Source organism: Microbacterium sp. VKM Ac-2923 (genome assembly GCF_022815605.1).
Taxonomy (GTDB): Bacteria; Actinomycetota; Actinomycetes; order Actinomycetales; family Microbacteriaceae; genus Microbacterium.
Map to the genome: position 1 here is coordinate 57,672 of NZ_JALGRP010000008.1, position 57,671 is coordinate 115,342.

Genomic DNA, 57,671 nt, shown 5'->3' on the forward strand with positions numbered 1-57,671 from the left:
CGGCGGCTCGTCCGTCGCCGACGCCGAGAGCATCAAGCGGGTCGCCAAGCGCATCGTCGACACGCGTCGCGCCGGCCACGAGGTCGTCGTGGCGGTCAGCGCCATGGGTGACACCACCGACGAACTGCTCGACCTCGCGGGTCAGGTCGCTCCGATCCCCGCGCCGCGCGAGCTCGACATGTTGCTCTCCAGTGGCGAGCGCATCTCGATGGCGCTGCTGGCCATGGCGATCCACTCCATGGGTTTCGAGGCGCGGTCCTTCACCGGCAGCCAGGCGGGCATGATCACCGATGCCACGCACGGCGCCGCCCGCATCGTCGACGTCACGCCCGTGCGCCTGCGCGAGGCGCTCGACGAGGGCGCGATCGTCATCGTCGCCGGCTTCCAGGGTTTCAGCCGCGACACCCGCGACATCACGACCCTCGGCCGCGGCGGCTCCGACACCACCGCCGTCGCGCTCGCCGCGGCGCTGAAGGCGGATGTCTGCGAGATCTACAGCGACGTCGACGGCATCTTCACCGCCGACCCGCGCGTCGTGCCGCTCGCCCGCAAGCTCGAGCGCGTCGGCAGCGAAGAGATGCTGGAGCTGGCCGCCAACGGTGCGAAGGTGCTGTACATCCGCGCGGTCGAGTACGCACGCCGTCACGGGGTGCTCATCCACGCCCGGTCCACCTTCAGCCCGGGTGAGGGCACCTGGGTGCTCGACGCCTCGAAGACCTCCGCACTCGTCCCCGAAAGAGGAGCCATGGAAGAGCCCATCGTCGCCGGCGTCGCCACCGACCTCAGCCAGGCCAAGATCACCGTCATCGGCGTTCCCGACGTCCCCGGCAAAGCAGCCGACATCTTCAAGATCGTCGCCAAGTCCGGCGCGAACGTCGACATGATCGTGCAGAACGTCTCGGCCGCCGCGACCGCGCGCACCGACATCTCCTTCACGCTGCCCAAGACCGACGCGGCGACCGCACTGCGTGCCCTCGCCGGCGAGCAGTCCGAGGTCGGGTTCGAGAGCCTCGTGCACGACGACCAGATCGGCAAGCTCTCGGTCGTCGGTGCCGGCATGCGCACGCACTCGGGCGTCTCGGCGACGCTGTTCGAGGCGCTGAGCATGGCGGGCGTGAACATCGAGATGATCTCGACCTCCGAGATCCGCATCTCGGTCGTCGTGCGCGGCGTCGACCTCGCCGAGGCCGCGCGGCTGGTGCACACCGCCTACGGTCTGGACGGCGACGCCGAGGCCACGGTCCACGCCGGCAGCGGTCGCTGACTCCGGCTGTCGCCGCACCCGTCCGCCGTCCCACCCGACCGCCTCGCTGCGGACACAACTCGGGAGTTTCGCCACTGCCCGTCGTTCGAGCGGCGGAATCCCGCCGATCTGCGGCGGGGGAGTGACAGTTCTCCTGCGTCCGGACGCCACGGCCGTCGCCCACCGCCTCCGCGCGCTACCCTGACCCGACACGCCGCTCTCGCGGCATCCACCACCCGAACACCCGAGGACCACGCATGACCCGCATCTCCGATTCCGGAATCTCCCTCGCCGTCGTCGGCGCCACCGGCCAGGTCGGCACCGTCATGCTCGAGATCCTCGCCGAGCGCTCCTTCCCGATCCGCGAGCTCCGCCTGTTCGCCACCGCGCGCTCCGCCGGTACTTCGATCTCTTTCGGCGGGCAGTCCGTCGTCGTCGAGGACGTCGCAACGGCCGACCCCGCCGGCATCGATGTCGCGCTCTTCTCGGCCGGCGCCACCGGCAGCCGCGCGCACGCCCCCCGCTTCGCCGAGGCGGGCGCTCTCGTCATCGACAACTCCAGCGCCTGGCGCATGGATGCCGAGGTGCCCCTCGTCGTGAGCGAGGTCAACCCGCACGCGATCGACCAGGCCGTGAAGGGCATCGTCGCCAATCCCAACTGCACCACCATGGCCGCTATGCCCGTCCTCAAGGTGCTCGACACCGAGGCGGGCCTCGAGCGCCTCATCGTCAGCACCTACCAGGCCGTCTCCGGCTCCGGCCTCGCCGGGGCCCGGGAGCTGCTCGGGCAGGTCGAGGGAGTGCTCGCGCAGGGCGACGTGGAACGTCTCGTCCGCGACGGTTCGGCGCTCGACTTCCCCGCGCCCGAGAAGTACGTCGCACCCATCGCCTTCGACGTCATCCCCTTCGCGGGCAACCTCATCGACGACGGCCTGAACGAGACCGACGAAGAGAAGAAGCTGCGCAACGAGAGCCGCAAGATCCTCGAGTTGCCCGACCTCCGCGTCGCGGGCACGTGCGTCCGCGTCCCCGTCTTCACGGGCCACTCGCTCAGCATCAACGCCGAGTTCGCCCGCGACATCACGCCCGAGCGCGCCCGCGAGCTCCTCGCCGACGCCCCCGGCGTGCAGCTCGAAGAGGTGCCGACGCCGCTGCAGGCCGCCGGCACCGACCCCAGCTACGTCGGTCGCATCCGCGCGGATCAGTCCGCTCCCGAGGGCAAGGGTCTGGTGCTGTTCATCAGCAACGACAACCTGCGCAAGGGTGCGGCGCTCAACGCCGTGCAGATCGCCGAGATCGTCGCGCAGAAGCTGGTGGCCAGCGTCTGAATCCACGGCATCCGGATGCCGTGAACCCGGGGTTGTCTCGACATCGAACCGACCGATCTCTCGATGTCGAGACACCTCACGGCTCGCACCTAGAATCATCGAGTGACTGAAAACGTCGATGTTCTCCTCATCGGTGGCGGCATCATGTCCGCCACTCTCGGCACGCTGCTGAAGGATCTCCAGCCCGATCTCAAGATCGCGGTCCTGGAGCGTTTGAGCGATGTCGCACAGGAGAGCTCGAACGCCTGGAACAACGCCGGCACCGGTCACGCCGCACTGTGCGAGCTCAACTACACGCCCGAGAGCAAGGACGGCGTGATCGACCCCGCCAAGGCGGTCACGATCAACGAGCAGTTCCAGCAGAGCCGTCAGCTGTGGGCGTCCCTCGTGGCCGAGGGAGTGCTCGACGAACCGTCGACGTTCATCAACGCCACCCCGCACATGACGTTCGTGCGGGGCGAGAAAGACGTCGCCTTCCTCCGCAAGCGGTACGAGGTGCTCAAGCAGCAGCCGCTGTTCGCCGGCATCGAGTACAGCGAGGACTCCCGCGTCATCAACCAGTGGGCGCCGCTGCTCATGCAGAAGCGCCGCAAGGGCGAACCCTTCGCGGCCACGCGTGTGCCCGCCGGCACCGACGTCGACTTCGGCTCGCTGACGCGGCAGCTCTTCGCAAACCTCCGGGAGAAGGGAGTCGAGGTCGTCACCAATCACGACGTCAAGAAGCTGAAGAAGCAGAAGGACGGCACTTGGGAGGTCTCGTACCGCCATGTGATCGGCGGCACCCCGGGCTCGATCAACGCGAAGTTCGTCTTCGTCGGCGCGGGCGGCTGGGCGCTGAAGCTCCTTCAGCGTTCGGGCATCCCCGAGATCAAGGGCTACGGCGTCTTCCCCATCGGGGGGCAGTGGTTGAAGACCTCCAACCCCGACATCGTGTCGAAGCACCAGGCGAAGGTCTACTCGCAGGCCTCGGTCGGAGCCCCGCCCATGTCGGTGCCGCACCTCGACACGCGCGTCGTCGACGGCGAGTCGGCCCTGCTCTTCGGCCCGTTCGCCACCTTCAGTCCCAAGTTCTTGAAGAACGGCTCGATGCTCGACATCGTCACGCAGGTGCGCCCGCACAACATCGGGCCCATGCTCAAGGTCGCGGTCGACAACCCGAGCCTCATCAAGTACCTCGTCGGCGAACTGCTCAAGACCCACTCGAAGAAGGTCGACAGTCTCCGCGACTTCATGCCCACCGCCAAAGACGAGGACTGGGAGCTGCTCGACGCCGGTCAGCGCGCCCAGGTCATGAAGCGCGACAAGGACAAGGGCGGGGTGCTGCAGTTCGGCACGGAGGTCATCACCTCGGAAGACCGGTCGATCGCAGGGCTCCTCGGCGCCTCCCCGGGCGCCTCCACCGCCGTCTCGATCATGCTCGGTCTGATCAAGACCTGCTTCCCCGAGCGCATGCCCGCCTGGGAGCCGCGTCTGCGCGACCTCATCCCCAGCTACGGCGAGACGCTCAACACGCGTCCCGAGGTGGCTCGCAAAGAGTTGGATGCCACCGCTCGCGCGCTCGCGATCAACCCCTGAGGCCCGCGTGGCGAAGCTCTACTTCCGCTACGGGGCGATGAACTCGGGCAAGTCGACGGCCCTCCTGCAGGCGGCCTACAACTACGAGGAGCGCGGGCAGCGGGTGCTGCTCGCCAAGCCCGAGATCGACACCAAGGGTGCCGGGCAGATCGAGAGCCGTCTCGGGGTGACGCGTGCGGTCGACTTCCTCGTCGGCCCCGACGACGACCTCCGCGAGGTCTTCCAGGCGGCCGCGGGACACGCACCCGTGGCCTGCTTGCTCGTCGACGAGGCGCAGTTCTTCACCCCGGCGCAGGTCGACGACCTCCTGCGCGTCGCCGTGCTCGACGGCATCCCGGTGCTCGCCTACGGAATCCGCACCGACTTCCGCACCGAGGCCTTCCCGGGCTCCGCGCGCCTCCTCGAGATCGCCCACAGCCTCGAGGAGCTCAAGACCATCTGCCGGTGCGGTCGCAAGGCGATCTTCAACGCCCGTCTCGTCGGCGGTCGGTTCGTCTTCGACGGTGACCAGGTCGCCATCGACGAGGGGCAGATCCAGGGTGAGGTCACGTACGAATCCATGTGCGCGGTCTGCTACCTGCGCGAATCCGGCGGGCGGCTCGACGGCCGCTGACACGGAGGCCGTTTCGGTTCAGGCGTCGGCCGCGGGCGGTGTCGCCGGGGACCGATAGCCTGGGGGGTATGCGCGTACTCCTGGCCGGCGGTGCCGGTTACATCGGAACTCACACGGCCGTCGCTCTGCTCGAAGCCGGCCACGACGTCGTCCTTCTCGACGATCTCTCCGGGACGCACGCCGTCGCCGCCGATCGCGTCGAGAAGATCACCGGGAAGCCTGCGCCCCTCGTCGTCGGAGACGCCGCCGATGATGCGGTGGTCGCCCGCGTGTTCGACGAGCACGGTCCGATCGACGCGATCGTGCACCTGGCCGCGTTCAAGGCCGTCGGCGAGTCGACGCAGAAGCCGCTGGAGTACTACTCCAACAACCTCGACACTACGTTCGCGCTCCTGCGGGTCGGAATCGCCCGCGGCATCCGTTCGTTCGTCTTCTCCAGCACCGGCACCGTCTACTCCGATCCGGCCGACCTGCCGTTCACCGAGGAGTCGACTACGAGCGTCGACCTGTCGAACGCGTACAGCAAGTCCAAGCGCATGAACGAGGTCGTGCTCGCCGACGTGGCGCGCGTGAACCCCGAGCTGAACGTGACCGTGCTGCGCTACTTCAACCCGGTGGGCGCGCACCCGTCGGGTCTCATCGGCGAAGACCCGGCCGGCATCCCGAACAATCTCATGCCCTACGTCTCGCGCGTCGCGATCGGCACGCTCGATGAGATCGGCGTCTTCGGCGACGACTACGACACCCCCGATGGCACAGGCCTGCGGGACTACATCCACGTCGTCGACCTCGCCGAGGGGCATGTCGCGGCCCTCGAGCAGGCTCAGCCCGGGCACCAGGTGTTCAACCTCGGCACCGGCCGCCCGGTGAGCGTGCTGGAGCTCGTGGCCTCGTTCGAGAAGGCTGTCGGCCACGACCTGCCCAAGAAGATCCTCGACCGTCGTCCGGGCGACGTCGCAGCCACGTACTGCGACCCGACGAAGGCGGGCGAGGTGTTCGGGTGGCAGACGCGCCTCACGATCGATGACGCGTGCCGCGACTATTGGAACTGGCAGACCACCAACCCCGCCGGTTACGCCACGACCGCCGACGCCTGATCCTCCGCGCGGAGGGTCGTGTGGCTCGACCACAGCGGGACGAACGGGGGATGCCATGACGAGCAGCGCACCACGCGCGTGGCAGGTCGTCCTCGAACGCATCGAGAGCGACCTCCGCGAGGGTCGTCTCACGCCGGGCGATCGCCTGACCCCCGAGCGAGAATTGGCGACGCAACTCGGTGTCGGCCGTTCCAGCGTCCGCGAAGCCATTCGCGTGCTCGAAGTGCTGGGCGTCGTGCGCACCGCGACCGGTTCGGGCCCCTCCGCCGGCGCGATGATCGTCACCACCCCGCGTGGTGGTCTGGCCGCCTTCCTGCGGCTGCAGGTGGCCGCCAACGGCTTCCCTCTCGCCGACGTCGTCCGCACGCGCATCGTGCTCGAGTGCGATGTCGCGGAACGTCTCGCGTCGACGGATGCCGACCTCACCGACGTCCACGACGTGCTCGACGCGATGGATGCCGACGACCTCGACCCTGCAGAATTCCTCGCCCTCGACGCGCGCTTCCATCAGGCTCTGGCCGAGGTGTCGGGCAACGCGGTGGTCTCGGCCATGATGGCGGGGTTGCGCAGCTCGATCGAGGCCTACACGCGAGCCGGCGCCGCTCGTCTCGACGCGTGGCCGCGCGTCGTCGATCGTCTGCGCCGCGAGCATCGGCACATCGTCGATGCGGTGTCGCGCGGCGAGGCCGACGAGGCGCGGGACGCCGTTCGGGCCCACATCACCGACTACTACACCGACGTTGCCGAGGCGCTGCGCGCCGCCGATGCGGTGCCCGACGCCGCGCCCACCGCCTGAGGAGCACCCCGTGAACGATCGACCCGCGCGTCCGCCGCGCCCCCAGCACGTGCTGCACGTCGTCGCGACGGAGCGGCTGAGTCCGCACCTCGTGCGTATCTGCGCCCGGGGCGAGGACCTCGCCGCTTTCCGCGAGAGCCCCCACACCGACAAGTACGTGAAGATCACGTTCACCAAGCCCGAGCTCGGGCTCGAACCGCCCTACGATCTCGCCGTGCTGCGCGAGACCCTTCCCGCGGAGGACCTCCCCGTGACCCGGACGTACACGGTCCGCGCGGTGGACGGCGATCAGCTCACCATCGATTTCGTCGTGCACGGAGACGAGGGACTCGCCGGCCCCTGGGCCGCGCGCGCACAGGCGGGCGACCGTCTGGTGGTGTCCTCGCCCGGCGGCGGATACGCCCCCGACCCCGCCGCGGACTGGCACCTGTTCGTCGGCGACGAGTCGGCGATCCCCGCCGTCGCGGCGGCTCTCGAGGCCCTGGCGCCGGATGCCACCGGCGTGGCGTTCCTCGAAGTGCAGACCGCCGACGAGCAGCTCGACCTCGCGGCCCCGGCCGGCGTGCGCATCGAGTGGGTGCATCGCGGCGGAGCTGAGGCCGGGTCCACTCCGGTGCTGGCCGAGGCGGTGGGCGCGTGGCATCCGCTCGCGGGGCGAGGTCAGGTCTTCGCCCACGGGGAGCGCGAGAGCATGAAGGCTCTGCGCGACATCGTCTTCGGTCGCTGGGGGCTGGCACGCGACCAGGTGTCGCTGTCGGGGTACTGGGCCTACGGCCGCACGGAAGACCGCTTCCAAGCCGAGAAGCGCGAGCCGATCGGACAGATCCTCTGAGGTCGCCGCGGCGACCTCGGGTTCGCTGAGCCGCTGGGTGGCGAGGTCGTCGGGGCTGGCTCTCCTTGCACCTCGGCCGCGAGGCGGTCGGGCGGGGGAGCGCCGTCGCCGAGCTTCGACGGCGAGGTCGCTGAGCTCGTCGAAGCGGCCGGGACCCCCGTCGCGCCGCCGGGACCCCCGTCGTGCCGCCGGGTGCGTTGCCCGTCGCTCAGACCGCGGCGCGCTCCGGCAGGGTCGGCAGCAGCTTCTCCAGGAACGCGGCGGTGTCTTCCCAGCCGTGCACGGCCTGGCATTCGACGCCCATGGCGAGGACGGGGTAGTCGTTGCCGTCGGGGTCGAGGCGGTCGCCCACGAAGAGCATGTCGTCGAGGGGGATGCCCGTGGCCTCGACGAGCTTGTTCATGCCGTACGCCTTGTCGATGCCGCGGTGGGTGATGTCGACCGACGTCGACCCGCCGGAGCGTACCTCGAGGTCGGGGATGCGGGCGGCGACGGCCTCACGCAGGCTGTTCTTCTTCTCGCCGGTGGGGTCCCATGCCATCTTGGCGTCGAGCGGCGCGGACTGGCCGAGGGCCGAGAAGGTGATCTGCGAGCCGCGGTCTTCGAGGATGTCGCCCCAGGGCTCGGCCTCCCACAGGCCCAGTCGCTCGGCTTCTTCGCGGACGGCCGACAGCGCGCGCTGCTTCTCGTCGTCGGTCAGGGAGTGGGCGTAGACCGTTTGGATGCCCTCGGTGGTCAGGCGGTAGTACTGCGTGCCGCAGGTGGGCATGAGGTGGAAGTGCGCGAGTAGCGAGGGATCCGCGTGCGGCAGGCGCTCGACGACCTGGGTGCGGAACTGCTGGAGCTGGCCGCCCGAGATGATGGCGACCTCGACGCGCTCCGCGAGGGCGAGCAACAGGTCGCCGATGCGGGGGTCGATGGCCGACTTCGACGGGGCGAGGGTGTCGTCGAGGTCGAAGGCGACGAGGCGGGGCGAGGCGTCGGACACGATTCTCCTGGAGGTCTCGGGGTCGCGGTGATCAACGCCCTTCGGGGCGTACACGGCGGAGCCGCAGACGGCCCCACCACGATTCTACGGGGGGCATTCCGCCGCTCCGGTCGGGTGAATTTCGGACGACCGAGGGTGAGGCTGGCTGGCATGGCGTCCGCCGACGGCCGCGATGCGTACGGCGATGATCGTCCGCGGGAGGGCCCGCCGTCCTCGTTGAGGCCCACCGGTCCATATCGACGGATCGGCTGCTCATGCAAGAGAGCCCCCCACGATTCGTGGGAGGCTCTCTGTCGCCGCATCTCCGTTACCCGCCCGAGGAGCGGGGCGAGATGCCTGTATTGGTCGGGGTGACAGGATTTGAACCTGCGGCCTCGTCGTCCCGAACGACGCGCGCTACCAAGCTGCGCCACACCCCGTGAGCAACTTGAAAAGTCTACCCTGTTCCGACCGCTGCTCCGAACCAGAGCGGAGGCTCGGGCGCGTCGTGGGTGTTCACGACGCTCTGATCGAGGTCTCACCCGCCGAGGCGATGACCGTTCGCGGCCGTCCTTGCCCAGGGTGACGAGGACGACCGCGAACGCGGAGCGATCGGCATGGTCGGTACCGTCGCCCGCGGTGGTGAGGGGGCCACCGGCGAAAACCAGGTCGCCCGAAACCGATCAGGCGCCTGAGGCGGTCAGATGCGCGGCGTGAACCGACGTCGGGCCACGCTCCAGGCGATCACCCCGAGCCCGATCACCGCGGCGGCCGCCCCGCCCACGCCACCCAGCGATGCCGCGGACATTCCCGTCATCGCCAGCGCCGCGGGGGCGGCGGGCACGGACGGCGCCGGAGCCGGTGGGGCCGTCGTCGCGGGTGGAGGCGTGGCAGAAGGCCGGGGATCGCTCGGGGGAGGCGTGGGCGCGAGCTGCTCGGTCTGCGCGGGGGAGGCGAAGCGCTCTTGCCAGAGGTAGTCACCGGGCAGATGTGCGAGGGCGTCGGCATCCTGATCCGCTCGGTCGACGCGCCACACGGCTGTGTAGACACCCGGTCCGGGCAGGCGCTCCGACACCACCTCGTAGGCGCCGGCGCCGGTGCCCGGGTCCGTTCGCAGGTCGAGTTGCATCACGGGGTCGAGGTTCGACGGGATCTCTGCCGACTCGGCCGGATAGGCGCCCGTCCGGTACACGTCGGCGGTGGCGGTGATCACGACGAACGAACCGTCGGCATGGCGTGGCCAGACGCCGTCGACGGTCGACACGGTGACGCGATCGATGAAACGACCGTCTTCGATGCGCGCGGTCGTTTCGATTCGGGGGGAGAAACGCACGAGACGGGGCGACGCGTCCACGGCCGACAACGTGAACGTCGTCGGGTCGGCGGGCCCGGCCGATTCCTGCTGACCAGGTGTAGAGAAGTAGCGGATCGCAGCGGAGCGGACGGAGAAGGTCCCCGACACTCGGACACTGTACGGACGCCCGTCGTCGGACGAGGACACCGGCGCGATGATGTCGTAACTCTGCCCGGCTTTCACATCCGCTCGATCACCTCGACCGGTGTCGGCGAAGACGGCGTTCTCGAGGTGCAGGGTGCCCGTCGCGGAGGGGTCTACGTCGGCGATCACGGTGCCGCGGGTCGGGTCGTCGTCGCGCGTCGTCAGCGTAAGCGCGCCTCCGACGCGCGGAACCGCGATGCTCTCGGCCTCGGCAAGGTAATGCACGGCCCGCTCCTGCACGGCCGCGCTGTTCTCGGGGCTGGCGCGACGCATGATGTAGTCGATCGCCTCGGGGAAGCTGTCGCCCGTGTAGCCCCACGAGTGCAGTGTCGTGTCGCGGTCGACGATGGCCTTGACCGCCCACCCGACACCAGCCGCCTGGACGGGATCGCCGGTCTGGCCGTAGGTGGTGACGAGGTGGTTGATCGACACCAGCTGCTGAGGAGTCAGGCCATTGACGTCGAACGAGACGCCGTGATCGGTGGTCGTGTCCGTGGCGACGGGGAGTCCGGGATGGATGCAGTACGTGTGCACATCGCCCACGCGCATCGAGCCGTGCCAGCCCGTGCGAGAAAGCGGTGCCCACGTGCCGAACCCGGTGCCGCGATCGGCGGCCTGTGCGGCCGGGGCCAAGCCGAGACCGCCGAGCAGCGCCGCGATGACGGTGAGCGCGGCCAGAGTTCGTCGATGTGACGGAGGAGGGTGGTGCATGCGAGGAGTCCCTTCGGTCGAGGAGACTCGATCGTCCGCCACCTCGCATGCGCGGAAACGGCGCAAGGGGCCGATCCGTGAATGGATCAGCCCCTTGACCGGGTGGGGAGGATGCGTCAGCGAGGCAGCAGCGTCAGAAGCGTCGCCTCGGGGCGGCACCCGAACCGCACGGGCGCGTAGATCGAATGGCCCAGACCCGCGCTTACGTTCAGCGGAACCGCGCGTCCGTCGTGCGTCCACTCGCTCAAACCTCGGGCCTGGTCGAGCGGGATGTCGCAATTGGAGACGAGCGCCTTCCGGCTGAAAGGCACGCGCACCTGTCCGCCGTGGGTGTGGCCCGCCAGCATCACGTCGGCGCCGAAGTCGGTGAAGGTGTCCAGGGTGCGCCGGTAGGGCGCGTGCATCACGCCGAGAGTGAGGTCAGCGGCATCCAGGGTCTCGACGACGGGCGGAATCAGCTCGGGGTGGTCCCAGCCGCGATGGCCGTCGTTCACACCGAAGGCGGTCACTCTCAGACCCTTGATCTCCAACGACACGGCCGTGTCGTCGAGGATGCTCCACCCGAGGTCGTCGGTGAAGAACCGATCGAGTGCGTCGACGTCGAGATGCTTGTGCGCCGGCAGATGCCCCGACGGACCGAGGAAGTAGCGCAGCGGATTACGGGGAGCAGGCTCTTGATAGTCGTTCGAGCCGTGCACCACGAGCCCCGGAATTCCGCGCAGGGGGGAGAACGCCGTGCGGATGCCGGTCAGCCCGTCACGGTGCCCGAGGTTGTCACCGGTGTTGACGACGAGGTCGGGGGACAGCTCCGCCAGGCGCGCCATCCACTCCTGCTTGCGGTGCTGCCACGGCGCCATGTGAGCGTCGGAGACGTGGAGCACACGGAGAGGCTCCGCGCCCTTCGGCAGCACCCGAAGCGCGTGGTAGCGCACCGTGAAGAGGTATCGCTCGATACCCACGCCCCAGACGGTGGCCCCGACAGCCGCCGCCCCCGCGACCCCGAGGGGTGCGAGGGCGGCGGTCACCACGGGGCGCGTCACGGGCAGGCTTTCGCCACGACCGACAAAGCGACCGTCGTGCTCTTGTTCGCATCGGCGCCACCGGCCGGGCTGGTGCTGACGACCTGACCCTCAGCCGGAGCGTTGGCATCCGCCTGGCACGAACCGATCGAGACGTTGCCGTATCCCGCACCCGCGAGAGCCGCGCGGGCGGCGTTCACCGTCTGCCCGTCGACGTTCGGAACCGTCCCGCTCTGGCCGTTGCCGGGGTTGATGGTGATGGTCGAGCCGGCCGGGGCGGAACCCCCGTTGGGGCTCTGTGCGGCGACGGTGTCGGCTCCAGACGCGGAGTCGACGGGGTCGCCGACGGTGACGCGGAATCCCGCGCCGGTCAGGGTCGAGCGAGCGCTGTCGATGCTCTGGCCCACGACGTTGGGCAGGTCGCGCTGCTGCGTGCGCAGGAGGTTCGACACGGGGTCCGGGAAACGGTCGCCGCCGTAGAACTCGTTGGCGGCACTCTGGATGTCACGGGCGAGGACGTAGCGCATGCTGCTCAGCTGGTTGCCCTTGGCATACTCGCCGAACAGGTCCTTGTCGCCGTCCGAGTTGCCGACCCAGACAGCCGTCGTCGCGTTGGTCGACGACTCGATCATCCAGGTCTGGAAGCCTTCGTGCGTACCCGTCTTGCCCATCACCGGGGTACCGTCGTCGGGGTTGGCGTCCACACCTGTTCCGCCGCGCTGCATGACACCCTGGAGGGCGTACGCGGTCGTCGCGGCGATCTCGGGGGTGAGCACCGCTTCGCACGTGCGCTCCGGGATCGGGCGCTCTTCACCGTCGGCGGTGGTGACCTTGTCGATGACCTTCGGCTGGCAGCGCGTGCCGCCGTTCGCGACCGTCGCGAAGGCGCCGGCCATGGCCAGGGGCGAGACGTTGTCGCTGCCGATCACCTCGTTGGCGTTCTCCATCTTGATCTCGTCGCCGGTCCCCTTCGTCACGCCGAGCTTCTTCACGACCTTGGCGATGTCGCAGAGGTCGAGCTCCGCCGCCATGGCGAGGTAGCCGGTGTTCAGGGAGTCACGCGTGAACATCATCGGCGTCCCGACGTAGCCCTGGTTGCGGGCGAAGTTGTTGATGGTCGTGTTCTCCTGGTTCACCCAGTTGCCGGAACACGAGTTGGTCATGTTCGGCACCGGTCGCAGGCGACCGTTGAGTGTCTCGTTGAGCGAGTGGCCCTTCTCGAGCCAGTCGACGAGTGTGAAGAGCTTGAAGGTCGATCCGACGGGGAAGCCGATCGATCCGCCGTTGGTGGAGTCACCGGCGAACACGATGGAGCTGTACGACGGGTCGGAGTCGGCGAGATCGCGGTCCTGCGTGAACTTGGTGTTCTGCGCGATGGCGAGCACACGCCCCGACTTGGCCTCGAGACTGACGGCGGTCGAACCGAACCTCATCCCGTCGATGCTCTCCGGGGTGTTCTCGTTCATCGTGTTCTGCGCGGCATCCTGCATGCGCCAGTCCAGCGTGGTCTGGATCGTCAGGCCGTCCTGGCGGAGGGCGCGCACGCGGTCATCCGTCTCGGCGCCGAAGGCCGGGTCGTTCAGGATCGTCGACACCACGTACTGACAGAAGTACGGCGCGCCCGACGAGCCGCAGCCCTGCTGGGTTTCGGAGACCTTGGGCGTGATCGGTTCGACGGCGAACTGCACGTACTGCTCGTGCGTGATCTTGCCGTCGGCCTCCATGCGGCTCAGCACGTACAACTGACGACCCTTGGTCTCGCTGTAGCCGTCGGCTGCTGCGAGGAGCTGCTCCTGCGTGATCTCGCCGTTGTCACGAAGCGTGTACAGAGCCTGGATGGTGCTCTGCTCGACGTCGTCGATGGACCCGTCGGGCTGCTTGTTGTAGGTCGTGCCGTCGTCCCAGACGATGGAACCTTCCGGCTTGTCGACGCGGAAGCGGTTCGGGTTCTGCACCATGCCGGCAAGGACCGCTGCCTGGCCGATGTTCAACTGCGAGGCCGACACGTCGAAGTAGCGCTTGGCCGCGGCGTCGATGCCGTAGGTCACCCCGCCGAAGTTGGCGATGTTGAGGTAGCCCAGAAGAATCTGGTCCTTCGAGTACTCCTTCTCGAGCTGGATGGCGTAGCGCATCTCCTGCAGCTTGCGCTGGTAGCCTTCGGCACCCTCGGCCTGGACAGCGGCGGAAGCGCAGTTCTGCAGGACTTCGTCGCGGGTCTGGCCGATGGGGTCGGCGTCGGTGGGCTCGACGGCCTTCGCGTCGCGCTCGCAGCGCTGTACCAGCACGTTCTTGACGTACTGCTGGCTGATCGACGATCCACCCTGCGTCTCGCCGCTGGCCGCGTTGTTGAGCAGCGCACGTGTGGTGCCGATCAGATCGACACCGCCGTGCTGGTAGTAGCGGGGGTCTTCCGACGACAGGACAGCGTCGTACATGACGGGCGCGACCTGCTCGAAGGTGACGGGGGAGCGGTTCTGGTCGTAGAACTTCGCCAGGACCCGGTCGCCGGCCATCAGCGTCGTCGGCTGCATGAGCTCGTCGGGCTGCAGGTAGCTGGGCATCTTGTCGAAGATCGAGATGGCGCTGGAGGCAGCGGCACCGGAGACGGCGATGGCCGGCGTGACGGCTGCGGTGACCAGGAGTCCGGCGACCGCGCTGAGTCCGACGAGGCCCAGGATGCCGCCGAGGGCACCGCTAGCCGTACGTTTGTTCTCGGGCATAGGCTTGATGCTAAGCGACGTTGCTGGGCGATGCCTTGAAGGCGTGCGCTCGCGTGCGTACGCCATTCGTCCCCGCGCGCACGCGAATGCTGCGCGCTCCGAGCCATCGCCGGGAGCCCGACATGACCACGTGGGAATACCTCACCACTCCGCTGCTGATCCACAACACCGCGGCCATCCTCAACAACTGGGGAAAGCAGGGGTGGGAGCTCGTCCAGGTGGTGCCCGGCCCCGAGGGGGGACTCGTGGCGTACTTCAAGCGCCCGACCGGCGGGGGCTCGGCCAATGCCGGGCTCGGCGCAGCGGAGGCCGCGGCGCGTCAGTTCGAGGGACAGTGATGAGCGTCTCGGAGCGCCTGAGCGCACTCGGCGTCGACCTTCCGGGGGTCGTTCCCCCGGTCGCCGCCTACATCCCGGCGAAGCGCCATGGCGACCTGGTCTACACCTCGGGCCAGTTGCCGATGGTGAACGGCGCCCTTCCGGCCATCGGCAAGGTCGGGGAGTCCGAGGGGCTCGTCGACCCCGCTGACGCCAAGACCTTCGCTCGCCAATGTGCGCTCAACGCCATCGCGGCGGCGGCGGCGGTCGTCGGCGGTGTCGACAACCTGACCGGTGTGCTCAAGCTCACCGGCTTCGTGGCATCCGTTCCGGAGTTCACGGGGCAGCCGGGGGTCATCAACGGCGCGAGCGAGTTGTTCGGCGAGGTGTTCGGTGAGTCCGGTGCGCACGCACGCTCTGCCGTCGGCGTGCCCGTCCTGCCGCTGGACAGCCCGGTCGAGGTCGAGGTCGTCTTCACCGTCGCCTGATGAACGCCCGCTTCAGCCCCGAAGCGAAAGCGTAACCTAGCGTGTCTTTTCGGTTTTCAGAATATGCCCATCGAATGATTAGGGTATTTACGGGGACGCGCATTTGCGCTCGCCGCCCACCGTGCCGTGGGAGGCACATTCTTTAGGGGAATACGGGGAAACATGAAGAAGACGACGAAAATCTGGGCTGCTGGCGCGACCGCGCTCGCCCTCGCTGTCGGCGCGGGGATCAGCGTTCCCGCCGCCTACGCGGCCGACATCACGGGTGATGTGCGGGTCACGCTGGACTTCACCACGCCCAACGAGGTCGACGTCGCGGTCTGGGCGAAGAACACCTCGGCTGTCACCGCTTACGGCTCGGCGACGGTCGCCCAGACCAACGGGTGGGTCGAGACCTTCAGCGAGAAGCGCTTCGCGCCCGGTGAGACGTGGACCTGGTCGGCGTCATTCGACGGGTACGACTGCAGCGACCTCAACACCACCGCGGGTGTCGCGTTCGGTTCCTCCTCGCGCGGCGGCGACCCCGAGTGGACCTCGGGCGTCATCACCGCGTGGGACTCGCGTGTCACCGTGATCGGTTGCGACCTGCCGCCGACCCCGACGCCCACGCCGACCGCGTCGCCCACCGCCACGCCGACCGCGTCGCCCACCGCCACGCCGACCGCATCGCCCACGGCCACGCCGACGGCTACGCCGACCGCGTCGCCCACGGCCACGCCGACCGCGTCGCCCACGGCCACGCCGACGGCTACGCCCACCGCCGCACCGACGGCGACGGCCACCGCGACCGCGGTGCCCGTCCCGGCCAACAACGCTCAGTCCGGTAAGGGCTCGCTGGCGACGACCGGTATGTCCGGCGCCGCCCTGCTGCCCATCGCGCTGATCGCAGCGGGTGTCCTCGCCATCGGCGCAGTGATCCTGCTCGTTCGCCGTCGTCGCTCGGCCTGATGACAACGAGACGGGGCCGTTCATTGAACGGCCCCGTCTTCGTCTCCGCGGGCGCTGAGACCACGCGGGCTCGTCGTTCATGAATGCCGGAACCGACCGGCATCCGTGAACGACGACGTCATTTCACCTGGGCGCTGATCACGCTCATCACGGCGGTGTCGGCCAGGGTCGTCGTGTCGCCGACCTCGCGGCCCTCCGCCACGTCGCGCAGCAGGCGGCGCATGATCTTGCCCGACCGCGTCTTGGGCAGTTCGCCGACGATGTAGACGTCTCGCGGACGCGCGATGGGTCCGATCTGCTCGCCGACCCACCTGCGCAGCTCGTCGCCGAGGCCGTCGACCGGCTTCTGCTTCAGGTAGCGGCTCTTGATGATGACGAAGGCGACGACGGCTTGGCCGGTCGTCTCGTCGGAGGCGCCCACCACAGCCGCTTCGGCGACGCCCTCGTGCCCCACCAGGGCCGATTCGATCTCGGCGGTCGACAAACGGTGGCCGGAGACGTTCATGACGTCGTCCACGCGCCCGAGCAGCCAGACGTCGCCGTCCTCGTCGAGACGAGCACCATCGCCGGCGAAGTAGTAGCCCTTGTCGGCGAACTTCTCCCAGTACGTCTCGCGGTAGCGATCGGGGTCGCCCCAGATGCCGCGCAGCATGCTGGGCCACGGCTCGGTCACCACGAGCAGACCACCGCTGCCGTTTCCGACGGGGTCGCCGTTGTCGTCGACGACCGCGATCGACACGCCGGGGATCGGCACCTGAGCGGATCCGGGCTTGGTCTCGGTCACCCCCGGCAGGGCGGAGATCATGATGGCCCCGGTCTCGGTCTGCCACCACGTGTCGACGATCGGCGTCTCGTCGCCGCCGATGATCTCGCGGTACCAGACCCACGCTTCGGGGTTGATCGGTTCGCCGACGGATCCGAGCAGACGCAGCGACGACAGATCGAACCCCTGGGGCACGTCACGGCCGATCTTCATGAACGAGCGGATGGCCGTCGGCGCCGTGTAGAAGACGGTCACGCCGTGCTTCTCGATCAGCTCCCACCAGCGACCCGGGTGCGGTGTGTCGGGCGTGCCCTCGTACAGCAGCTGAGTGGCTCCGTTGGCGAGGGGACCGTAGGTGACGTAGGTGTGGCCGGTGACCCAGCCGATGTCGGCCGTGCACCAGTACACGTCCGTCTCGGGGTGCACGTCGTGCACGACGCGGTTGGTGAACGCCGCCTGCGTGAGGTAGCCGCCCGAGGTGTGCAGGATGCCCTTCGGCTTCCCCGTGGTGCCGGAGGTGTAGAGGATGAACAGCGGCGTCTCGGCGGGGAAGGCCTGCGCCTCGTGCTCCGTGGACGCCTGCGGGACCACGTCGTGCCACCACAGGTCGCGTTCGTCGGTCCACTCCACGTCGTTCTCGCCGCGCTTGACGACGATCACGTGCTCGACGGTCTCCTGGATGCCGGAGCCGTTCCGGTCGGCGAGAGCCTGATCGACCGCGGGCTTGAGGGGTGAGACCTTGCCCTTGCGCCAGCCGCCGTCGGCGGTGATGACGATCTTCGCGCCGGCGTCGTCGATGCGGGAGCGGAGGCTGTCGGCGGAGAAGCCCCCGAAGACGACGGAGTGCACCGCGCCGATCCGGGCGATGGCCAGCATCGAGGTGATCGCCTCGGGGATCATGGGCAGATAGAGGGCCACGCGATCACCCCTCTCGACACCGAGGTCGGTAAGGACGTTCGCGAGGCGCTTGACCTCGTCGGTGAGCTCGGCGTAGGTGACGTTGCGCTGATCGCCGGGCTCGCCCTCCCACCGGAGGGCGATGCGGTCGCCGTTGCCCGCTTCGACGTGCCGGTCGAGGCAGTTGTAGGCGACGTTCAGCTCCCCATCCGCGAACCATTCGGCGAAGGGCGGGTTCGTCCAGTCCAAGACTTGCGTGAAGGGCGTGTGCCAGTGCAGCTCGCGTGCCTGTTCGGCCCAGAACCCCTCACGGTCGGCGGCGGCCCGCTCGTACAGGGCGTTGCCGCCCACGGCTTGCTCGGCGAATGCGGCCGACGGGGGAAACCGCCGGGACTCGGAGAGGAGATGGTCGATCTGGCTGCTCATCGCGGCGCTCCTTCGCGTTCACGTGACGCCCGCGTCAGCGCGCGGAGTCATCATCCCGGTCACGCTAGCGACCCCCTCCGACGCGGGCCACCTCCGATAGTTGGCATCTCGATTTACGCGAAACAAGTGATATATCGCGATGGATGGGTGAGTCGGAGTTGATGTGAGCTTTTCGGCACGCGTAATCTATAAGTGCCCGAACATCGCTTCCGGCATTTGCGTCCGGGGGGAGCCCCCCAATATTCCTCCGGCGCATGGCGGCATCCCTCGCCCCCCACTGACGGGATGCCGCCCCCTCCCTCTTCGCTCAGGCCCCTTCGGGTCGCGCGGTCGCCGACGACCGTGTTCCGACGTCTCTCCACAGGCCACGAATCGGCTCGGCCGTCCACGGATCGCATGTTCGTGCCGACGGGTGGCCGCGCACCCTTCCTACAGTCGTCGGCATGTCCTCGCTCGCTCCCTCCCGGCCGATCACCGCCGACCCCGCCTCCGCCGCCTGGCAGGATCCGGCGTTGAGGTTCCTCCGCCCGTTCCTCGACGATCCGGACGTCACCGACCTCTTCATCAACGGCGAGAGAGGACTCTTCGTCGACCGTGGTGACGGCGCTGAACGCGTGGCCTCGTGGCGCGCGAGCGAGGCCGAGGTGCGTCGCGTCGCGGTCCGCCTGATCGCGCTGGGCGGGCGCCATCTCGATGACGCCTCCCCGTGCGTCGACGTGCGACTCGATCGCGGGGTGAGGATCCATGCCGTCCTGGCCCCCGTTGCCGCGAGCGGGACGACGCTGTCGGTGCGCGTTCCCCGCTGGGATGCGCCGGATCTCTCCGACCTCGAACGGCGAGGCATGCTGTCCGCTCCCCAGCGAGACCGATTGGAAGTCCTGGTGGACCGCCGCGAGAACGTCCTCATCACCGGGGCCACGGGGGCGGGCAAGACCACGCTGCTCTCCGCCCTGCTCTCGTGTGTGCCGTCGACGCAGCGCATCATCGCGGTCGAAGAGGTGACCGAACTGCGGCCGAACCACCCCCACCACGTCGCCCTCGAGGCCCGTCAGCCCAACATCGAAGGCGCCGGAGGGATCCCTCTGGCCCGTCTCGTCCGCGAGGCGCTGCGAATGCGTCCCGACCGCTTGGTCGTCGGCGAATGCCGCGGCGAGGAGCTCCGGGAATTGCTCATGGCGTTGAACACCGGACACGACGGCGGCGCCGGCACCCTGCACGCCAGCGGTCTGCTCGACGTCGCGGCGCGGCTGGAAGCGCTCGGCGCACTGGCGGGGATGGATGCCGCGACCACGGCGCGACAGACCGCGAGCGCCATCGGTGCGGTCATTCACGTCGAGAGGATCGCGGGGCGACGGCAGGTGACCGGCTGGGGGCGGCCCGTAGTGCATGACGGGCGGATCGCCATCCAACCCGTGCGGTGGACATGAGATTCCTCCTGCGGCGTCGCCCGATCGCGGATCCGGCCGATGCGATCGAGACGGTCCTGAGACTCGCGGTCCTTCTCTCGGCCGGTTTGCCGGCGGTCAAGGCCTGGGCGCATCTCGCCGACGACGGTGACCCCATCGCGCTCTCGGCTGCGCGGGCCGCCGCGGCGGGCGACGATGTCGGATCCGTTCTCGCAGGGGCCGGAGGCTCGTGGGCAGATGTGGCGGCGGTGTGGACCGTGGCGGTCGAGACGGGCGCGCCGCTCGCCGGCACGCTGCGAACGGTCAGCGAATCCCTTCGCGACGCGGCCGAGGTCGCGGCCGACGTCCGCGTCGCCCTCGCAGAGCCCGCGGCCACGGCCCGGCTGTTGAGCTGGTTGCCTCTGCTCGGCGTCCCGATGGGGGCGGCTCTCGGGTTCGACTCCGTCGGCATCCTCTTCTCCGATGCGGTCGGAATGGTGTGCCTCGGAGCCGGTACGAGTCTTGTCGTGGTCTCCCATGCATGGTCGCGACGGCTCTCGCGTCGGGCCCGACCCCCCACGTCGGTGCCCGGCCTTCGTTCCGAGTTGTGGGCCGTCGCCCTCTCGGCCGGCGTCTCCGCCGACCGCGCTCGCTCGTTGGTGGACGCCGTGGCGCCTCGCCGTGCGCTCGACGAGCGGTCCGATGGTGCGACCGACACCGTCGAGTTCGCCCATCGGGCGGGTGTGCCCGCCGCGGAGTTGCTCCGCGCCGACGCCTGGCTCGCTCGACAGCGTGCCCGCACGGAGGGGCGCACCGCGGCGGCACGACTGTCGACGCGTCTGCTCCTCCCGCTCGGACTCTGCACGCTTCCGGCCTTCCTCTTCCTCGCCGTCGCGCCGATGATGCTCGGCATCCTGCGGGGCGCCACCGTGCCGTGATCGTCCTCCCCACCCCTCGCCCGACCTCGACACCTCTACCTCATCCCCACATCCAGGAGATTTCATGACCGTTCTCTTTTCCGCGCTCCGTTCGAACGACACCGGAGCCGCCTTCCCGCCGCTGACGACCGGGCGCGCCGGTGCACTCTTTCTCGACGAACGCGGGGCGGCGACGGCCGAGTACGCCATCGCGACGATGGCGGCCGTCGCTTTCGCGGGGTTGCTGGTCGTCATCATGCGCAGCGACGAGGTGCGCGGCATCCTCACCGACCTCGTGCGACGCGCACTCACCGTGCAATGACGCGGCGGCTGCTCGATGAGCGCGGGGCCGTCACCGCGGAGTTCGCGCTGGCCCTCCCCGCGGTGGCCGTCGTGCTCGCGCTCGGCGTCGGGATCCTAGGATCGGCGTCGGCGACCGTGCGCCTGCAGCATGCCGTGACCGAGTCCGCCCGCCTGCTCGGGCGTGGGGATGCGGACGCCTTAGCGATGGTCGCCCAGAGCGGCGCAACGGCGTCGGTGGAGCGCGGGGACGGGTTGGTGTGCGTGACGGCGATCGCTCCGGCGCCCGTGCGGCTGCCCCTGCCTGACGTGACGGCACGCGCCTGCGCGCTCGACGGGGGTCGGTGATGGCGGGCACCGTATCCGTGGTCGGTATCGTCGCGACGCTGGCGGCCGTCACCCTGTCGCTCGGGGTCGTCGGTGGCGCGGCGATCGAGGCTCAGAGGGTCGCCGGGATCGCCGATGCGGCCGCGCTCGCGGCCGCCGACGCCGCGAGCGGCGCGGTGCCCGGCGAACCGTGCCGGCAAGCCGGACGCGTGGCTGCGGCGGGCGACGTACAACTGAACAGGTGCGATCTGGCGGGTCTTGTCGCCACCATCACTGTCGGTGGGGCGTACGGTGGAGTTCCATTCGATGCGCGCTCCCGGGCCGGACCTCCCGAAGCGATCGCCCCGTGAGACCTCCCGGATCCCGAACAGGGAGGCGTGTGTATGGTGTGCATCGACGAAAGGACCCCAGTGGCAAACGGCAAGAAGCTCGTCATCGTCGAGTCCCCGACGAAGATGAAGTCGATCCAGGGATACCTCGGCGACGGCTACGAGGTGCTCAGCTCGGTCGGTCACATTCGCGACCTCGCGTCGAAGAAGGAGATCCCGGCCGACAAGAAGGCGGCGTACGGGAAGTACTCCATCGACGTCGAGAACGACTTCGACCCCTTCTACGTCGTGAACGATCGCAAGACGAAGACGGTCGCCGAGCTCAAGCGGGCGCTCAAGGGTGCCGACGAAGTCCTGCTGGCCACTGATGGCGACCGCGAGGGTGAAGCCATCGCGTGGCACCTGCTCGAGGTGCTCAAGCCCAAGGTGCCCGTTCGCCGCATGATCTTCCACGAGATCACCAAGGACGCCATCCGCGAGGCCGCCGAGCACACACGTGAGCTCGACGTCTCTCTCGTCGATGCCCAGGAGACTCGTCGAGTGCTCGACCGCCTGTATGGCTGGGACGTCTCGCCGGTGCTCTGGCGCAAGGTCGGTTCCGGTCGCGAGGGCACGGCGCTCAGCGCCGGCCGCGTGCAGTCCGCGGCGACGCGCATGGTCGTGGAGCGCGAGCGCGAGCGCATGGCGTTCGTCTCGGCCTCGTACTGGGACGTCGAGGCGCTCGCCGCGCAGGCCGGCTCGTCGTTCACCACGCGGCTCAACCGTCTCGACGGCGCCCCCATCGCCCGCGGCGGCGACTACGACGACAGCGGACAACTCAAGAAAGCCGTCGTCGTTCTCGACGAGGCTCAGGCCCGCGCGCTGGCCGACGCCATCACCGCCGCCGGTCGCGCCACCGTGGCCAAGGTCGAGGCCAAGCCCGGCACGCGCAGCCCGCGCGCGCCGTTTACGACCTCCACCCTGCAGCAGGAGGCCGGGCGCAAGCTCTCGATGAGCGCGAAGCACGCGATGGGCGTTGCTCAGCGGCTCTACGAGAAGGGCTTCATCACCTACATGCGTACCGACTCGGTCGCCCTCTCGGGCCAGGCCGTTTCGGCAGCGCGGGCTCAGGCCGTGAAGCTCTACGGCGATAAGGCCGTTCCTGCCAATCCGCGCGTCTACAAGAGCAAGTCGAAGAACGCGCAGGAGGCCCACGAGGCCATCCGCCCCTCCGGTGAGGAGTTCCGCACTCCCGCATCGCTCGCGTCGTCGCTCGACCGTGACGAGCAGAAGCTCTACGACCTCATCTGGAAGCGCACGGTCGCCAGCCAGATGGCCGATGCCAAGTACGAGACGACGACCGTCACCCTCACGGTGAACGCGGGCGCCCAGGTCGCCGAGTTCACGGCATCCGGAACCGTCTACACCTTCAAGGGCTTCCTCGAGGCCTACGAAGAGGGCGCCGACGAGAAGCGCAACGACGACGACGCCGACCAGTCGCTGCCCGCGGTCGCCGTGGGCGACGAGCTGTCGATGAGCGATGTCGAGCCCAAGGGCCACAGCACCTCGCCGAAACCCCGTTACACCGAGGCGAGCCTGGTCAAGGCGCTCGAGGAGAAGGGGATCGGCCGCCCGTCGACGTTCGCCAGCATCATCGGGGTCATCCTCGACCGCGGCTACGTCACGAAGCGCGGGCAGGCGCTCGTGCCGAGCTGGCTGGCGTTCAGCGTCGTGCGTCTGCTCGAGGAGCACTTCGCCGACCTCGTCGACTACGACTTCACGGCCGCCCTCGAAGACGACCTCGACGCGATCGCCCGCGGCGAGCAGCGCCGCACCGAGTGGCTGAAGTCGTTCTACTTCGGCTCCGACAAGCAGGTGGGGCTGCGGCACATCGTCGACAACCTCGGTGAGATCGACGCGCGGGAGCTGAACTCCACGCGGATCACCGACACCGCCACGCTGCGCTTCGGCAAGTACGGTCCGTACCTCGAGATCACCGATCCGGCGGCCGACGCCGAGGCCAAACCGCGCATCGTCAACATCCCCGAAGATCTCGCGCCGGACGAACTCACGGCCGACAAGGCGCGGGAGCTCATCGACGCCCCTGTGGCGGGCGATCGCGTGCTGGGGGAGAACCCGGAGAACGGCAAGCTCATCGTCGTGAAAGACGGCCGCTTCGGGCCGTATGTGCAAGAGGTGGATGCCGAAGAGCCCGAGGAGGTCGACCAGGTCACCGGTGAGGTCGTCGAGCAGCCCAAGAAGCGGGGAGTGAAGAAAGAGGCCGCGCCCAAGCCGCGCACCGCGTCGCTGTTCCGCTCCATGTCGGTCGACACCGTCGATCTCGGCACCGCGCTGCAGTTGCTCTCGCTGCCGCGCGTGGTCGGTTCCGACCCCGAGACCGGCGCCGAGATCACCGCGCAGAACGGCCGCTTCGGCCCGTACCTGAAGAAGGGGACCGACTCCCGGTCGCTGGATGACGAGAAGCAGATCTTCGACATCACCCTCAACGAAGCCCTCGCCAAGTACGCCGAGCCGAAGTACGGCGCCCGGCGTGCGTCGAGTGCGCTGAAAGAGTTCGACGCCGACCCGGTCAGCGGCAAACCCCTCAAGCTCAAGGACGGTCGTTTCGGCCCGTACGTCACCGATGGCGAGACGAACGCCACTGTTCCCCGCGGCGAGAACGCGATGGAGATCACCTTCGAGCGCGCCGTCGAACTGATCGCCGACAAGCGCGCGAAGGGACCCGCCCCGAAGAAGGCCACCACGGCGCGCAAGCCGGCTGCGACGAAGACCGCGGCGACGAAGACCGCTGCGACGAAGACCGCCGCGACCAAGACCGCTGCGACCCGAGCCGCGGCGACCAAGACCGCGGCGACCCGAACCGCGGCGACCAAAACGGCGGCGACCAACGCCGCCGCGCCGAAGGCCGCTGCGACCCGGACGGCGGCGACTGCGGCGACCGCGACCACGCGCAAGGCCCCGGCGAAGAACTCGTGACCGACGACCTCGCCCGGCCGTTGCACGCCCCTCGGGCGGCGACGGCCGGGGGGCCGGGGCTGTTCGTCACGTTCGAGGGTGGAGACGGCGCGGGCAAGACCACCCAGGCGTCGCTGCTCGAGCAGTGGCTGCAGACGCGGGGACGCGCCGTCGTGCGCACCCGTGAGCCCGGCGGCACCGACGTCGGACTCCGCATCCGCGACATCGTCCTGCACCACCGCGGTCACATCGACGCCCGCGCCGAGGCGCTGCTGTACGCCGCAGACCGCGCGCACCACATCGCCACGCACGTCCGGCCCGCCGTCGCCCGTGGGGATGTCGTCATCCAGGATCGGTACCTCGACTCCTCGGTCGCCTACCAGGGGGCCGGACGGGTGCTCGACGCCGACGATGTCCGCGCGCTGTCGTTGTGGGCGACGGACGGACTGCTGCCAGACCTGACAGTGCTCCTCGACCTCGATCCTGCTGCCGCGCGCCGCCGTCTCGATGCCGATGACAAACCCTTCGACCGACTCGAGGCGGAGAAAGAGGACTTTCACACCCGAGTGCGTGCGGGCTTCCTCTCCTTGGCGTCGGCTGAGCCGGAGCGGTTCCTCGTGCTCGATGCGGACGCGGCTCCAGACGATCTCGCTGCTCGCGTCCGCGACGCCGTTGCTCGGCGCCTCGGCTGATTCGGCGCTCCCGATGTTTGCACAGGCGACCGCCAGCGGCGGTGTCCGACCCCGCCGTTAGGCTGGAGACCATGTCCGTCGCCCTCGTTCCGTCCCGGCAGGCCGCAGGCGCGGCGCCTTTCCCGTGGGACGCCGTCTGGGGGCAGCACGAGGCTGTCGAGACGCTGCGCACGGCGGCATCCGATCCCTCAGCGCTCGCGCACGCCTGGCTCATCACAGGCCCTCCCGGATCGGGGCGGTCCACCCTCGCCTACGCGTTCGCCGCGGCCTTGATCGCCGACCCGGGCGACGAGCGCGCCCAGCAGCAGGTGCTCGCCCGCACGCACCCCGATCTCACGGCTCTGCGCACGGAGCAGGTGGTCATTCGCATCGACGAGGCCCGTCGGCTCGTCGAACGGGCATCGTTCGCCCCGTCGCTCGGCCGGCACCGCGTCATCGTGGTCGAAGACGCCGACCGCATGTCGGAGCGCACCTCCAACGTGCTGCTGAAGGCCCTCGAAGAGCCCCCCGAGAAGACGGTCTGGGTGCTGTGCGCCCCGAGCGACGCCGACTTGCTGCCCACCATCCGCTCCCGGGTGCGGATGCTGAGACTTCGCGAGCCGACCGTCGCCGACGTCGCCGCCCTGATCGTCGAACGCACCGGCGTCGCCGCCGATGTCGCCGAGGAGTCAGCCCGCCATGCGCAGCGCCACATCGGCATGGCCCAGCGCCTTGCGACCGACGACGACGCACGCGCACGCCGGGCCGAGACCCTCGCCGCCGTGCTCGCGGTGCGGGGGATCGGCGATGCCGTCGATGTCGCGGGCCGGATCGTGCGCCTCGCGACTGACGACGCGAAGGCGCTCACCGCGGTCCGCGACGACGAGGAGCGTCGTTCGCTGCTGCGCATGTTCGGCATCGCCGAAGGCGCCGCCGTACCGCCGTCGGTGCGCGGGCAGGTCAATGCCCTCGAAGACGACCAGAAGCGCAGAGCCACCCGCAGCCTTCGCGACGGCATCGACCGGGTGCTCACCGATCTGCAGTCTCTGTTCCGCGACGTCGTGATGATCCAGTACGGTCGCGAGGGCGATCTCGTGAACAGCGAGCGGCTCGACGCACTGCGCGCCCTCGCGGCCGAGTGGACGCCGGCCCGCACGCTCGGCGTGCTCGACCGTATCTCGGTCACCCGCCGCAACCTGGAGCAGAACGCGGCCCCTCTGCTGGCCATCGAGAGCCTCATGATCACCGTGGCGAACGGCTCGACGCCGTGAGCGTACGCGGCCGCCTGGCATCCGTGATCGCGGGAGTCGCGGGTCTCGCCCTCGTGCTGTCCGGATGCCTGTACGCCCAGATCCCGCCCATTGCGCCTGACACCGGTCGCTCGCTCGCCCCGCAGACGGACGGCGTCGACGCCACGCTCCTGCCGTACTACGGGCAGACGGTGGAATGGGCCGACTGCGGGAGCGCGGGTTTCGACTGCGCGACCGTGACCGCACCGCGCGACTACGCCGACCCCGCGGCGGGCGATCTGAACCTGGCCGTGATCCGCCACCGCGCGACGTCGGGGGAGCCCCTCGGCTCGCTGCTGACCAACCCGGGAGGCCCCGGTGTGAGCGGGGTCGACACCGTGCGCGATTCCCTGTCGCTCGTCGCAGACGACTCCCTCACCGCCTCGTACGACGTCATCGGATTCGATCCACGCGGGGTCGGTGGATCCTCGGCGGTGTCCTGCTACGACGCGGCGGGGATGGACGCCTACCTCTACGACATCCCGCCGGGAAAGCGGGGGAGCGAAGAGCGCGACGCGGCACTCGAGCAACGTCAAGCGGCGTTCGCCCAGGCCTGCGAGGTGGGGAGCGACGGCATCCTCCCGTACATCTCGACCGAGAACGCGGCGCGAGACATGGACCTGCTGCGTGCCGTCCTCGGCGACCCGAAGTTGAACTACCTCGGCTTCTCCTACGGGTCACTGCTCGGAGCCACCTACGCCGGGCTGTTTCCCGACCGGGTCGGGCGCATGGTGCTCGACGGCGGGATCGACCCGAGCCTGCCCGGGAGCGCGAGCGGCATCGCGCAGGCGGTCGGATTCGAGAACGCCCTGCGAGCCTTCATGGCCGACTGCCTCACACGATCGGACTGCCCGTTCGCCGGTTCCGTCGACGATGCGATGAGCGACCTCACCGCGCTTCTCGAACGTGTCGACGCCCGGCCGGTGGCCGGCGGAGATGGCCGCAGCCTCGGCGCCGACACCTTGATGACGGCCGTCCTCGCCGCGCTCTACAGCGACCAGAGCTGGCCCTATCTGCGAACCGCCCTCACCGACACGCAGAACGGGGATGCGTCCGTCGCGTTCCAGTTGGCCGACTTCTACAACGGCCGCGAGAACGGGCAGTACCCCAGCAACACACTGGAGGCGCTGCGCGCCTACAACTGCATCGACTATCCGGAAGAGGGCGACATCGACGACGACGCCCTGGAGGCCGAGCTCGAACGGGACGCCCCGGTCGTCGCGCCGTACTGGGTCGGACCCGACCCCTGCAGCGCGTGGCCCGCGCCGCCGACGGGCACCCGCGCGGAGATCACCGCGCCCGGCTCGCCGCCCATCGTCGTGCTCGGTACCACCGGTGACCCCGCCACCCCCTACACCGAGGCGCAGGCGCTCGCCGCGCAGCTCTCGCAGGGCGTGCTCGTGACCTACGTCGGCGAGGGGCACCTCGCCTACAACAAGGGCAACGCCTGTGTGAACGGCGCGGTCGACGATTACCTAGTCGACGGAATCGTTCCCGACGCCGGCCTGCGCTGCGAGTAGCGACCTGCCGGCGCTTCATTCGTCATACCCCGAGGAGACCCCTATGACCGAGCCCATCGCCGATCTGGCGACGTACATCGACCACACCCTGCTCAAGCCCGAGGCCACCCGCGCCGACGTCGAGCGGCTCATCGCCGAGGGGGCCGAGCTCGGCACCTACAGCGTGTGCATCTCGCCGTCGTTCCTCCCGGTGGAGGTGCCCGCGGGTCTCAAGCTCGCGGTCGTGTGCGGCTTCCCCAGCGGCAAGCATCACGCCGAGGTCAAGGCGGCCGAGGCGGCGCTGTCGGTCGCCCAGGGCGCCGACGAGATCGACATGGTGATCGACGTGGGCGCCGCCGTCGCGGGGGACTACGGTCTCGTCGAGGCCGAGATCCGCGCCGTGCGTGGGGCGGCCCCGGCCCCGATCGTGGTCAAGGTGATCATCGAATCCGCGGCACTGTCCGACGAGGCCATCGTGGCCGTGTGCGAAGCGGCCGTCGCCGCCGGCGCCGACTTCGTCAAGACCTCGACCGGCTTTCACCCGGCGGGTGGGGCGAGCGCGCATGCGGTCGAGCTGATGAAGCGCACCGTCGGCGACCGCGCCGAGGTGAAGGCCTCGGGGGGCGTGCGCACCCGCGCAGCGGCCGAGCAGATGATCGCGGCAGGAGCGACCCGCTTGGGCCTGTCGTCGAGCCGCGACATCCTCGCCGACCGCGATGCGAGCGGCGACTACTGACCGCGACAGCACCCATGTGCACCCGAGCCCGCTGGAGCATGTAAGATCGATGATCGTGCACGCGACAGCGCGCACACGCCGCCTTAGCTCAGACGGCAGAGCGATTCACTCGTAATGAATAGGTCAAGGGTTCGATTCCCTTAGGCGGCTCCGAAGGCCCTCACCCGCTTCCACCGGGTGGGGGTCTTTTTCTCACCCGACCAGGGTGGCGCTCGATGCGACCGCATCCAGGAGGGTCTGGTCGCCTGCCCCTCGCGTCGGAGCCGTGGTGCTCGTGGCCCCGGTCGACGCCGCGGACGCGGCGGCTCGAGCCGACGGCGACCGGGACGACCGAGCGCGCCCGATAGGCTGACAACCCGCCCCCCCGACGGTCGTTCCCGTCCGCTACCCGCTGGAGTCCTCGTGTCGAACGCGCTCGACGCCCTCATCGAGATCTTCACGTGGGTGGGCCTGGGGGCGGGGATGCTGCTCGCCCTCGCCGCGGTGTTCCTTCTGCTCGCCGACGGTACGTGGCTGCCGGCGCGGGCGGTGGTCGAGCGTGTGGGCGATGGCCGGGTCGTGCGGTGGTTCGACGATGACGGCGGCGTGAACGAGGCGGCACTGTCGGCGCACGACGAATCCAAGGTCGGCTCGGCCGACATGATCGACATCTTCTATCGGCGGGGGAGCGCGCATCGCATGCGCCTGACGCGCTCGTCTCCGCTGGTGCGTTTCATGTCGCTGTTGGCTGGGGGCGTGCTGACGCTGGGGCTCGTGGCCTTCATCGTGTCGATCGTGGTGCTCTTCGTGCGCGGGTGAAGAATTGACGCTCGGGGCATATAGCTAGATAAGCTAGCTATATGCCCGCTTCTCCCGATCTCGCCTCTCGCCGATTCCGCCGGTCCGCCGACGCCCCCCGCGTCTCTCGCTGGCTGCGCGTCGGCATCCCGAGTCTGCTGGTTCTGCTGTGGGTGGTGGGCGGCTCGGTGGGCGGTCCGTTCTTCGGCAAGGTCGACGAGGTCGCCACCAACGACCAGTCGTCGTTCCTGCCGCAGTCCGCCGACGCCACGCGGGTCAGCGAGCGGCTGACGGACTTCACCGGGGGTGACACCATCCCCGCGATCGTCGTCGCCGAGACGACGGACGGCAGCGCGATGAGCGACGCGCAGGTCACCGCCCTTCAGGCGTTGGCCGTGGACATCGCCGACATCGACGGGGTGGCGGGCGATACGTCGCCCCCGGTCATCTCCGACGATGGGATGGCCGCGCAGATCTTCGTTCCCATCGACAGCTCGGGTGAAGTGCGCGAGGTAGTCGAGAAGGTCCGGGAGGCGGTCTCCGGTGAACTTCCCGGCGGCGTCGAGGCGTGGGTCACCGGTCCCGCCGGATTCACCGCCGACCTCGTGAAAGGGTTCCTCGGCATCGACGGGCTGCTGCTGATCGTGGCCCTCGCGGCGGTCTTCGTCATCCTGATCGTCGTCTACCGCTCGCCGCTCCTGCCCATTCTCGTCTTGTTGACGTCGGTGTTCGCGTTGTGCGTTGCGCTGCTGACGGTGTGGTGGCTCGCGTTCGCGGGCATCGTCGTGCTGAACGGGCAGGTGCAGGGCATCCTTTTCATCCTCGTCATCGGCGCCGCCACCGACTACGCCCTCCTCTACGTCGCGCGATTCCGGGAGGCGATCGGAGAGGGCGAGAAGCGATGGGATGCCACGATCCGGGCGTGGAAAGGAGCCGTCGAGCCCATCCTCGCGTCGGGCGGAACCGTGATCGCGGGTCTGCTCTGCCTGCTGCTGTCCGACCTCGCGACCAACCGCGCTCTCGGCCCGATCGCGTCCATCGGGATCGCCTTCGCCGTCCTGTCGGCCCTCACCTTCCTCCCGGCCCTGCTCGCCCTGTTCGGGCGCGCGGCCTTCTGGCCGTTCCCCCCGAAGCCCGGCGCCGTGTCGCTGCCGGCCGATCTCACCGCACCCGCGAAGGGCCTCTGGCCGAGGCAGGCCCGCTTCGTCGCCCGCCGGGCTCGTCCGGTGTGGATCGTGTGCACCCTCGTGCTGCTGGCCGCGTGCGTCGGCGTCACACAGCTCCGGGCCGAGGGCGTACCCGCGAGCGACCTCGTGCTGGGCGCTTCGGAGGCGCGCGACGGGCAGGTCGCTCTGGCGGAGCACTTCCCGGGTGGGTCGGGCAGCCCGGCCTACGTGCTGGTGCCCGAGCACCGGGCCGCCGAGGCCGTCGATGTGCTCGAGCGTGCGGCGGGCATCGACAGCATCGCCGTGCTGTCGTCCGGCGCCCCGGGCGGCCAGGCACTCGTCACCGCGGCAGACGGCACACTGCAGACCACGGCGTTCGGCCCGCCCGGCACCCCCGCGCCCGCGCCGACCGTGTCCGACGGTGACGTGCTGCTCGCTGCGACTCTCGCCGACACCGCCGACTCCACGGCGGCCGACGACACCGTCCGCGGGGTCCGGGCGACCCTCACCGCAGAACTCGGCGAGGGAACCGCGATCGTGGGCGGAGTCACGGCGACCGACGTCGACTCGATCGACACCTCCATCCGCGACCGAACGCTCATCATCCCGATCGTGCTCGTCGTCATCCTGCTGATCCTCATGGCGCTGCTGCGCTCGGTCGTCGCCCCGTTCATCCTCATCGGCACGGTCATCGTGTCGTTCGGGGCAGCCCTCGGGGTGAGCGCGCTGGTGTTCGACGGCGTCTTCGGCTTCCCCGGCGCCGACCCCTCGGTTCCGCTGTACGGCTTCGTCTTCCTGGTCGCGCTCGGGGTCGACTACAACATCTTCCTCATGTCGCGCGTGCGCGAGGAGTCGCTTGCGCACGGCACTCGTCCCGGCATCCTGCGCGGTCTCGTCGCCACCGGAGGTGTCATCACCTCGGCCGGACTGGTGCTGGCGGCGACGTTCGCCGCGCTCGGCGTGATTCCGATCCTGTTCCTCGCCCAGATCGCGTTCATCGTGGCCTTCGGCGTCCTGCTCGACACGTTCGTCGTGCGTTCGCTGCTCGTGCCGGCCCTGGCGTACGACCTGGGGCGTGTGATCTGGTGGCCGTCGAAGCTCGGCCGCCGGGATGCGACCGTACCGGTGCAGGACGTCCCCGGCCAGGGACGACGCCGGCGAAGCGCGCGTAGGCTCGACGCATGACCCGCGCCCTGTTCATCGTCGACGTGCAGAACGACTTCACGGAACGTGGGGCGCTCGGCGTGGTGGGCGGTGACGAGGTCGCCGAGCGTATCTCGCACTATCTCGACGCCCGCGCCGGTGAGTACGCGGTCGTCGTCGCCTCCCGGGACTGGCACCACGGCGAGGATGACAACGGCGGGCACTTCTCCGCCACGCCCGATTTCGTCGACACCTGGCCGGTGCACTGCGTAGGCGGCACCTACGGTGCTGCCTACGACGAGGTGTTCGACACCGCGCGCGTCACCCACCACCTGAAGAAGGGGCAGGGCAAGCCCGCCTACTCCCTCTTCGAGGGCGTGTCCGATGACGGTGAGACCGCCGCGGGCATCCTCGACGCGCACGGTATCCGCGACATCGACGTCGTCGGTATCGCCACCGATTACTGCGTCCGTGCGTCGGCCCTCGATGCGCTCGCGGCGGGGCGCCGCGTGCGCGTCCTCACCGATCTGATCGCGGGAGTGCACCCGGTCTCGAGCGACGCCGCGCTGACCGAGATCGCCGCGGCGGGGGCCGAACTCACCGTGTCAGGGGCCTGAGCCGGATCGTCGCTCTGCGCGGCATCCGCGAGGCGTCGAGCGTGGTGCGATGCGAACGGGTCAGCTCACCGGGTCAGCACGACGACGAATCGTCTTTTCGGGGGATCGTGATCGTCACCGTCGTCCCCGCGCCGGGGGTGCTGACGATGCGCAGGATGCCTCCGTGCTCGCCGATGATGCGCTGCGCCTCCGCCAGCCCGACTCCCTGACCACCCTCTGCGGCATCCGCCAGACGCCCTCGGAGACCATCGTGCGTGATGGTGGCGAGGTCGTCGGGATGGATGCCGCGCCCGCGATCGCGCACGCGGATGGCCGCGCCCTCGTCGGTTTCGTAGACCCCCACCTCGATGATGTCGTCGGAGTACTTGGCGGCGTTTTCGAGGACATTGGCGATGGCGCGACGCAACCGGGGCACGTCAGCGCAGATGGGAACGGCATCCATCTGCCCGAACGAGACGCGGCCGGGGGAGTCGCCCGGGAGCACGAGAGCCACCGAAGCGCGCGCCACGGTGTCGAGCGTCGCGTGTTGTCGGCCCCGCTGCGCGTGGGTGTCGGCGTTCCCGGTGAGCGACGCTGCCAGTGCGAGGATGCGGTCGCCGGCCTCCGACGCAAGCTGCAGCAGGCGGTGGTCGGCGCCGAGCTCCTCGCCGAGGAGGTCGAGGTGACGACGCAGGGCCGATGCGGGCGACTGGAGGTCTCGGGCGAAGACGCGTCGAGCGGTGGCGCGATCGTCGGCCGCCTGTTTCTCGCTCGTCAGGTCGCGCACGATCTTGACGAACCCGAGTACTTGACCCTGGTCGTTGCGGATCGCCGATATCGTCACTCGTGCCCAGAACTCGCTGCCGTCGTTGCGGACGCGCCAGCCGGTGTCCTCGACGTGCCCGTCGCGTTGAGCGGCGGCGAGCAGCTGATCGGGCACACCTCGCCGACGCGCATCCTCGCGGTAGAACCGCGAGAAGTGCGAGCCGATGATCTCCTCTTCGGTGTACCCCTTGATGCGCTCGGCACCGAGATTCCACCCGCGGACGAAGCCGCCGCTGTCGAGCTTCACGATCGCGAACAGGTCTACCTGCTCGTCCCAGTCCCGTGGGATCGAGCGACGGATGCTGGTCAGGACGTGCGAGGCCCGGTCAGCCGGACCCGAGGGTGGCTGCGCGGGTGGACCGGGAACGGCGCTCACGCGCGCGCGACGGAGAGGCGGGCGGAAGGCATACCGTGATCATCCACTAGCAGACCGGCGCGGGAACAGAGATTGACATCCCGACGCCGGACAGGCTGCCGTCCCCGGCTACGACGACACGGTGACGAGGGTGCGCTGCCAGCCGCTCGAGCCGTCGGGAGCGATCGGGGCCTGATCCTGGACCTGCAGGTTGCCGTCCTTATCGGTCGCGCGCACCGCGATGTAGTGCGAACCCGGCTCGGCGTTCCAGTCCAGCTTCCACTGCACCCACGACTGGTCGTTGATGGGGGTCGAGAGCTGGGTCTCCTGCCAGTCGCCGTCGTCGATGCTGACCTCGACCTTCTGCACCCCGACCGGCTGCGCCCACGCCATGCCGGCGATGGCGACCGAGCCTGCCGCGATGGGCGTTCCGATCTTGGGGGTGTCCACGCGAGACGACATCTTGATCGGAGCCTCGGCCGCGTACCCGCGGGGGGTCCAGTACGCCTGGTCTTTGTCGAAGCGGGTCACGGTGAGCTTGGTCACCCATTTCGTCGCGGAGACGTAGCCGTACAGGCCCGGTACGACCATGCGCACGGGGAATCCGTGCTCGAACGGCAGGGGTTCCCCGTTCATGGCCACGGCGAAGATGGCATCCAGGTTGTCATCGGTGAGCGACGACAGGGGAGTGGATGCCGTGTAGCCGTCCACGCTCTCCGAGAGCACCATGTCGGCGTCGCCCTGCACGCCCGCCATGCGCAGGACATCGCGGATGGGGATGCCGGTCCAGATGGCGTTTCCGACGAGACCGCCGCCGACCTCGTTCGAGACGCAGGTGAGGGTGACACCGTACTCGTCGAGGCCCATGCCGACGAGGTCGTCGAAGCTGAGCTCGATCGGGGTGTCCACCATGCCCTCGATCGACAGACGCCACGTGGTCGGGTCGACGTTCGGCACCGTCAGGGCGGTGTCGACGCGATAGAAATCGTCGTTGGGCGTGATGATCGGGGTCAGACCGTCGATCTCCCAGTTCGCGCCCTCGGGAACGGTGACGGTCGAGCGGGCGGCGGGCAGCCGGAGGGCGTCGCGCGCGGCGGCGACAGAGGCGGTCGTCGCGTTCAGCACGCGTGCGCCGATGCCGACGACGACGGCCCCGACGGCCGTGATGCCGGTGAAGAGAAGGAACTGACGGCGGTTGGCACCGGCGGTCTGCGCGTCACGTCCGCCTGCCGCGGCGACCCAGCGCCGCAGCCGCGCGATGCTCAGCAGAAGCACGGCGATCCCGACCGCGGTTCCCAGCAGCGGCGGGAGCCAGGCGAGGGCACCGGCGCCCGCGCGGGTGAGGATGGCGGCCGTGGCGAGGATGCCACCGATGCCGAGGAGCACGGCCCCGACGAAGCGGAACCGGTACTCCAGCGCGCCGGCGATCGCGGCGGCCACGACGGCGCCCAGCCCCACGCCGGCGAGAAGGGCGATCTTGTCGGTCTCGCCGAAGAGCGTGATCGCCAGCTCTTTCAGGGGGCGCGGGACGATGTCGACGATGAACGAGCCGACCGCGAGGACGGGGCTCGCCGAGCGCGCGACCAGAGCGGCGAACACCTCGGCCACCGCCAGCAGTGCCGCTGCGGACACCACGCCGGACAGCGCCGCCCAGATCCACGCGTGGGGACGACGGACCTTCGTCGTCCCGTCGGCCTTCGCCGCGATGTCGGTGGTCATGGCATCCCTCGTTTCCGCGGGTCGCGCGTACACGACATCGCCTCACATGATCTTCGGAGCGGACGATGAAACGGATGCCGTTCGGCGACGTCGGCGCTCCGCGGGGAGAGGCGAAAGCGCTGACTCCCGAGCCCGTGGATCGGGTGGGACCTGCTCGCTCGTCGCTACGATGTGAGTCACCCCGCCGGCGCGGCATCCACCGCCCGCTCGCTCGAGAGGAGCCGACCGCGTGGACGACTTCGCCCGCTGGTCGGCGGCGCTGCTGACGATGGTCGGACTCGGGCTCTCCCTCGGACTGAACCCGGCGCTGTACGGCGCGACGGCGGACATGCTCGCCCAGAACACCCGGGTCGCCCCTCGCATGGCGTGGATGGTCGCGGGTCTCGCCGTCGGGGCCACGGTCCTCTACCTGGTGCTGCAGAGCTTCGATCCCACCGAGTTCGTCGCGGCGGCGGAACGGCAGACGACCGCCGCCGTGTTGGACCGCACGGTCGACCTCGTGGCCGGAGCGGTCTTCCTCGCCGGTGCCGCCGCGATGACGGCGTGGAAGCTCCGCACGCCCGTGCGCCGGGCGCACGTCACGCCGGTCGCTCCGCGCGCGCACGCCTGGAGCTACGCCCTGCTGGGGGCGAGCTGCTCCGTCGTCGGTTTCACGACGCTGCCGATCATGTACATGACCGGGCGGGTGGCCGACGGGGTGAGCGACCATCCGCTGCTGCGGTGGCTCGCCTACGCGGTGTTCCTCGTCGCGCTCGCCGCGCCGTTCGTGCTGCTGGCCACCGCATGGACTCGGTTTCCCGCGACCGCCGCGCGTGTGAACCGCGTCTATACGCGCGTGATCGACACGGACCACCGCGGCGTGTACGTGGTCGTCCTCGGGGTCGCGGGCGTCGCGTGCATCGTCCTGGGCCTGTGGCCCGGACGCTGAGCCGCGTCCTCCGACCACTGTGGCCGGGACGCCGAAGTGCGTTTTTCGCCCGCTGCGGCCTGGACGTTGAGCCGCGTCTTGCGCCCGCTGTGGCCCGGACGCTGAGCCGCGTCCTCAGCCCAGGAAGCTGACGGGCAGGGCTGCGAACGGCAGTCCCGACCCGGCGATGGCCCCGGTGATCGCCGCGTGGTGCTGAGCGGGTGCGGTCACCTGGACCTTGTCGACGCCGTCGACCGGCGTCCCCGATCCCCCGGCGAAGAAGCCGGTGACCTGGTATCGGTCGGTGAGGGTGGTCAGGAGTGTGCGGGTCGCCGCACCCGCGCCAGCCTCGACGTCGACGATGAGCAGCGACGAACCGACCTCGACGACCGCGTCGGGGTCGATGCCGGCGGCGCTGCGCAGGTCGTCGGCCCTGTCGACGAGGGGCAGCACGTCGGCGAAGTCGGGGGACGGTTCCTCCATCGAGGAGAGGACGAGACGACCCCCCTCCCCGATCGAGGCGGAGATCCGGATGCCGGGGACCAGGCGGTCCAGTCCCTGCACGACGGCGCCGGGATCGAGGCCGAAGTCGGGGCAGCCGCGCGTCGCGTCAGCGTGGAGCCACACCCCGGTTCCCGCTGCGGTGTCGACATCGAGATTCCAGGACACGGCCTCGGGATAGGCCGTGGAGCATGCGGTCTTCAGGACGGCGGGCAGCGCTTCGGCTTCGGCGGAGACCCGCACCGAGGACGAGGGCACGGAGAACGTGGGGGCCTCCACCCATCGCTGCGCATCGACCGCGCGGACGCCGGGCACCGCGGCGACATCCGAGCGGAGCGCGTCGAGCTCGGCGCTCGGCCTGTCGAACCTCGTCTCGTCGGCGAGGAACCCGTACATCATGACCGCCCCGCCTCCCACGAGGATGACGGCCAGGACGCCGAGGACGGTCCCGACGCGTCGACGAGTTCTCCACGGCACCTGACTCCCCCTCGCTTCCTCAGGGGTGACCGTAGCGTGCTCTCGTGAACGCGTCGGGAACGTCCGACGACCTCAGCGCGTGCTGCGCTGCTTCAGCATCTTGGCCGTGACCTTGCGACGGATCTTCTGCACCTTCGGGTCCTTCCACACGCGGTAGGCCACGGTCCCCGCTGCGGCTGCCCGACCGATGGCCGTCCGTGCGAGTACGGCTCCCGCAAGTCCCACAGCCCCGGTTCCGATCCAGCGGGCGACTCCCATGGTGATTCCTCTCGTCGAATGAGTGCTCTCAGCCAAGGCGATGGGGGAGGGGATCGACGGGTGCTTGCATGTGGTGGTCGGGTGTGCTGAGGCACCGCCCCCTGCGGAGACGGGGTGCGGAGCTCAGGCGATCCGCTCGCCCACGGGGGCGGCGAACCCATCGAGCGCGGTGATCACGTCATCCGTCAGCGCGGTCGTGCTGGCGGCGACCGCATCGTCGATCTGACTCGTGCGGGAGGCCCCGATGATCGCGGTGGTGACCACCGGGTCGCGCAGCACCCACGCGACGGCGAGCTGCGGAATCGAGAGTCCCGCCTCCCGCGCGATCCCGTCGATCCCACGGATGCGCTCCAGGTAGTCGTCGGTGAGCGCCGAGGCGTCGAGGAAGCGACTGTCGGCGGCGCGGGAGTCGGCGGGCACCGACCCGTCGAGGTACTTGGCCGTCAGGAGCCCCTGCGCGAGCGGCGAGAACACGGCACTGCCGACGGCGAGTTCGCGCAGGACCGGGAACAGCTCGGCCTCGGGCGTGCGGTCGAAGAGCGAGTACCGCGGCTGGTGCACGAAGAGGCGCACACCGTCGGCGGCGAGCAGCTCGTGAGCGCGGCGGGTGAGGTCGGCGGGGTAGTTCGAGATCCCGACGTAGAGGGCCTTTCCGCTGCGGACGATGTCGGCCAGGGCGTGCACGGTTTCTTCGATCGGCGTGTCGGGGTCGACGCGGTGGGAGTAGAAGACGTCGACGTAGTCGGTGCGCATGCGGGTGAGGCTCTGCTCGAGCGAGCGCATCAGGTACTTGCGCGATCCGCCGTCACCGTAGGGGCCCGGCCACATGTCGTAGCCGGCCTTGGTCGAGAGGAACAGCTCGTCGCGGTACCGGCGCAGGTCGGTGTCGAGCACCGTCCCGAAGGTGGTCTCGGCCGCACCGTACGGGGGGCCGTAGTTGTTGGCGAGATCGATGTGCACCACACCCCGATCGAACGCGTGCCGCAGGATCTCGCGCTGCGTGTCGAGCGGTCGCGCCGTGCCGAAGTTCTGCCACAGCCCGAGTGAGATGCGGGGGAGGGGGATGCCGCTCGAGCCTGCGCGCAGGAAGGGGACATCGTCGTAGCGGGTGGCGGCGGCCTCGAAGGGCGAGGTCAGGCGGGGGTCATCGGCAGCGATGGGCATGAACCGACTCTGCCACGGCATCCGTGGTGCGCGTGACACCCGGAGAGGCGCGCACTCGGATGCCGTGGCATTCGCTGTCGTGGGCCAGGCGTCAGGACGCGCCGCCCACCAGTTCCTCGCGCAGCAGGCGCGCGCCTGCGGAGAGGGCGCTGATCTTGTCGTACGCGACGTGACGCGGCAGCGGCGCCATGCCGCAGTTGGAGCTGGGAACGAGCTTGTCGGCGTCGACGAACCGCAGCGCGCGGCGCAGGGTGTCGGCGACCTCCTGCGGCGTCTCGATCCGCTCGCTGGCGACGTCGAGCGCCCCGAGCATGACCTTCTTGCCGCGGATCAACTCGATGAGGTCGATCGGCACGTGGGAGTGGTGGCTTTCGAGCGAGACGGTGTCGAGGGTGGACTGCTGCAGCAGGGGGAAGGACTCCTCGTACTGTCGCCACTCCGACCCCAGGGTGGCCTTCCAATCGGTGTTCGCCTTGATGCCGTAGCCGTAGCAGATGTGCACGACCGTCTCGGCGCGCAGACCCTCGGCCGCGCGTTCGAGGGCGGCGATACCCCAGTCCTTCATCTCGTCGAAGAACACGTTGAACGCGGGCTCGTCGAACTGGATGATGTCGACCCCGGCGGCCTCGAGTTCACGGGCCTCCTGGTTCAGGATCGTCGCGAACTCCCACGCCAGCTTCTCGCGGCTGCGGTAGTGGCGATCGGCGAGCGTGTCGATCATCGTCATCGGACCGGGCAGGGCCCACTTGATGAGCCGATCGGTCTGTGCGCGGAGGAACGCGGCATCCTCGACGAAGACGGGCTGCCGCCGACTGACCTCGCCCACGACGGTCGGCACACTGGCGTCGTAGCGGTCGCGGATGCGAACCGTCTCGCGGTTCTCGAAGTCGACGCCGTCGAGGTGCTCGATGAACGTGGTGACGAAGTGCTGGCGGGTCTGCTCGCCGTCGCTGATGATGTCGAGGCCACGGCGCTCCTGCTCCTGCACCGCGGCGCGCAGAGCGTCGTGCTTGCCCTCCACGAGGACGTCGCCCTCGAGTTCCCAGGGCGACCACAGCACCTCGGGCTTGGCGAGCCACGCGGGCTTGGGGAGGCTTCCGACGGTGGCGGTGGGCAGCAGCGTGGACACGGCGGTCGATCCTTCGCGGGTCATCGGGTGGCGAGCGAGTAGTCGGCGGCCCACTGGTCGAGGATGCGTCGGTGCGGCTTCACGAAGTGCTCCTCGGCGTAGCGTCCTTGCACGACCGCGAGCTGGCTGCGCTCTGCCCGGTCGTAGGTCACCTCGGTCGGCTCGAAGTCCGCTGCTTCGAGGCTGGGACGGTAGACGTCGCCGGCGGGGGTGCGGGCGTTGTAGATCTCGGGGCGGTAGATCTTCTGGAAGGTCTCCATGGTGCTGACCGTGCCCGTCAGCTGCAGGTCGGAGTAGTCGGCCAGGAGGTCACCGCGGAAGTAGAACGCCAGCGGCGCGACGCTGCCGCGCGGCATGAAGTAGCGCACCTGCAGCCCCATCTTGCCGAAGTACTCGTCGGTCAGCGACGAGCTGGTGTCCTGTGCGTACTCGACGCCCAGGACGGGGTGCACGACGCCGGTGCGGCGGTAGGTGCGGCTGGTCGAGACGCTGATGCAGATGACGGGCGCGAGGGGGAAGCGTTCGCGGTACGCGGCCGAGTCGAGGAAATGCGAGAACAGCTTGCCGTGCAGGTCGCCGAAGTCGTCGGGCACCGTGAAGCCGCCGGCGGCCGCCTGTGCGGCGGGCAGCACCACGCTGAAGTCGTAGTCGCGCAGGTACGACGAGAAGTTATTACCGACGATCCCCTGATGGCGCTCGCCGGTGAGGGTGTCGACGATGTGCACGTCGAGGACCTCGATGACGGGGAACTCCTCGTCGGCGCCGTCGGAGAATTGCAGCTGGACCGAGATGATGTCGAGCTCGACGCGGTAGCGATCGCCGCCCTGGTCGTCGCCCGGCGCGAGGTCGTTGAAGCGGCGGTCGATCATCGTGAGCGCATTGCGCAGGTTCTGCTGCCGGTCGGCGCCGCGCGCGAGGTTGGCGAAGTTCGTCGTGACGCGCGAGCCCTCGGCGGGCGCGTAGTCCTCGTCGAAACGGGTGGTGGTGATGCTGAACGTGATGTCGTTCGCCATGGGATGCCAATCCGGGAGCGGGAAGACCGGTGACGGCCTCGGGTGAGTCGGTGCCCTCATCGTGCCGGGCGGCGGAGGTCATCGGGTAATTCCGCGTTGCTATGCCCTGCTATAGCCTCGACCTATGCCCAAGCGGTCCGGCGGTTTCACGCTGCAGCAGCTCCAGTACTTCATCGAGGTGGCCGCCGAAGGATCGATCAGCGCAGCGGCCGACCTGCTGTACGTCGCCCAGCCGACCATGTCGGCGGCGATGCGCGATCTCGAGGCCCGCGTGGGGCGAGACCTGCTCACCCGTTCCGCTCGCGGGGTGACGCTCACCGGCGACGGCGTCGAGTTCCTGGGCTACGCCCGTCAGGTGGTCGAGCAGGCGGAGCTCCTGGAGCAGCGCTACCTCGGCCGCCCGCCGTCGCGGCGCCTCCTCGGCGTCTCGGCGCAGCATTACTCCTTCGTCGTCGACGCCTTCGTGCGCATGGTGAAGGCGTCGGATGCCGCGGAGTACGAGTTCTCGCTCCGCGAGACGCGGACGTTCGACATCATCGAGGATGTCCGCACGCTGCGCAGCGAAATCGGCATCCTGTTCCGCAACGACTTCAACCGCAACGTGCTCGATAAGCTGCTGCGCGATTCGGGGCTGGGGTTCCATCCGCTCTTCCTCGCCGAACCGCACATCTTCGTCTCTCGACGGAACCCCCTAGCGTCCCGCGCCCGCGCGACCCTCGACGACCTCGTCGACCTGCCCCGACTCACCTTCGACCAGGGCGCCAATAACTCCTTCTATTTCGCGGAGGAGATCCTCTCGACCTTGTCGAGCAAGCAGGAGATCCGCGTGTCGGATCGCGCGACGATCTTCAACCTCATGATCGGCCTCGACGGCTACACCATCTCCACGGGAATCATCAGCGACGACCTCGACCCCGAGATCGTCGCCGTCCCCCTCGACGTCGACGAGCAGATCGAGATCGGCTGGATCGGTCGCACCGCGATCCCCCTCACCGAGCAGGCGCAGCGTTACCTGGGCGAGGTGCGCACCGTGGTCGCGGGCTTCGGGGTGGCGCTGCTCGGCTGAGGACCGGGACGGTGCGTGCGGTCGGCGTCATGGGGGCGTGACCGTGTCGGAACGGTCCGCATGATGCGGTCATCCTTTGTTCACGCTAACATCGGGCAACCCTCACCGCGGACGGTCCGATGCCCGCGGGCGAGGCATCCCTCTCGAAGGACGACGATGCGACGCTCAGCTCTGATCTCCACCGCCCTCGCCAGCCTGCTCATTCTGCCTACCCTGCTCATCGGGCAGCCGGCAGTCGCGGCTCCCGTGTCGACTCCCGCCGTCGACGCACCCGCGCCCGATCGACCCCAGGCGACGACCGAATCCGAGCCCACCCTCGTCGAACCTGAGGCGGAGGCGACCACCCGTGAGGCAGCGCGCGCACTCGCCGCCGACTTCGTGGACGTCGACATTCCGAGCCGCGCCGAGATCCGCACACACCGCGTGACGATCGCGCTGGTCGCCCCACAGGGCACCATCCCCGGCGGGTTCAGCACCGCCGACGCCGTTCGCTCGCTCCAGTTGGTGGACGGATTCTACGACCGCGAGACCGGCGGCGCGATCCGCTTCGAATTGGAGCGGGTCATCGACTGGCAGGCGGTCGACGAGCCGATCGGGTGCACGAACACAGGCGGGCTGCATGACTGGGTGTCTCGGAAGACCGGTTGGACTCCGGGCCCCGGCAAGCACCTCGTGGTCATGGTCCCCGGGGGAGACCCGTGTCCGGGCTGGGCCAACGGCGAGCAGCCCGGCGACCCGGACGACGGAGGGCGCACGTTCCAGCCGGGACCCGACGCCTACCTCCTCGCGCACGAGCTGGGCCACAACCTCTCCCTGCCGCACGCGTTCAGCGTGCAGTGCGGCACGACCCGCGATTACCCCGCCACCCCCCTTCCCGCGGACTGCCGACGCGAGGAGTACGGCAACCGCACCGACGTGATGGGCGATTCGTGGGCGTTCCTCCCGTTGTCGGCACCGACCCTGGCGCGGTTGGGGACCCTTCCGAACACCCGTCAGCCCGTCTGCGGCGCTCCGCGCACGGCCGTGCTCGACACGCTCGGAGCCGGCCCAGCGGGGCAGCGCGCCCTGACCTGGACCGACCCGCAGGACTCGTCACTGCGCTACTGGCTGCAGTACAGCGACCGCGCTGACGTCACCTCCGACGGGGGCGCCTACCGAAGCCCCTGGGCGGTCGCCCGCACCGTCTCGGGTGTACAGGTGCTCCGCTCCAACCCCGATCAGCCGTATGGCGGAGATCTGCTGGAGCGCCCCGGCGACCCCAGTGAGGCGAACGAATTCGTCGTCGCGGGCGAAACGGCGACGCTGAACTCCGGCATGTCCGTGCGTGTTGACCGTATCGACGCTGCCACCCGTCGTGCCACGGTCACCGTGACGGTGCCCTGCACCGAGTACGTCGGAAACATTGCGCCACTCGGTTCGGCGGTCTCCGCTTCCTACGCCTCCCCATGGACGGCCGCCGAGTCGGCAGTCGACGACAACACGGGATCGACGTGGGGGACCTGGCCGAGAGTGGGGGAGCAGTCACTCGAGTTGCGCTGGCCGGCAGACGTGACCGTCAGCAGTGCATCCGTGCTCTTCGCCGCTGACGCGGCCGACGCGGACGGGCGCGGGTTGATCCCCGCCCGCTCGTGGAGAGTGGAGCACCTCATCGACGGGTCCTGGGTGCCCGTCACCGGCGCGGTGCCGGCAACGCCGGGTCGCGAACGCGACACGCTCAACACCGTGACCTTCGCTCCCGTGGTCACGACCGCCCTGCGCCTGACCTTCACGGCCTGGGGCGCGAACGAGTACGGAGGATCGACAGGGGTCGCCGAGGTCGCCGTTGGCGCCGTCACCCCGGCCGCGTCCCTCGAGGTCCGCGGCACGGCGCAGTCCGTTCCCACCGCCACCGTGAAGGATCTCGGTCAGTCGGTCGTGGTCCGCGACGCGCGGGGCGGCGGTCTCTCCGGTCGATCGGTCGTCTTCACGATCACGGGGCCGGCGACCTTCGAGACGGGCGGGACGACTGCCACCGTCGCCTCCGGAGCCGACGGCGCCGCAGCGGTGCCGCGTGTTCGCACCGGAGGTGCGGCAGGCACGGTGACGATCATCGCCCGCTCCGCCGCGATTACCGCCGAGCTGCCGCGCACCACGGTCGCTGTCGGCGCCTCCGTCACGGCGAAGGCCACGACACGTATCGCCGCAGGCAAGGTGGTGCTCACGGTCTCCGCGACGAACACCGGAACCACGCCGGCCGACCTCAGTGTCGTCACACCCTACGGCAGTGCCTCCGCGCCGCAGGTTCTGCCGGGGAAGACCGTCTCGAAAGCCTTCTCCACGGGGAAGTCCTCCATTCCGGCGGGTACGGCTCAGGTGACAGCCGTCGCGGGAGGATCCCGTGTCACCGTGCCCGCGCCCTATCCGCGCACCTGATGAAAGTTCGATGAGCCCGCGGAACGGGTATCGCGGCGATCAGGATGTCCGCCGGCGAAGTCTGCCGCTGGCAATCGGGCGGCCGGAGCTTCGCCGAGTTCGACTCGGGGACGGGCTGCTGACGCTCGTCGTGCCACTCAGGTCGGCTGCGGAGGCGTAAGACGCCGAGACCGCCGACGCCGACGGATAGGCGACCGCCGACGCGGATGCGCCGACGGTCGTCGGGGTGCAGGCCGCGTTTCAGGACTCGCGCGTGCGACGGGGGACGATGCGCAGCACAGCCGTACCGGCGGCGATCAGCGCGAAGGCGGCGAGGCCGAGCCAGACCGAGTTGGTGCCGGTCATGGCCAGTGCTCCGGCGCCGACGCCGGCTCCGGTGGAGGAAGCGATGTTGTTGTACATGGTGGGTCTCCATTCACCAGTCGCGCCGACGTCGTGTCAGCGCATCCAGGTATGCCTTGGTATGGACGATTTGCAGGAAAAGATCGATGACGAGTTCGTACATCAGCCCGGCGAGAACCATGTGCCGCCATCCGCGGTCGCGGACGGTGACGATGCGCTCGACGACGAAGATCGCGGTCACCCCCAGCCAGAACGGCTGGATCGAGAAGCTGTCCCAGCCGATCGCGTAGACGATGGTGGCGAGGTAGATGTACGTGATCACGCAGCCGATCATCGTGAGGATCTGACGACCCCAGTACGGCAGGGTGACCCGCGTGAGGCCGTACTGCACGCAGTTCTCGATCGCCCCGCGTTTCCATCGCAGGCGCTGGCGCCAGAGGTCGCCCCACGTCGGCATGATCTCGGTCACGAGGGTGCACCCGGCGGGGCTGAGCACGTCGTAACCCAGGTGACGGATGGCGAAGGTGAGCTCGTTGTCCTCGGTCAGCACGGAGGTGTCGTAGACGCCGCCCTGTCCGTCCCCGGCGGGGAGTTCGCCGGCGAGGCGAGCCGCGCCGATCCGGCGCAGAAGACCGACCTGGAGCACAGCGGCGGTCCCGGTGACCACGAGGCATTTTCCGCGAAGCCGACGCACGTCGCGGCCGTAGCGCGCGTATTCGTTTCGCTGGAGGTGGCCGACGAATCCGCCGCCCTCGCTGCCCCGGAACACCCCGCCGACGGCACCGATCTTGCCACGGAGATTTTTCCGGGCGATCTCGAGGAAGTCGGGGTCGAGGGCGGAATCGGCGTCCTGCACGAGTACGACGTCGTCTTCTTGCAGCTGAGGGAGTGCTTCGGCGAGGAATTGGTTGAGCGCCCCTGCCTTCTTATGGGTGTTGCCGGTCGTGACGAAGACCTCGGCTCCGTGCGCTCGCGCGATCTCGACCGTCCGGTCCGTGCAGTTGTCGGCGATGACGACGATGTGATCCGGCGGGGACGTCTGGTTCTGCAGGCCCAGGATCGCGGCAGCGATGCCGACTTCCTCGTTGTGAGCGGGGAGGGCGGCGACGAGGCTCCCGGTGCGGGCGCCTGCGCGGCGACGGCGCGTGGGGGTGGCGACCGGCGCGTCCGCATCGATCGGAAGCGAGGTGCCGAGCGCGGCGGCCGCGAAGACCGAGACCTCACCGTGCCGCGTTTTCGTCGGGGTGGTAGCGAAGACGGAGACCTCACCGAGATGCTCCCTCGTCGGGGTGGTCGCGAAGACCGATACCTCGGCGTGCTGCTCCCCGGTCGCTGAGGCCGCGAGGGAGGGATGCCGGGCCGGTGTCGCCAGACGCTCGAGTTCGCTGATCGAGGGGGAGGTGCGGCGGCGCGGGCTCGGCGAGCGCCGAGTCGGAAGGTTCTCGGGCGGAGCCTCCCACGACGCCCGGCGCGGGAGGGAGGAAGCGTGCCTGCGGGCACGCCGTGTGGTGGTCGTCATCGGGTCCTCTCCGTCGCCGGCGCACGCACGGATGCGCCGGGAATGGGCTTGCCGATGAAGAAATCGCAGCCCCGCTGCCGCTTACGCGGGCTGTCAGGAGCGCAGGAGGCGCCCGGACACCCTTGAACCTATGCGGGTGAATACGAGATGCCGACAGCTTCACCGCAAGAGAACCCCAAGATCGGCGCAGGAGGAGGAAAAGGACGGCGCGCGGCGTTTCTTGTGTCTTTTCACCGCTTCTGTCAGATTCATTCCAGGGTGATTCACGCAACGGTCGTGCGTGACGATTTTCTCCGCCATCGTCCGGTATTCGAAAGGCAGAATTCGTCATGGTCAGTCGCTTTCGTCCGGCGCTGCGTCACGCGGCCGTCGTGCTCACCCTCTTCACCTTCGTGGCCCTCGCCGGCGCACCGGGCGCGGCCGCCGCTGCGGAGCGATCCCCGGATGCCGTACCGACGGCGGTCATCGCATCCGCCCCCGCAGGTGCTCCGGGGTGGTCGACGCTGTTCCGCGACGACTTCGACGGGCCCGCGGGTGCCGCGGTCGGTCCGCAGTGGGAGCACGAGATCGGTACGTGGGGGACGGGTGCCGTCGACCGCACCACCGCGTCCACCGCGAACGTGTTCCTCGACGGGGCGGGCGCACTCGGCATCCGTGCCCTCCGCGACGCGTCCGGCGACTGGACGTCGGGGCGCATCATCACCGCCGACAAGTCGTTCTCGGCACCGGCGGGCGGACGGCTTCTCCTGACGGCATCCATTCGTCTGCCCGCCGTCGCAGACGCGACCGGGTACTGGCCCGCGTTCTGGGCCCTCGGTCGCGATGCGAACGCGCAGATCGACTGGCCGCGCACGGGCGAGATCGACATGCTCGAGGCGGTGAACGGAACACCGCAGGTGATTCAGACCCTTCACTGCGATCTTCCCGACGGGGGTGCCTGCGACGAGCCCTTCGGAATCACCAGCGGTCTGCAGGACTGTGCTTCCTGCCTGACCGGTTTCCACACGTACTCGACGCTCATCGATCGCACCGAGCCCGGGGCCGAACGGCTGGAGTTCTTCGTCGACGCGGTGAGTACCCACGTCGTCGAGGAGGCTCAGGTCGGAGAAAGCGCCTGGGATGCGGCCGTCCCCAACGATTTCTTCCTCATCCTCAACCTCGCCATCGGCGGGGGGCTGCCCAACGGCGTGTGCGGCTGCGACAGCGCTGCGGCGCCGAAGACTTCCGGCGGCACGATGTCGGTCGAGCATGTGGCCGTCTACCGGTCCGATCCTGCGGCGCCGCCGATCCCGACCATCGCGGGGACGCCGACGTCGGGTTCGACCCTCATCGCCGCCTCCGGACGCGGGGTTCCGGTGGCGTATCAGTGGAAGGCGGACGGTGTCGCCATCGCCGGCGCTGCGGGGAGCTCGTTCACCCTGCCCGGCACCCTCCTCGGCAAGCGCGTCACCGTCACCGTTTCCGCGTCGGATGGATCGGATGCCGCGACCTCGCTGCCGACGGCGCCGGTCACCGCGGGGACCCTCGGCGCGGTCACCCCGACCATCAGCGGCACCGCGAAGCTCGGGTCGACTCTGACCGCGAACCCGGGCACGTGGACGCCGAGCCCGGTCACCCTGACCTACCGCTGGAAGGCGGACGGCGTCGACATCGCCGGAGCGACGGGGAAGACGCTCAAGGTCGCCACGACGAACATCGGCAAGCGGATCACCGTCACCGTGACCGGCAGCAAGGTGGGCTTCACCTCGGCGCAGCGCACCTCGGCACCGACCGCGGTCGTTCGTTAGAACTCGTGCAGCGCGCTCCCTCACTGCGCAGGGGAGGGGTTCGCTCTGGCCCGCCAGGGCCAGATCTCTGAATGACCCTGCTCGGCCTGCACATCCACAGCGTCGCGGATGGGCCCTGGGGAGGAGTGCCGGACCTACTCGGTGCGGTCGAGAATCAGGCGGGTCGCTTCCCGAGGGACGTCCCATTGCGGGAAGTGACCGCACCGCTCGAACCAGTGCAGTTCGGCGTCGGGGAAGAGTTCTGCGGCACGAGTGGCCTGTCTGGGCACGGTCACCCAGTCGCGCCGTCCCCACCCGATCGTGACCCGCCCGGGCGCGGTCCCGGCCGGAGCGCCCCGCTGCTTGGGTCCCTTGGTGAGCGCGTCCATGGCCGCGCCGGTCGCGGGGGAGTCGGCGAGTCCGCGCACGTCCGGCAGCACGGTCTCTGGCGAGAGTGCCCAAGGCCGTGCGGACAACTGCGCCAGCAGCACCGTCCTTCCGACGGCGTTGCCCAGCAGGGCGGGCAGCATGCCTCGCAGCGCTCGAACCAAGGCGATCGAGGGTCGCAGCGTGGCGCTGAAGACGGCCAGCTCTCGGTCGCTCCAGAATCCGCCCGGGTCCAGCGCCACCGTGTCCCCGCCGACTCCCCGCCGCGCAAGCTCGAGCACGATTCGCCCGCCCATCGACTGGCCGGCAGTCGAGACTCCGTCCAGATTCTGCTCGCGGATGAACTCCGCGACCGAATCGGTCAGCGTGGCGATCGAGACCTCGCCGGTTGGCGGTGGTGTGTCGCCGAACCCCGGCAGGTCGACTGCGATGATCTCGCGGTGCTCGGCCAGCTTGTCGAGGATCGGGGCCCAGGAGCGCCACCCTGCGCCCAGACCGTGTACGAGCAGGAGCGGGCTGCCACTTCCTCGTCGAATATGGTTCAGTGTCATTCGCTCAACGCTATCTCGCGCGCGTCGTGACAGGGCCGGATCGCCGCCCCGGTCGGGATGGCGGGTGCAGCTCTTACGCGATACTCGAAGCCCGCGTGCGTAGCCGGCGACTCGACTGCGCCGTGCGGTGGCACGGGTCAACCCCGCTGGCGCAGGAGATTCTTGCTCGTAGTGTCATGGCTCCCACCGAGAAGGAGCAGGCATGCCCGAATCTTCCGTCGCCAAGAGCGCTCGAGCCATGGCCGATCACGACGGCGGTATGGCCGAGCAGCAGCAAGTTCCGCCGGGCCTGACGTCACACATGACTCCGGAGCCTGATCATGGCGAATCGTCGTGGACGGGCCGTGGACGACTCGAAGGCCTGAAGGCGCTGATCACCGGCGGCGACTCCGGCATCGGACGTGCTGTCGCCATCGCGTATGCCCGCGAAGGGGCGGATGTCGCTATCTCCTACCTCGCGGAGGAAGAAGAAGATGCGCAGGTGACGGCCGAATGGATCCGACGGGCGGGTCGTCACGTCGTCGTAGCTCCCGGCGACCTGCGAGACGAGCAGACCTGTCGAGACGTCGTCGCCCGGGCCGTAGAAGGGCTCGGTGGGCTGAATGTCGTCGTGAACAACGCCGGATACCACTGGGCTCGAGGAGAAGCGGGCCTCAGCGGTCTCACAGCCGACCAGGTGGATCGCACAATGCGCACGAACCTCTACGCGACGCTATGGGTCAGCCAAGCGGCGCTGAAGCACCTCGGCAGGGGCGACAGCATCATCATCACCAGTTCCGTACAGGCATACGACCCATCGGTGTCGATGATCGATTACGCGGCCACGAAAGCCGCTCTCAACAACCTGACCGGAAGTCTGGCGCAGGACCTGGGGGCCGACGGCATCCGTGTGAACGCCGTTGCCCCCGGACCGATCTGGACGCCGCTCGGCCCAGCCACGAAGACGCCGGAAGCGGTCGCGAATATGGGTCGAGACACCCCGCTGGGGCGCATCGGCCAACCCGCCGAACTCGCCGGCGCTTATGTGTTCCTCGCGTCGCCCGCCGAAGCGAGTTATGTCAGTGGCACCGTGCTCGGAGTCACCGGCGGCAGCCCGACGTTCTGATCGAGGCGAGGCGACCCAGCCGACCGCACGGTCTCACGGCGTGCAACTCCGGTGCGCCACTGTGCTGGCAGTGGCATCCGCGCCGACGCTGGTGCCGTGAAAAACGCGAGGCGAAGATAATGGTGGGCCCGGAGGGGCTCGAACCCTCGACCCGCGGATTAAAAGTCCGATGCTCTGCCAACTGAGCTACAGGCCCTGATGCACCGATCCTACCGGGAGCGACCGGGCCCCGTGCTCATCGGCGGGTGCGCGCGACGATCCAGAAAAGGTACGCGCCGCCCACGACGCCCGTGAGCAATCCGACGGGGATCTGCAGCGGCGCGAGGGCGCGCTGGGCGATGACGTCGGCGACGAGCAGGACGGCGGCGCCCGTCAGGGCGGATCCGGCGAGGGGGATGCCGCTGGTGCCCATCGTCCGCCGTGCGAGTTGCGGTGCGGCCAGCGCGATGAAGCCGATGGGGCCGGCGACGGCCGTGGCGGTACCGGTGAGCAGCGCCGCCACCGTGATGAGGAGGAGGCGAACGCGTCCGGTGCGGACCCCCAGCGAGCGGGCGGTGTCGTCGCCGAGTTCGAGCGCACGGAAGTCGCGGTGCAGCACGACGAGGACAACGCTCAGCACGCCGATCGCGCTGAGCAGCAGGACGACGTCGCTGTCCGAGGTGGCGGCGAGGCTCCCGTACAACCACTGGCTCGCATTGCGCGCCACCTCGACCGGCGCGCGCGTGAGCAGGTAGTCGTTGAGTGCCGAGAGCAGCGTCGTGAGGGCGATGCCGGCCAGGATCGTGCGCTCGCGCGAGATGCCGACGCTGCGCGCGATCAGCATCACGACGACCACGCTCAGGAGCCCGCCCGTCCACGCCCCGACCGCGGGGGAGGCGGAGGGGGCGATGAGGATGAGGCCGACGAGTGCCCCCGTGGCGGAGCCGGCGCTGAAGCCCACGATGTCCGGGCTCGCCAGCGGGTTTCGCGCGAGGGTCTGGAAGACGGCACCGGCGAGGCCGAGGGCGGCGCCGATGGCGAGAGCGGCCACGATCCGCGGCACGCGCAGGCCCATCACGACGACCGTGGTGCGCCCGTCCGCGTCGCCGGTGAGAGCGGATGCCACCTCGCCCAGCGAGGCGTGGAACGAGCCGGTCGTGAGGCCGACCACCGCGGCGGCGACGGCGACCAAGGTGGTGAGCGCGATGACGAGGATCCGGCGGCGTCGGCCGATGCGGCGGCGGACGGTGCGGACGACGGGGGCGGTGGAGACGGCACTCACGGGGTTCTCCGCAGCACGAGCCAGAGCAGCAGCGGCGCGCCGAGGAAGGCCGCCACGATCCCCGCCTCGATCTCGCCGGGCGGAGCGATCACTCGACCGATCACGTCGCTGGCCAGGGTCAGGGCGGCACCGGTGAGAGCGGCGGCGGGGAGCGAGATGCGCACGTCGCCTCCGACCATCCCCCGCACGCCGTGCGCGACGAGCAGGCCGATGAACGCCAGCGGACCCGCCGCCGAGGTCGCCGCGGCGCAGAGCAGGGTGATCGAGGTGGCGGCGCCGATCGTGACGAGTGCGGGGGAGACCCCGAGGGCGCGGGCCAGGTCGTCGCCGAGGCGCAGCTGGTCGAGACCGCGGGCGACCAGGGCGGCGAGGACCACGCCCGCGAGGGCGAACGGCAGCAGCTGCAGGGCCACGTCGGGATCGCGCCGCTCGAAAGAGCCCACGGCCCAGAAACGGAAGGACTCGAAGGTGTCGTCGTCGGCGAGCGTGATGATGCGGACGACCGCGCCGAGGCACGCGCTCAATGCAACCCCCGCGAGCACGAGTCCGACGGTGTCGCCGCGGCGACCGGGGCGGGCCGCGGCGTTGACCAGCAGAGCAGCCCCGGCGGCGCCCGCGAAGGCGAACCAGACGTAGCCGCTCGCGGTGCCGACCCCGAAGAAGGCGATGGCGACGACGACACCCACTGCCGCTCCCGCATTGACGCCGAGCAGACCCGGGTCGGCGAGCGGGTTGCGGGTCACGGCCTGCATCAGCACCCCGGCGACACCGAGACAGGCGCCCGCGAGGAGGGCCGTGAGGGTGCGGGGCACGCGCAGCTCGTGGATGATCACGCCCACGGCATCCCGTCGATCCGACACCAGCGCCGCGAACACGTCCGCGGGGGCGAGGGATCGCGAACCGACGGCGAGGCTGGCGAGGATCAGGGCGAGCAGGATCGCGGCGACCACGAGGGTGGACGAAAGCGCCTTCCTCCGGCTCCTGCGCCGCCGCCGTGCGAGGTCGCCCACCCCCGGGGGCACGGGCAGGACGAGAGCGCTCACTTGGTAAGGGTAACCTAACCTGGTGAGCGCACTTCGTTTCCCGTCTTTTCCCGCCCGTTTCCGTCCCCGGACCGTGGCCCTCCTGGGTGCTGCCGTCGTCGTCACCCTCACCGGCTGCGCGGGTCCGGCCGCCCCGTCGACGACCGTCGATGCCGAAGCCGGCTCCGCCGGCGCGTGGGTCGTTTCTCGCGATCTGGAGCCCGGGATGGGCTCCGCCGACGCCGACGGCGTGTTCCCCCGCGCGGTGACGCACTTCGAGGGGGTGACCGAGATTCCCGCGCATCCGTCCCGGATCGCCGTCGTCTCCACCGGGCAACTCGATGCGCTGCTCACGCTGGGCACGGTGCCCACCGCCGCCACCCGCGCCGAGAACAGCGGCCTGGTGCCGCAGTACCTGCGGGACGCCTTTCCTCAGGATGCCGCGGCGCTCGGCGGCATGACCGACATTGGCCAGCGCACCGAGCCCGATCTCGAGGCCATCGCGTAGGCCGCTCCCGACCTGATCCTCATCAACTCCACGCGCGGGGCGGAACTGTACGACGCGCTCTCCGCGATCGCGCCGACCGTGGTGACCAAAGGAAACGGGGTGAATTGGAAGAGCGACTTCCTCCTCATCGCCGACGCCCTCGGAGACGAAGGGGCGGCGCGCGGCATCCTCGATTCGCTCCAGTCCGATAGCGCGGCGTTCGCCCGCACCCACCCGGGGGAGGGATCGACGGTGTCGTTCCTGCAATCGACGGGAGATCGCACGCGGATCATGGGGGTGCCCTCGTTCGCGGGCGGGGTGGCCGAAGACCTCGGCCTCGCTCGCCCCGCGTCCCAGCGGTTCGACGAGACCTCGCAGGAGATCAGCGCGGAACAGATCGACCTCGCCGACGCGGACCACGTGTTCTACGCCGGTACCGGACAGGGGATCGCCTTCATCGAGGACGCACCGCTGTGGTCGACGCTCGGCGCCGTGGCCGATGGACGCGCCGTGGTCGTGGACTTCGACCCGTGGTTCATGAACGCCGGACCCACGGCGGCTCGGCTCGTGCAGGACGAGATCGTGGGCGTGGTGACAGGAAGCTGACAGACGCGGCATCCGCACACGAAGGAGCGAGCGCCGGACCCCCTCGCCTGGGGTCCGGCGCTCGCCGTCAATCTCGGTCGATCATCGACCGAACGGATGCGTGAGGTGTCACGCGTCCGAGGACTTACATCGGGGGCATGAGCACCGTGTCGATGAGGTACACCGTGGCGTTGGCCGTCTGGACGCCACCGCAGATGACGTTCGAGGTGCCGTTGACGGTGATCGAGTCACCGGAGCCGGCGACCGTGACATCCGCGCCCTGGACCGTGGCGTGGGTGCCGTCGATCTCGTCGGGAGCGATCTGACCGGGGACCACGTGGTACGTCAGGATCGAGGTCAGCAGGTCGGTGTCGGTCTTCAGCGTCTCGATGGTGGCCGCGTCGATCTTGGCGAACGCGTCGTCGACGGGGGCGAAGACGGTGAACTCGCTGCCGTTCAGGGTGTCGACCAGGTTCACGTTGGGGTTCAGCTGGCCGCTGACCGCCGCGGTGAGCGTGGTGAGGAGCGGGTTGTTCGAGGCGGCGACGGCGACCGGGTCGGCAGCCATACCGGCGACGGATCCCGCACCCGAGGGGACGGTCTCGGCGTAACCGGCGCAGCCGGGGCCGACGAGGTTGGCGGCCGGGTCCATGGCGGATGCCGAGGCCGACATCGAGGGCGACGCCTCCATGGAGGGGGCGGTGCTCTCCTCGGCGGTCGAGCCACCCGAGGTGGTACCACCCGAACATGCGGTGAGAGCGAAAGCCGAGCCCAGAACGAGGGCGAGACCAGCGACGACAGGCTTCTTGTTGGTGAGCATGACATTCCTCCGAAATCGTTCGGATCGCGTCTGCGACCCGTCAGGGACACCCCGGTGCGAGGGGCGGTTCGCCGTGGAGCGGCTTACACAGGGTCTTCGGGACCCCCGGGGGAACGGATTGCGAAATGTGTCCGTTGCGGTCCGTTCATGGGTCGTTTTCTCGACAAAAGCCCTGTTCAGGGGCAAAAAAATATTCTTAAGAATGTTTTCCGCCCGCCCGACCTCGGTGGTGTGGGTGCCTGGGTAACGGTTTGTGCGCACGTTCGCGCGGCTCGCGCGCGCGTGCGGTAAAGCCTCTGACAGTACGGAATGATGGATGCATGGTGATCGACGGTTTCGACCTGCCCGATGAGGGGCGTGAGAAGGTCGATCACATCGGCATCCTGTTACAGCGCGTAGCCGACGGTGATCGCGCCGCCTTCGCCGAGGTGTACGACGCTCTCTCCGCTCGCGCGTTCGGACTCATCCTGCGCGTCCTCGTCGACCGCTCTCAGAGCGAGGAGGTGTTGCAGGAGGTCTTTCTCGAAATCTGGCAATCCGCCGCGCGATTCACTCCGAATAGAGGCCAAGGAAGATCGTGGGTTTTCACGATCGCCCACCGACGTGCGGTGGACCGCGTGCGGTCATCGCAGTCGAGCAGCGATCGAGATGTGCGCGCGGGCTTCCGGGATATGGATGTCGCTTACGACAACGTCTCCGAAAAAGTAGAACTGAAAATCGAAGGGCGGCGCGTCGTCGATGCATTGGCGACGCTTCCCGACGCCCAGAAGGAAGCACTCACGCTGGCCTACTTCGGTGGGTACAGCCAAAGTGAGATCGCTACCCTCGTCGGGGCACCGCTCGGTACGGTCAAGACCAGGATGCGCGACGGCCTGTCGCGCTTGAGGATGGAGATGGGGGTGGACAAGTGAACGAGAGGGACTTCGCCGACCTCGCCGTCGGTCATGCGCTCAATGCGCTATCCGAGGCAGATGAGCGCGCGTACCAGGAGGCCCTTGCGGGTAATCCGCACTGGGACCACCACGTTCGCGGTGCGGTAGACACCGTTGCCGCGATCAGCTCCACCGTCGACCCGGTCGAGCCACCGCCTTCCGTACGTGCTTCACTGTTCGCACGCATCTCCGACCTCCCCCAGGAGTCAGCCGCATCGTCGCCACCGACGCGCGACGATGAGGACTTCGCGGCCGCTGGTCCGATCCCCGTCGAGCGGGAACGCGAGGTCGTCTCGGCCCGTCGCTCCGCAGGCTCGGGCTGGGGTATGCGTGGATGGTTCGCCCTCGCCGCGTCGTTCGCGGCGGTGCTGGTGCTCGGCTTCGGGGCCGTCACCATCAGCCAGTTCTTCGCGCCTCCCGCGGCGGTCGTCGCCCTGCAGCAGATCGAGGACGCCCCTGACGCGCAGTCGGCCTCGGCGACGATGCCCGATGGGACGGTCGCCACCGCCCACTGGTCGCCGTCGACGGGACAGAGCGTGCTCGTGGCCGACGGGATGCCGTCCCTCGCTGAGGGAAAGACGTACGAGCTCTGGTTTGTCCGCGGCGAAACCCCCATTGCCGCGGGGATCTTCCAACCCGACTCCGACGGCAACGCCACTGCCGTGCTGCAGGGTGAGATGCATGCCGGCGACGTCATCGCCGTGACCATCGAGCCGGCCGGCGGATCGCCCGACGGCACGCCCAGCAGTGACCCTGTCGTGGCCGTGGCCACGGCCTGAGGCCACGGCCGACCCGCCCGCGGGTCTTGCGGCCCGCGTGCGATGGGCGACGCTCTAGCCTGGAACGATGAGCGATTCCCCCCGCGATTTCCACAAGCCGGTGCGGCGCCCCGCAGAACTGTTCGACCGTCTGTTCTCGGCAGAGGATCCCGCCGAAGTGTCGCGTGTCGCCCACAGCACGGCGCACGCCCTCCTCGCACGGGTCCGCGCGGATCCGTCCGTGGACATCGTGGAGCGACTCGTCGCCTTCACCGATGACCATGGCATCGACGACATCGCCGAGCTGTGGTCGCGCTCGCCGGCCCGCTCGCTCCCCGGCGCGCTGTGGCGGTTGTATCTGTTGCAGCTGATGATCCACGACGACGCTGCGACCGCGGCTCTGCTGTACGAGCGCGGTCGCGTCGAGATGGCGACGGTGGATGCCGTCGTGGCGGGCGCCCCGGCGCCGGCGGGGCCGGAAGAGCTGGTGCGGCTGATCGACACGATCCTGCGCGGGTTGTTCGAGGGCGACTTCGCCGTCGCCCTCGACCGCGCGGCTGCTTTCTGTCGCGTTCAGGCCGCGGGCTCGACACACCTGGCCGACGATTACGAGACCACCGAGTCGGAACGGGCGACCGCTCTGACCACGCGCGCGTTGCGCCTCGCGACCTACGCCGAAGACCTGGCGGCATGCGCGGCTCTGTGGCGTCGCGACGCGCTTACCTGATCTCGTTCTCGGGGTGAGACGGGGCAGGGGCGGAAGTCCTGCGCGGGGCGCGAGCCGCTGCAGAAAAGATAAGTGCCGGACCGCAGAACGCCTCTCGGCGCATGGCCGCTCAGAGCGGCAAAAGATGGAGCCCGGGGTTACTGCGGCCCGGCTATGACAGTGTAACAAGTGCGCGCCCCGCACATTCCCTCCTGCGGGCCCGTTGACAAGATCCGGGCGTGTCGGGGCTGCCGCGTAGGCTCGCCCCATGGTTTCGCGTTTCGCCCTCCGCATCGACCCGGTGGCATCCGATGACCGGAGGGATTCGTTCGCCGACACGTTCCGGCCGATCGATCCGCACGCCCCCGCCCTTCCCGTCGGGGAGCTGAGCGCACAGCGCGGCGACGGGATCTTCGAGTCGCTCGGAGTCGTCGACGGTCATCCGCAGGAGGTCGGCCCGCACCTCGAACGCCTCGCACACTCCGCCGGTCTGTGCGATCTCCCCGCGCCCAACATCCCGCAGTGGCGGGAGGCGATCGCGCGTGTCGTCCAGAAAGCCGGTACGGGCGAAAGCGTCGTGAAGCTCATCTACAGCCGCGGTGTCGAGGGCGGCGACGCGGCGACGGCCTGGATCACCCTCGCCGACGCGCCCGACAACGCCAGGGCCCGCACCGAGGGCGTTCGCATCTCGACCCTCGACCGCGGATACGCGCTCGACGTCCCGGCACGCGCACCGTGGCTGCTTCTCGGTGCGAAGACCCTCTCGTACGCCACCAACATGGCCGCCATCCGCGAGGCGAAGCGCCGCGGGGCCGACGACGCCGTCTTCGTCTCGAGTGACGGGTACGTGCTGGAGGCGCCCACGGCATCCGTCGTCCTGCGCCTCGGCGACCGGTTCGTCACCCCGGCACCGAGTGCCGGCATCCTGCATGGGACCACTCAGCTGAGCCTGTTCGCGTACCTCGAGGAGCGGGGCTTCGACACCGCGTACGACATGATCGCCGTGTCGGACCTCGGGGGAGCGGATGCCGCCTGGCTGTTGTCGAGTGTGCGGCTCGCGGCGCCGATCTCGGCGGTGGACGGTTGGCCGATACCGGTCGACCGGGCGCTGTCCGACGAGCTGAACGCCTACCTGCTCACCCCGCGCGAGTGAGCAGGTCCTGACCCCGAGCCTGGGTCCTGGGCCGCCGGCGGTATCCCGACGCGGTGCGGGCCGGGACGGGCGGCGCCCGGCAGCCGCGCGCTGCCGCCCCGCATTCGCGCTGACGCCGGCATC

52 protein-coding genes and 3 tRNA genes (1 of these 55 only partly in view) are annotated in these 57,671 nt (G+C 69.4%); 35 read left to right on the forward strand and 20 right to left on the reverse strand.

The features are described from left to right. The 7 genes from MT347_RS13285 to MT347_RS13315 all read left to right on the forward strand — a co-directional run. A protein-coding gene (locus MT347_RS13285) for an aspartate kinase (RefSeq protein WP_243501662.1) crosses the window boundary here: on the forward strand, positions 1–1,264 show its 3' portion. It extends 23 nt beyond the left edge of the window; the window shows 1,264 of its 1,287 coding nt (coding positions 24–1,287); the start codon falls outside the window, past its left edge; its stop codon occupies positions 1,262–1,264. A 236-nt stretch (positions 1,265–1,500) separates the two neighbouring features. Continuing rightward, positions 1,501–2,571 carry an aspartate-semialdehyde dehydrogenase gene (locus MT347_RS13290; RefSeq protein ID WP_243501663.1) on the forward strand — a complete coding sequence of 357 codons (1,071 nt, stop codon included), beginning with the start codon at positions 1,501–1,503 and terminating at the stop codon, positions 2,569–2,571. A 102-nt stretch (positions 2,572–2,673) separates the two neighbouring features. Next, positions 2,674–4,146 (forward strand): malate:quinone oxidoreductase, encoded by a 1,473-nt coding sequence (locus tag MT347_RS13295; protein WP_308194236.1) that lies wholly within the window; start codon positions 2,674–2,676, stop codon positions 4,144–4,146. 7 nt (positions 4,147–4,153) lie between these two features. Continuing rightward, the gene (locus MT347_RS13300) at positions 4,154–4,759 is read left to right on the forward strand and encodes a thymidine kinase (RefSeq protein ID WP_243501664.1); all 606 of its coding nucleotides are present in this window, start codon (positions 4,154–4,156) and stop codon (positions 4,757–4,759) included. Between the two features lie 68 nt (positions 4,760–4,827). Next, positions 4,828–5,856: a UDP-glucose 4-epimerase GalE gene (galE, locus tag MT347_RS13305; protein ID WP_243501665.1), complete on the forward strand. Its 1,029-nt coding sequence runs from the start codon at positions 4,828–4,830 to the stop codon at positions 5,854–5,856. A gap of 55 nt (positions 5,857–5,911) precedes the next feature. Continuing rightward, on the forward strand, positions 5,912–6,652 hold the full coding sequence (locus MT347_RS13310) for a FadR/GntR family transcriptional regulator (protein ID WP_243501667.1): 741 nt from the start codon (positions 5,912–5,914) through the stop codon (positions 6,650–6,652). Between the two features lie 10 nt (positions 6,653–6,662). Continuing rightward, complete coding sequence (locus tag MT347_RS13315) at positions 6,663–7,484, forward strand: siderophore-interacting protein (RefSeq protein ID WP_243501668.1); 822 nt, start codon at positions 6,663–6,665, stop codon at positions 7,482–7,484. Positions 7,485–7,692: 208 nt separating this feature from the next. Here MT347_RS13315 and MT347_RS13320 read toward each other — a convergent pair whose 3' ends face one another. From MT347_RS13320 to MT347_RS13340, 5 genes are all read right to left on the reverse strand, one after another. Continuing rightward, positions 7,693–8,472, reverse strand: coding sequence for an HAD-IIB family hydrolase (locus tag MT347_RS13320; RefSeq protein WP_243501670.1), 780 nt, complete (start codon positions 8,470–8,472; stop codon positions 7,693–7,695). Positions 8,473–8,814: 342 nt separating this feature from the next. Continuing rightward, positions 8,815–8,891 (reverse strand) — tRNA-Pro (locus MT347_RS13325). Positions 8,892–9,151: 260 nt separating this feature from the next. Further along, positions 9,152–10,660, reverse strand: coding sequence for a hypothetical protein (locus MT347_RS13330; protein WP_243501672.1), 1,509 nt, complete (start codon positions 10,658–10,660; stop codon positions 9,152–9,154). 116 nt (positions 10,661–10,776) lie between these two features. After that, positions 10,777–11,700, reverse strand: coding sequence for a metallophosphoesterase (locus tag MT347_RS13335; RefSeq protein ID WP_243501674.1), 924 nt, complete (start codon positions 11,698–11,700; stop codon positions 10,777–10,779). Next, positions 11,697–14,399, reverse strand: coding sequence for a transglycosylase domain-containing protein (locus MT347_RS13340; RefSeq protein WP_243501676.1), 2,703 nt, complete (start codon positions 14,397–14,399; stop codon positions 11,697–11,699). The genes MT347_RS13335 and MT347_RS13340 overlap by 4 nt, the downstream gene beginning before the upstream one ends. A 122-nt stretch (positions 14,400–14,521) precedes the next feature. Here MT347_RS13340 and MT347_RS13345 point away from each other — a divergent pair, with 122 nt between their 5' ends. The 3 genes from MT347_RS13345 to MT347_RS13355 all read left to right on the forward strand — a co-directional run bounded on the left by MT347_RS13345 (position 14,522) and on the right by MT347_RS13355 (position 16,152). Further along, on the forward strand, positions 14,522–14,737 hold the full coding sequence (locus tag MT347_RS13345) for a DUF4177 domain-containing protein (protein ID WP_243501678.1): 216 nt from the start codon (positions 14,522–14,524) through the stop codon (positions 14,735–14,737). Then, positions 14,737–15,204: a RidA family protein gene (locus tag MT347_RS13350; RefSeq protein ID WP_243501679.1), complete on the forward strand. Its 468-nt coding sequence runs from the start codon at positions 14,737–14,739 to the stop codon at positions 15,202–15,204. The genes MT347_RS13345 and MT347_RS13350 overlap by 1 nt, the downstream gene beginning before the upstream one ends. A 162-nt stretch (positions 15,205–15,366) precedes the next feature. Beyond that, on the forward strand, positions 15,367–16,152 hold the full coding sequence (locus MT347_RS13355; RefSeq protein ID WP_243501681.1) for a hypothetical protein: 786 nt from the start codon (positions 15,367–15,369) through the stop codon (positions 16,150–16,152). A 118-nt stretch (positions 16,153–16,270) separates the two neighbouring features. Here MT347_RS13355 and acs read toward each other — a convergent pair whose 3' ends face one another. Beyond that, positions 16,271–18,238, reverse strand: coding sequence for an acetate--CoA ligase (gene acs, locus MT347_RS13360; RefSeq protein ID WP_243501682.1), 1,968 nt, complete (start codon positions 18,236–18,238; stop codon positions 16,271–16,273). Positions 18,239–18,681: 443 nt separating this feature from the next. Between acs and MT347_RS13365 the strand changes: the two genes are divergently transcribed. From MT347_RS13365 to MT347_RS13430, 14 genes are all read left to right on the forward strand, one after another. Continuing rightward, complete coding sequence (locus MT347_RS13365; protein WP_243501684.1) at positions 18,682–19,665, forward strand: TadA family conjugal transfer-associated ATPase; 984 nt, start codon at positions 18,682–18,684, stop codon at positions 19,663–19,665. Beyond that, on the forward strand, positions 19,662–20,561 hold the full coding sequence (locus MT347_RS13370) for a type II secretion system F family protein (RefSeq protein ID WP_243501686.1): 900 nt from the start codon (positions 19,662–19,664) through the stop codon (positions 20,559–20,561). Before MT347_RS13365 ends, MT347_RS13370 begins: the two co-directional genes overlap by 4 nt. A 64-nt stretch (positions 20,562–20,625) precedes the next feature. Then, positions 20,626–20,862, forward strand: coding sequence for a DUF4244 domain-containing protein (locus MT347_RS13375; RefSeq protein ID WP_243501687.1), 237 nt, complete (start codon positions 20,626–20,628; stop codon positions 20,860–20,862). Next, complete coding sequence (locus MT347_RS13380) at positions 20,859–21,188, forward strand: TadE family type IV pilus minor pilin (protein ID WP_243501689.1); 330 nt, start codon at positions 20,859–20,861, stop codon at positions 21,186–21,188. Before MT347_RS13375 ends, MT347_RS13380 begins: the two co-directional genes overlap by 4 nt. Next, a complete protein-coding gene (locus MT347_RS13385; protein WP_243501690.1) occupies positions 21,188–21,517 on the forward strand; it encodes an Rv3654c family TadE-like protein in 330 nt (109 codons plus the stop codon). Before MT347_RS13380 ends, MT347_RS13385 begins: the two co-directional genes overlap by 1 nt. A gap of 60 nt (positions 21,518–21,577) precedes the next feature. After that, on the forward strand, positions 21,578–24,472 hold the full coding sequence (gene topA, locus MT347_RS13390; protein WP_243501692.1) for a type I DNA topoisomerase: 2,895 nt from the start codon (positions 21,578–21,580) through the stop codon (positions 24,470–24,472). Further along, the gene (gene tmk / locus MT347_RS13395; RefSeq protein WP_243501694.1) at positions 24,469–25,143 is read left to right on the forward strand and encodes a dTMP kinase; all 675 of its coding nucleotides are present in this window, start codon (positions 24,469–24,471) and stop codon (positions 25,141–25,143) included. Before topA ends, tmk begins: the two co-directional genes overlap by 4 nt. Before the next feature lie 71 nt (positions 25,144–25,214). Continuing rightward, a complete protein-coding gene (locus MT347_RS13400) occupies positions 25,215–26,393 on the forward strand; it encodes a DNA polymerase III subunit delta' (protein ID WP_243501695.1) in 1,179 nt (392 codons plus the stop codon). Further along, the gene (locus tag MT347_RS13405) at positions 26,390–27,931 is read left to right on the forward strand and encodes an alpha/beta hydrolase (RefSeq protein WP_243501697.1); all 1,542 of its coding nucleotides are present in this window, start codon (positions 26,390–26,392) and stop codon (positions 27,929–27,931) included. The genes MT347_RS13400 and MT347_RS13405 overlap by 4 nt, the downstream gene beginning before the upstream one ends. 43 nt (positions 27,932–27,974) lie before the next feature. After that, complete coding sequence (gene deoC / locus MT347_RS13410; RefSeq protein WP_243501699.1) at positions 27,975–28,646, forward strand: deoxyribose-phosphate aldolase; 672 nt, start codon at positions 27,975–27,977, stop codon at positions 28,644–28,646. Positions 28,647–28,723: 77 nt separating this feature from the next. Beyond that, a tRNA-Thr gene (locus MT347_RS13415) sits at positions 28,724–28,796 on the forward strand. A 252-nt stretch (positions 28,797–29,048) separates the two neighbouring features. Next, the gene (locus tag MT347_RS13420; RefSeq protein WP_243501700.1) at positions 29,049–29,444 is read left to right on the forward strand and encodes a hypothetical protein; all 396 of its coding nucleotides are present in this window, start codon (positions 29,049–29,051) and stop codon (positions 29,442–29,444) included. Positions 29,445–29,485: 41 nt separating this feature from the next. After that, entirely contained in the window at positions 29,486–31,774 is a 2,289-nt protein-coding gene (locus MT347_RS13425) for an efflux RND transporter permease subunit (protein ID WP_243501702.1), read from the forward strand. Beyond that, complete coding sequence (locus MT347_RS13430; protein ID WP_243501703.1) at positions 31,771–32,349, forward strand: isochorismatase family protein; 579 nt, start codon at positions 31,771–31,773, stop codon at positions 32,347–32,349. Before MT347_RS13425 ends, MT347_RS13430 begins: the two co-directional genes overlap by 4 nt. Before the next feature lie 73 nt (positions 32,350–32,422). Here MT347_RS13430 and MT347_RS13435 read toward each other — a convergent pair whose 3' ends face one another. Continuing rightward, positions 32,423–33,529, reverse strand: coding sequence for an ATP-binding protein (locus MT347_RS13435; protein ID WP_243501704.1), 1,107 nt, complete (start codon positions 33,527–33,529; stop codon positions 32,423–32,425). 108 nt (positions 33,530–33,637) lie between these two features. After that, on the reverse strand, positions 33,638–35,227 hold the full coding sequence (locus MT347_RS13440; protein ID WP_243501705.1) for a molybdopterin-dependent oxidoreductase: 1,590 nt from the start codon (positions 35,225–35,227) through the stop codon (positions 33,638–33,640). A 229-nt stretch (positions 35,228–35,456) separates the two neighbouring features. Between MT347_RS13440 and MT347_RS13445 the strand changes: the two genes are divergently transcribed. Beyond that, entirely contained in the window at positions 35,457–36,155 is a 699-nt protein-coding gene (locus MT347_RS13445; protein ID WP_243501706.1) for a hypothetical protein, read from the forward strand. Between the two features lie 114 nt (positions 36,156–36,269). Here MT347_RS13445 and MT347_RS13450 read toward each other — a convergent pair whose 3' ends face one another. From MT347_RS13450 to MT347_RS13470, 5 genes are all read right to left on the reverse strand, one after another. Further along, complete coding sequence (locus MT347_RS13450; protein ID WP_243501707.1) at positions 36,270–37,112, reverse strand: hypothetical protein; 843 nt, start codon at positions 37,110–37,112, stop codon at positions 36,270–36,272. A gap of 72 nt (positions 37,113–37,184) precedes the next feature. After that, positions 37,185–37,370: a hypothetical protein gene (locus MT347_RS13455; RefSeq protein WP_243501708.1), complete on the reverse strand. Its 186-nt coding sequence runs from the start codon at positions 37,368–37,370 to the stop codon at positions 37,185–37,187. A gap of 123 nt (positions 37,371–37,493) precedes the next feature. After that, positions 37,494–38,534, reverse strand: coding sequence for an aldo/keto reductase (locus MT347_RS13460; RefSeq protein WP_243501709.1), 1,041 nt, complete (start codon positions 38,532–38,534; stop codon positions 37,494–37,496). 91 nt (positions 38,535–38,625) lie between these two features. Further along, positions 38,626–39,663: a methionine synthase gene (locus tag MT347_RS13465; RefSeq protein WP_243501710.1), complete on the reverse strand. Its 1,038-nt coding sequence runs from the start codon at positions 39,661–39,663 to the stop codon at positions 38,626–38,628. A gap of 20 nt (positions 39,664–39,683) precedes the next feature. Beyond that, positions 39,684–40,676: a putative oxygenase MesX gene (locus tag MT347_RS13470; RefSeq protein ID WP_243501713.1), complete on the reverse strand. Its 993-nt coding sequence runs from the start codon at positions 40,674–40,676 to the stop codon at positions 39,684–39,686. Between the two features lie 124 nt (positions 40,677–40,800). On the opposite strand from MT347_RS13470, the gene MT347_RS13475 reads away from it, so the two are divergent. Further along, entirely contained in the window at positions 40,801–41,742 is a 942-nt protein-coding gene (locus MT347_RS13475; protein ID WP_243501714.1) for a LysR family transcriptional regulator, read from the forward strand. Between the two features lie 156 nt (positions 41,743–41,898). Then, a complete protein-coding gene (locus tag MT347_RS13480; protein WP_243501715.1) occupies positions 41,899–44,154 on the forward strand; it encodes a hypothetical protein in 2,256 nt (751 codons plus the stop codon). 240 nt (positions 44,155–44,394) lie between these two features. Here the strand turns inward: MT347_RS13480 and MT347_RS13485 are convergent, their stop codons facing one another. Next, on the reverse strand, positions 44,395–44,556 hold the full coding sequence (locus MT347_RS13485; RefSeq protein ID WP_243501716.1) for a hypothetical protein: 162 nt from the start codon (positions 44,554–44,556) through the stop codon (positions 44,395–44,397). A gap of 13 nt (positions 44,557–44,569) precedes the next feature. After that, complete coding sequence (locus tag MT347_RS13490) at positions 44,570–46,015, reverse strand: glycosyltransferase family 2 protein (RefSeq protein WP_243501718.1); 1,446 nt, start codon at positions 46,013–46,015, stop codon at positions 44,570–44,572. 329 nt (positions 46,016–46,344) lie between these two features. On the opposite strand from MT347_RS13490, the gene MT347_RS13495 reads away from it, so the two are divergent. Continuing rightward, positions 46,345–47,802: a family 16 glycosylhydrolase gene (locus MT347_RS13495; protein WP_243501719.1), complete on the forward strand. Its 1,458-nt coding sequence runs from the start codon at positions 46,345–46,347 to the stop codon at positions 47,800–47,802. Between the two features lie 134 nt (positions 47,803–47,936). Here MT347_RS13495 and MT347_RS13500 read toward each other — a convergent pair whose 3' ends face one another. Then, positions 47,937–48,719 (reverse strand): alpha/beta fold hydrolase, encoded by a 783-nt coding sequence (locus tag MT347_RS13500; protein WP_243501721.1) that lies wholly within the window; start codon positions 48,717–48,719, stop codon positions 47,937–47,939. Between the two features lie 202 nt (positions 48,720–48,921). Between MT347_RS13500 and MT347_RS13505 the strand changes: the two genes are divergently transcribed. Continuing rightward, positions 48,922–49,824, forward strand: coding sequence for an SDR family oxidoreductase (locus MT347_RS13505; RefSeq protein WP_279391353.1), 903 nt, complete (start codon positions 48,922–48,924; stop codon positions 49,822–49,824). A gap of 120 nt (positions 49,825–49,944) precedes the next feature. On the opposite strand, the gene MT347_RS13510 is transcribed toward MT347_RS13505, so the two are convergent. From MT347_RS13510 to MT347_RS13520, 3 genes are all read right to left on the reverse strand, one after another. Next, a tRNA-Lys gene (locus MT347_RS13510) sits at positions 49,945–50,020 on the reverse strand. Positions 50,021–50,059: 39 nt separating this feature from the next. Further along, positions 50,060–51,085 (reverse strand): iron chelate uptake ABC transporter family permease subunit, encoded by a 1,026-nt coding sequence (locus tag MT347_RS13515; protein ID WP_243501723.1) that lies wholly within the window; start codon positions 51,083–51,085, stop codon positions 50,060–50,062. Beyond that, positions 51,082–52,128, reverse strand: coding sequence for an iron ABC transporter permease (locus MT347_RS13520; protein WP_243501725.1), 1,047 nt, complete (start codon positions 52,126–52,128; stop codon positions 51,082–51,084). Before MT347_RS13520 ends, MT347_RS13515 begins: the two co-directional genes overlap by 4 nt. A gap of 22 nt (positions 52,129–52,150) precedes the next feature. On the opposite strand from MT347_RS13520, the gene MT347_RS13525 reads away from it, so the two are divergent. Both MT347_RS13525 and MT347_RS13530 read left to right on the forward strand, forming a co-directional pair. Next, positions 52,151–52,615 (forward strand): hypothetical protein, encoded by a 465-nt coding sequence (locus MT347_RS13525; RefSeq protein WP_243501727.1) that lies wholly within the window; start codon positions 52,151–52,153, stop codon positions 52,613–52,615. A 15-nt stretch (positions 52,616–52,630) separates the two neighbouring features. Beyond that, on the forward strand, positions 52,631–53,200 hold the full coding sequence (locus MT347_RS13530; protein WP_308194237.1) for an ABC transporter substrate-binding protein: 570 nt from the start codon (positions 52,631–52,633) through the stop codon (positions 53,198–53,200). A gap of 124 nt (positions 53,201–53,324) precedes the next feature. Here the strand turns inward: MT347_RS13530 and MT347_RS13535 are convergent, their stop codons facing one another. Then, positions 53,325–53,999, reverse strand: coding sequence for a fasciclin domain-containing protein (locus tag MT347_RS13535; RefSeq protein ID WP_243501728.1), 675 nt, complete (start codon positions 53,997–53,999; stop codon positions 53,325–53,327). Positions 54,000–54,319: 320 nt separating this feature from the next. Between MT347_RS13535 and sigK the strand changes: the two genes are divergently transcribed. The 4 genes from sigK to MT347_RS13555 all read left to right on the forward strand — a co-directional run bounded on the left by sigK (position 54,320) and on the right by MT347_RS13555 (position 57,548). Beyond that, positions 54,320–54,910 carry an ECF RNA polymerase sigma factor SigK gene (sigK, locus tag MT347_RS13540; protein WP_243501730.1) on the forward strand — a complete coding sequence of 197 codons (591 nt, stop codon included), beginning with the start codon at positions 54,320–54,322 and terminating at the stop codon, positions 54,908–54,910. Next, positions 54,907–55,710, forward strand: coding sequence for an anti-sigma factor domain-containing protein (locus tag MT347_RS13545; RefSeq protein WP_243501732.1), 804 nt, complete (start codon positions 54,907–54,909; stop codon positions 55,708–55,710). The genes sigK and MT347_RS13545 overlap by 4 nt, the downstream gene beginning before the upstream one ends. 67 nt (positions 55,711–55,777) lie before the next feature. Beyond that, positions 55,778–56,416, forward strand: coding sequence for a DNA-directed RNA polymerase subunit beta (locus MT347_RS13550; protein ID WP_243501733.1), 639 nt, complete (start codon positions 55,778–55,780; stop codon positions 56,414–56,416). A 247-nt stretch (positions 56,417–56,663) separates the two neighbouring features. Next, positions 56,664–57,548, forward strand: coding sequence for an aminodeoxychorismate lyase (locus MT347_RS13555; RefSeq protein ID WP_243501735.1), 885 nt, complete (start codon positions 56,664–56,666; stop codon positions 57,546–57,548). Positions 57,549–57,671: the final 123 nt, after the last annotated feature.

Bases quoted from the DNA above. Each gene is read 5' to 3' on its own strand.
- MT347_RS13290 (WP_243501663.1), top strand. From the start codon at position 1,501: ATGACCCGCATCTCCGATTCCGGAATCTCCCTCGCCGTCGTCGGCGCC.
- galE (WP_243501665.1), top strand. From the start codon at position 4,828: ATGCGCGTACTCCTGGCCGGCGGTGCCGGTTACATCGGAACTCACACG.
- MT347_RS13310 (WP_243501667.1), top strand. From the start codon at position 5,912: ATGACGAGCAGCGCACCACGCGCGTGGCAGGTCGTCCTCGAACGCATC.
- MT347_RS13330 (WP_243501672.1), bottom strand. From the start codon at position 10,660: ATGCACCACCCTCCTCCGTCACATCGACGAACTCTGGCCGCGCTCACC.
- MT347_RS13340 (WP_243501676.1), bottom strand. From the start codon at position 14,399: ATGCCCGAGAACAAACGTACGGCTAGCGGTGCCCTCGGCGGCATCCTG.
- MT347_RS13345 (WP_243501678.1), top strand. From the start codon at position 14,522: ATGACCACGTGGGAATACCTCACCACTCCGCTGCTGATCCACAACACC.
- MT347_RS13350 (WP_243501679.1), top strand. From the start codon at position 14,737: ATGAGCGTCTCGGAGCGCCTGAGCGCACTCGGCGTCGACCTTCCGGGG.
- MT347_RS13355 (WP_243501681.1), top strand. From the start codon at position 15,367: ATGAAGAAGACGACGAAAATCTGGGCTGCTGGCGCGACCGCGCTCGCC.
- acs (WP_243501682.1), bottom strand. From the start codon at position 18,238: ATGAGCAGCCAGATCGACCATCTCCTCTCCGAGTCCCGGCGGTTTCCC.
- MT347_RS13365 (WP_243501684.1), top strand. From the start codon at position 18,682: ATGTCCTCGCTCGCTCCCTCCCGGCCGATCACCGCCGACCCCGCCTCC.
- MT347_RS13370 (WP_243501686.1), top strand. From the start codon at position 19,662: ATGAGATTCCTCCTGCGGCGTCGCCCGATCGCGGATCCGGCCGATGCG.
- MT347_RS13375 (WP_243501687.1), top strand. From the start codon at position 20,626: ATGACCGTTCTCTTTTCCGCGCTCCGTTCGAACGACACCGGAGCCGCC.
- MT347_RS13380 (WP_243501689.1), top strand. From the start codon at position 20,859: ATGACGCGGCGGCTGCTCGATGAGCGCGGGGCCGTCACCGCGGAGTTC.
- MT347_RS13385 (WP_243501690.1), top strand. From the start codon at position 21,188: ATGGCGGGCACCGTATCCGTGGTCGGTATCGTCGCGACGCTGGCGGCC.
- MT347_RS13400 (WP_243501695.1), top strand. From the start codon at position 25,215: ATGTCCGTCGCCCTCGTTCCGTCCCGGCAGGCCGCAGGCGCGGCGCCT.
- deoC (WP_243501699.1), top strand. From the start codon at position 27,975: ATGACCGAGCCCATCGCCGATCTGGCGACGTACATCGACCACACCCTG.
- MT347_RS13425 (WP_243501702.1), top strand. From the start codon at position 29,486: ATGCCCGCTTCTCCCGATCTCGCCTCTCGCCGATTCCGCCGGTCCGCC.
- MT347_RS13430 (WP_243501703.1), top strand. From the start codon at position 31,771: ATGACCCGCGCCCTGTTCATCGTCGACGTGCAGAACGACTTCACGGAA.
- MT347_RS13440 (WP_243501705.1), bottom strand. From the start codon at position 35,227: ATGACCACCGACATCGCGGCGAAGGCCGACGGGACGACGAAGGTCCGT.
- MT347_RS13455 (WP_243501708.1), bottom strand. From the start codon at position 37,370: ATGGGAGTCGCCCGCTGGATCGGAACCGGGGCTGTGGGACTTGCGGGA.
- MT347_RS13460 (WP_243501709.1), bottom strand. From the start codon at position 38,534: ATGCCCATCGCTGCCGATGACCCCCGCCTGACCTCGCCCTTCGAGGCC.
- MT347_RS13470 (WP_243501713.1), bottom strand. From the start codon at position 40,676: ATGGCGAACGACATCACGTTCAGCATCACCACCACCCGTTTCGACGAG.
- MT347_RS13475 (WP_243501714.1), top strand. From the start codon at position 40,801: ATGCCCAAGCGGTCCGGCGGTTTCACGCTGCAGCAGCTCCAGTACTTC.
- MT347_RS13480 (WP_243501715.1), top strand. From the start codon at position 41,899: ATGCGACGCTCAGCTCTGATCTCCACCGCCCTCGCCAGCCTGCTCATT.
- MT347_RS13485 (WP_243501716.1), bottom strand. From the start codon at position 44,556: ATGTACAACAACATCGCTTCCTCCACCGGAGCCGGCGTCGGCGCCGGA.
- MT347_RS13490 (WP_243501718.1), bottom strand. From the start codon at position 46,015: ATGACGACCACCACACGGCGTGCCCGCAGGCACGCTTCCTCCCTCCCG.
- MT347_RS13495 (WP_243501719.1), top strand. From the start codon at position 46,345: ATGGTCAGTCGCTTTCGTCCGGCGCTGCGTCACGCGGCCGTCGTGCTC.
- MT347_RS13500 (WP_243501721.1), bottom strand. From the start codon at position 48,719: ATGACACTGAACCATATTCGACGAGGAAGTGGCAGCCCGCTCCTGCTC.
- MT347_RS13505 (WP_279391353.1), top strand. From the start codon at position 48,922: ATGCCCGAATCTTCCGTCGCCAAGAGCGCTCGAGCCATGGCCGATCAC.
- MT347_RS13535 (WP_243501728.1), bottom strand. From the start codon at position 53,999: ATGCTCACCAACAAGAAGCCTGTCGTCGCTGGTCTCGCCCTCGTTCTG.
- sigK (WP_243501730.1), top strand. From the start codon at position 54,320: ATGGTGATCGACGGTTTCGACCTGCCCGATGAGGGGCGTGAGAAGGTC.
- MT347_RS13550 (WP_243501733.1), top strand. From the start codon at position 55,778: ATGAGCGATTCCCCCCGCGATTTCCACAAGCCGGTGCGGCGCCCCGCA.
- MT347_RS13555 (WP_243501735.1), top strand. From the start codon at position 56,664: ATGGTTTCGCGTTTCGCCCTCCGCATCGACCCGGTGGCATCCGATGAC.